The 56,674-nt window shown below is 74.2% G+C and carries 48 protein-coding genes, 1 tRNA gene and 2 pseudogenes (1 of these 51 cut by a window edge); 28 read left to right on the top strand and 23 right to left on the bottom strand.

What is annotated here, in order from left to right; all coding sequences use genetic code 11:
• The 11 genes from ABEA77_RS09680 to glmS form a co-directional block, all read left to right on the top strand.
• A protein-coding gene (locus ABEA77_RS09680; RefSeq protein ID WP_345644219.1) for an acetyl/propionyl/methylcrotonyl-CoA carboxylase subunit alpha crosses the window boundary here: on the top strand, positions 1 to 1,196 show its 3' portion. The gene continues 904 nt to the left of window position 1, outside the view; 1,196 of the gene's 2,100 nt are visible here — the last part of the coding sequence; its start codon lies off the left edge, out of view; its stop codon occupies positions 1,194 to 1,196.
• Positions 1,193 to 2,167: a hydroxymethylglutaryl-CoA lyase gene (locus tag ABEA77_RS09675; protein WP_345643992.1), complete on the top strand. Its 975-nt coding sequence runs from the start codon at positions 1,193 to 1,195 to the stop codon at positions 2,165 to 2,167. The genes ABEA77_RS09680 and ABEA77_RS09675 overlap by 4 nt, the downstream gene beginning before the upstream one ends.
• Positions 2,168 to 2,175: 8 nt before the next feature.
• Positions 2,176 to 3,336: an acyl-CoA dehydrogenase family protein gene (locus ABEA77_RS09670; protein ID WP_345643989.1), complete on the top strand. Its 1,161-nt coding sequence runs from the start codon at positions 2,176 to 2,178 to the stop codon at positions 3,334 to 3,336.
• A 372-nt stretch (positions 3,337 to 3,708) separates the two neighbouring features.
• A complete protein-coding gene (locus tag ABEA77_RS09665) occupies positions 3,709 to 4,749 on the top strand; it encodes an ABC transporter substrate-binding protein (protein ID WP_345643986.1) in 1,041 nt (346 codons plus the stop codon).
• Between the two features lies 1 nt (position 4,750).
• A complete protein-coding gene (locus ABEA77_RS09660; protein WP_345643983.1) occupies positions 4,751 to 5,611 on the top strand; it encodes a siderophore-interacting protein in 861 nt (286 codons plus the stop codon).
• A gap of 725 nt (positions 5,612 to 6,336) precedes the next feature.
• Entirely contained in the window at positions 6,337 to 7,803 is a 1,467-nt protein-coding gene (locus tag ABEA77_RS09655) for a pyridoxal phosphate-dependent decarboxylase family protein (protein WP_345643980.1), read from the top strand.
• Entirely contained in the window at positions 7,787 to 9,106 is a 1,320-nt protein-coding gene (locus ABEA77_RS09650) for a lysine N(6)-hydroxylase/L-ornithine N(5)-oxygenase family protein (protein WP_345643977.1), read from the top strand. The genes ABEA77_RS09655 and ABEA77_RS09650 overlap by 17 nt, the downstream gene beginning before the upstream one ends.
• Positions 9,103 to 9,723 (top strand): GNAT family N-acetyltransferase, encoded by a 621-nt coding sequence (locus ABEA77_RS09645; RefSeq protein WP_345643974.1) that lies wholly within the window; start codon positions 9,103 to 9,105, stop codon positions 9,721 to 9,723. Before ABEA77_RS09650 ends, ABEA77_RS09645 begins: the two co-directional genes overlap by 4 nt.
• A complete protein-coding gene (locus tag ABEA77_RS09640; protein ID WP_345643971.1) occupies positions 9,720 to 11,510 on the top strand; it encodes an IucA/IucC family protein in 1,791 nt (596 codons plus the stop codon). The genes ABEA77_RS09645 and ABEA77_RS09640 overlap by 4 nt, the downstream gene beginning before the upstream one ends.
• 209 nt (positions 11,511 to 11,719) lie before the next feature.
• Positions 11,720 to 11,995 carry a hypothetical protein gene (locus ABEA77_RS09635; RefSeq protein ID WP_345643968.1) on the top strand — a complete coding sequence of 92 codons (276 nt, stop codon included), beginning with the start codon at positions 11,720 to 11,722 and terminating at the stop codon, positions 11,993 to 11,995.
• A gap of 72 nt (positions 11,996 to 12,067) precedes the next feature.
• Entirely contained in the window at positions 12,068 to 13,897 is a 1,830-nt protein-coding gene (gene glmS / locus ABEA77_RS09630; protein WP_345643965.1) for a glutamine--fructose-6-phosphate transaminase (isomerizing), read from the top strand.
• A 392-nt stretch (positions 13,898 to 14,289) separates the two neighbouring features.
• On the opposite strand, the gene ABEA77_RS09625 is transcribed toward glmS, so the two are convergent.
• A complete protein-coding gene (locus ABEA77_RS09625; RefSeq protein WP_345643962.1) occupies positions 14,290 to 14,811 on the bottom strand; it encodes a universal stress protein in 522 nt (173 codons plus the stop codon).
• 1,204 nt (positions 14,812 to 16,015) lie between these two features.
• Here ABEA77_RS09625 and ABEA77_RS09620 point away from each other — a divergent pair.
• The 5 genes and pseudogenes from ABEA77_RS09620 to ABEA77_RS09600 all read left to right on the top strand — a co-directional run bounded on the left by ABEA77_RS09620 (position 16,016) and on the right by ABEA77_RS09600 (position 19,703).
• A complete protein-coding gene (locus tag ABEA77_RS09620) occupies positions 16,016 to 17,257 on the top strand; it encodes a helix-turn-helix domain-containing protein (RefSeq protein ID WP_345643959.1) in 1,242 nt (413 codons plus the stop codon).
• Positions 17,258 to 17,267: 10 nt separating this feature from the next.
• Complete coding sequence (orn, locus tag ABEA77_RS09615; RefSeq protein ID WP_345643956.1) at positions 17,268 to 17,870, top strand: oligoribonuclease; 603 nt, start codon at positions 17,268 to 17,270, stop codon at positions 17,868 to 17,870.
• Positions 17,871 to 17,961: 91 nt separating this feature from the next.
• Positions 17,962 to 18,034, top strand: a tRNA-His gene (locus tag ABEA77_RS09610).
• Positions 18,035 to 18,356: 322 nt separating this feature from the next.
• Positions 18,357 to 18,554, top strand: a pseudogene (gene cutA / locus ABEA77_RS09605) (divalent-cation tolerance protein CutA); the annotation flags it as partial.
• Between the two features lie 342 nt (positions 18,555 to 18,896).
• The gene (locus ABEA77_RS09600) at positions 18,897 to 19,703 is read left to right on the top strand and encodes a phosphotransferase (RefSeq protein WP_345644217.1); all 807 of its coding nucleotides are present in this window, start codon (positions 18,897 to 18,899) and stop codon (positions 19,701 to 19,703) included.
• A 276-nt stretch (positions 19,704 to 19,979) separates the two neighbouring features.
• Here the strand turns inward: ABEA77_RS09600 and ABEA77_RS09595 are convergent, their stop codons facing one another.
• Entirely contained in the window at positions 19,980 to 20,768 is a 789-nt protein-coding gene (locus tag ABEA77_RS09595; protein ID WP_345643955.1) for an SDR family NAD(P)-dependent oxidoreductase, read from the bottom strand.
• A gap of 224 nt (positions 20,769 to 20,992) precedes the next feature.
• Positions 20,993 to 22,801, bottom strand: coding sequence for a flavin-containing monooxygenase (locus ABEA77_RS09590; protein ID WP_345643953.1), 1,809 nt, complete (start codon positions 22,799 to 22,801; stop codon positions 20,993 to 20,995).
• 184 nt (positions 22,802 to 22,985) lie between these two features.
• On the opposite strand from ABEA77_RS09590, the gene ABEA77_RS09585 reads away from it, so the two are divergent.
• Complete coding sequence (locus ABEA77_RS09585; protein ID WP_345643951.1) at positions 22,986 to 24,005, top strand: SMP-30/gluconolactonase/LRE family protein; 1,020 nt, start codon at positions 22,986 to 22,988, stop codon at positions 24,003 to 24,005.
• A gap of 14 nt (positions 24,006 to 24,019) precedes the next feature.
• On the opposite strand, the gene ABEA77_RS09580 is transcribed toward ABEA77_RS09585, so the two are convergent.
• Complete coding sequence (locus tag ABEA77_RS09580; RefSeq protein WP_345643949.1) at positions 24,020 to 24,607, bottom strand: TetR/AcrR family transcriptional regulator; 588 nt, start codon at positions 24,605 to 24,607, stop codon at positions 24,020 to 24,022.
• A gap of 221 nt (positions 24,608 to 24,828) precedes the next feature.
• On the opposite strand from ABEA77_RS09580, the gene ABEA77_RS09575 reads away from it, so the two are divergent.
• Together ABEA77_RS09575 and ABEA77_RS09570 are read left to right on the top strand one after the other, a co-directional pair.
• Positions 24,829 to 25,296 carry a hypothetical protein gene (locus ABEA77_RS09575; RefSeq protein ID WP_345643947.1) on the top strand — a complete coding sequence of 156 codons (468 nt, stop codon included), beginning with the start codon at positions 24,829 to 24,831 and terminating at the stop codon, positions 25,294 to 25,296.
• A 71-nt stretch (positions 25,297 to 25,367) separates the two neighbouring features.
• Positions 25,368 to 25,727, top strand: coding sequence for an ANTAR domain-containing protein (locus ABEA77_RS09570; RefSeq protein WP_425588246.1), 360 nt, complete (start codon positions 25,368 to 25,370; stop codon positions 25,725 to 25,727).
• Positions 25,728 to 25,797: 70 nt separating this feature from the next.
• On the opposite strand, the gene ABEA77_RS09565 is transcribed toward ABEA77_RS09570, so the two are convergent.
• Positions 25,798 to 26,949 carry an FUSC family protein gene (locus ABEA77_RS09565; RefSeq protein ID WP_345643945.1) on the bottom strand — a complete coding sequence of 384 codons (1,152 nt, stop codon included), beginning with the start codon at positions 26,947 to 26,949 and terminating at the stop codon, positions 25,798 to 25,800.
• A gap of 535 nt (positions 26,950 to 27,484) precedes the next feature.
• Here ABEA77_RS09565 and ABEA77_RS09560 point away from each other — a divergent pair.
• Both ABEA77_RS09560 and ABEA77_RS09555 read left to right on the top strand, forming a co-directional pair.
• A complete protein-coding gene (locus tag ABEA77_RS09560) occupies positions 27,485 to 27,739 on the top strand; it encodes a CDGSH iron-sulfur domain-containing protein (protein WP_345643943.1) in 255 nt (84 codons plus the stop codon).
• A complete protein-coding gene (locus ABEA77_RS09555; RefSeq protein ID WP_425588245.1) occupies positions 27,736 to 28,752 on the top strand; it encodes an iron-containing redox enzyme family protein in 1,017 nt (338 codons plus the stop codon). The genes ABEA77_RS09560 and ABEA77_RS09555 overlap by 4 nt, the downstream gene beginning before the upstream one ends.
• 115 nt (positions 28,753 to 28,867) lie before the next feature.
• On the opposite strand, the pseudogene ABEA77_RS09550 reads toward ABEA77_RS09555, so the two are convergent.
• Together ABEA77_RS09550 and ABEA77_RS09545 are read right to left on the bottom strand one after the other, a co-directional pair.
• Positions 28,868 to 30,488 (bottom strand): annotated as a pseudogene (locus tag ABEA77_RS09550) (phytoene desaturase family protein).
• A gap of 673 nt (positions 30,489 to 31,161) precedes the next feature.
• Positions 31,162 to 31,533: a VOC family protein gene (locus tag ABEA77_RS09545; RefSeq protein ID WP_345643941.1), complete on the bottom strand. Its 372-nt coding sequence runs from the start codon at positions 31,531 to 31,533 to the stop codon at positions 31,162 to 31,164.
• A 78-nt stretch (positions 31,534 to 31,611) separates the two neighbouring features.
• On the opposite strand from ABEA77_RS09545, the gene ABEA77_RS09540 reads away from it, so the two are divergent.
• A complete protein-coding gene (locus ABEA77_RS09540) occupies positions 31,612 to 32,073 on the top strand; it encodes a MarR family winged helix-turn-helix transcriptional regulator (RefSeq protein ID WP_425588244.1) in 462 nt (153 codons plus the stop codon).
• Positions 32,074 to 32,356: 283 nt separating this feature from the next.
• Here ABEA77_RS09540 and ABEA77_RS09535 read toward each other — a convergent pair whose 3' ends face one another.
• The 10 genes from ABEA77_RS09535 to ABEA77_RS09490 all read right to left on the bottom strand — a co-directional run bounded on the left by ABEA77_RS09535 (position 32,357) and on the right by ABEA77_RS09490 (position 41,599).
• On the bottom strand, positions 32,357 to 32,530 hold the full coding sequence (locus tag ABEA77_RS09535; protein ID WP_425588243.1) for a DUF6126 family protein: 174 nt from the start codon (positions 32,528 to 32,530) through the stop codon (positions 32,357 to 32,359).
• 59 nt (positions 32,531 to 32,589) lie between these two features.
• The gene (locus ABEA77_RS09530; RefSeq protein WP_345643935.1) at positions 32,590 to 34,092 is read right to left on the bottom strand and encodes a hydrogenase large subunit; all 1,503 of its coding nucleotides are present in this window, start codon (positions 34,090 to 34,092) and stop codon (positions 32,590 to 32,592) included.
• Positions 34,093 to 34,094: 2 nt separating this feature from the next.
• Positions 34,095 to 35,588 (bottom strand): proton-conducting transporter transmembrane domain-containing protein, encoded by a 1,494-nt coding sequence (locus ABEA77_RS09525; protein ID WP_345643932.1) that lies wholly within the window; start codon positions 35,586 to 35,588, stop codon positions 34,095 to 34,097.
• Positions 35,588 to 36,247: a hypothetical protein gene (locus ABEA77_RS09520; protein ID WP_345643929.1), complete on the bottom strand. Its 660-nt coding sequence runs from the start codon at positions 36,245 to 36,247 to the stop codon at positions 35,588 to 35,590. Before ABEA77_RS09520 ends, ABEA77_RS09525 begins: the two co-directional genes overlap by 1 nt.
• Positions 36,248 to 36,249: 2 nt before the next feature.
• On the bottom strand, positions 36,250 to 37,203 hold the full coding sequence (locus ABEA77_RS09515) for a respiratory chain complex I subunit 1 family protein (protein ID WP_345643926.1): 954 nt from the start codon (positions 37,201 to 37,203) through the stop codon (positions 36,250 to 36,252).
• On the bottom strand, positions 37,200 to 39,218 hold the full coding sequence (locus ABEA77_RS09510; RefSeq protein ID WP_345643923.1) for a proton-conducting transporter transmembrane domain-containing protein: 2,019 nt from the start codon (positions 39,216 to 39,218) through the stop codon (positions 37,200 to 37,202). Before ABEA77_RS09510 ends, ABEA77_RS09515 begins: the two co-directional genes overlap by 4 nt.
• The gene (locus ABEA77_RS09505) at positions 39,215 to 39,712 is read right to left on the bottom strand and encodes an NADH-quinone oxidoreductase subunit B family protein (RefSeq protein ID WP_345643921.1); all 498 of its coding nucleotides are present in this window, start codon (positions 39,710 to 39,712) and stop codon (positions 39,215 to 39,217) included. Before ABEA77_RS09505 ends, ABEA77_RS09510 begins: the two co-directional genes overlap by 4 nt.
• Before the next feature lie 57 nt (positions 39,713 to 39,769).
• On the bottom strand, positions 39,770 to 40,120 hold the full coding sequence (locus tag ABEA77_RS09500; RefSeq protein WP_345643918.1) for an ArsR/SmtB family transcription factor: 351 nt from the start codon (positions 40,118 to 40,120) through the stop codon (positions 39,770 to 39,772).
• 14 nt (positions 40,121 to 40,134) lie between these two features.
• Complete coding sequence (locus ABEA77_RS09495) at positions 40,135 to 40,332, bottom strand: hypothetical protein (RefSeq protein WP_345643915.1); 198 nt, start codon at positions 40,330 to 40,332, stop codon at positions 40,135 to 40,137.
• Between the two features lie 229 nt (positions 40,333 to 40,561).
• Positions 40,562 to 41,599 (bottom strand): LacI family DNA-binding transcriptional regulator, encoded by a 1,038-nt coding sequence (locus tag ABEA77_RS09490; protein WP_345643912.1) that lies wholly within the window; start codon positions 41,597 to 41,599, stop codon positions 40,562 to 40,564.
• Positions 41,600 to 41,946: 347 nt separating this feature from the next.
• Between ABEA77_RS09490 and ABEA77_RS09485 the strand changes: the two genes are divergently transcribed.
• The 4 genes from ABEA77_RS09485 to ABEA77_RS09470 all read left to right on the top strand — a co-directional run bounded on the left by ABEA77_RS09485 (position 41,947) and on the right by ABEA77_RS09470 (position 47,011).
• Entirely contained in the window at positions 41,947 to 43,275 is a 1,329-nt protein-coding gene (locus ABEA77_RS09485; protein WP_345643909.1) for an ABC transporter substrate-binding protein, read from the top strand.
• Between the two features lie 314 nt (positions 43,276 to 43,589).
• On the top strand, positions 43,590 to 44,588 hold the full coding sequence (locus ABEA77_RS09480; protein WP_345643906.1) for a carbohydrate ABC transporter permease: 999 nt from the start codon (positions 43,590 to 43,592) through the stop codon (positions 44,586 to 44,588).
• Between the two features lie 14 nt (positions 44,589 to 44,602).
• Positions 44,603 to 45,481, top strand: coding sequence for a carbohydrate ABC transporter permease (locus ABEA77_RS09475; RefSeq protein ID WP_345643903.1), 879 nt, complete (start codon positions 44,603 to 44,605; stop codon positions 45,479 to 45,481).
• Between the two features lie 66 nt (positions 45,482 to 45,547).
• Entirely contained in the window at positions 45,548 to 47,011 is a 1,464-nt protein-coding gene (locus ABEA77_RS09470; RefSeq protein WP_345643900.1) for a GH1 family beta-glucosidase, read from the top strand.
• Between the two features lie 259 nt (positions 47,012 to 47,270).
• Here the strand turns inward: ABEA77_RS09470 and ABEA77_RS09465 are convergent, their stop codons facing one another.
• A complete protein-coding gene (locus ABEA77_RS09465; RefSeq protein WP_345643897.1) occupies positions 47,271 to 48,761 on the bottom strand; it encodes a sensor histidine kinase in 1,491 nt (496 codons plus the stop codon).
• A complete protein-coding gene (locus ABEA77_RS09460; RefSeq protein ID WP_345643895.1) occupies positions 48,758 to 49,468 on the bottom strand; it encodes a response regulator transcription factor in 711 nt (236 codons plus the stop codon). The genes ABEA77_RS09465 and ABEA77_RS09460 overlap by 4 nt, the downstream gene beginning before the upstream one ends.
• A 62-nt stretch (positions 49,469 to 49,530) precedes the next feature.
• Here ABEA77_RS09460 and ABEA77_RS09455 point away from each other — a divergent pair, with 62 nt between their 5' ends.
• Positions 49,531 to 50,058 (top strand): hypothetical protein, encoded by a 528-nt coding sequence (locus ABEA77_RS09455; protein WP_345643893.1) that lies wholly within the window; start codon positions 49,531 to 49,533, stop codon positions 50,056 to 50,058.
• Positions 50,059 to 50,072: 14 nt separating this feature from the next.
• Here ABEA77_RS09455 and ABEA77_RS09450 read toward each other — a convergent pair whose 3' ends face one another.
• The gene (locus tag ABEA77_RS09450; RefSeq protein ID WP_345643891.1) at positions 50,073 to 50,942 is read right to left on the bottom strand and encodes a spermidine synthase; all 870 of its coding nucleotides are present in this window, start codon (positions 50,940 to 50,942) and stop codon (positions 50,073 to 50,075) included.
• Between the two features lie 316 nt (positions 50,943 to 51,258).
• Entirely contained in the window at positions 51,259 to 51,681 is a 423-nt protein-coding gene (locus ABEA77_RS09445) for a hypothetical protein (RefSeq protein ID WP_425588249.1), read from the bottom strand.
• 254 nt (positions 51,682 to 51,935) lie between these two features.
• Between ABEA77_RS09445 and ABEA77_RS09440 the strand changes: the two genes are divergently transcribed.
• On the top strand, positions 51,936 to 53,318 hold the full coding sequence (locus ABEA77_RS09440; RefSeq protein ID WP_345643888.1) for an NsdA family TPR-like regulatory protein: 1,383 nt from the start codon (positions 51,936 to 51,938) through the stop codon (positions 53,316 to 53,318).
• Between the two features lie 70 nt (positions 53,319 to 53,388).
• On the opposite strand, the gene ABEA77_RS09435 is transcribed toward ABEA77_RS09440, so the two are convergent.
• Both ABEA77_RS09435 and ABEA77_RS09430 read right to left on the bottom strand, forming a co-directional pair.
• Complete coding sequence (locus ABEA77_RS09435; protein WP_345644208.1) at positions 53,389 to 54,666, bottom strand: AAA domain-containing protein; 1,278 nt, start codon at positions 54,664 to 54,666, stop codon at positions 53,389 to 53,391.
• Positions 54,667 to 54,880: 214 nt separating this feature from the next.
• Positions 54,881 to 56,602: a hypothetical protein gene (locus tag ABEA77_RS09430; protein ID WP_425588242.1), complete on the bottom strand. Its 1,722-nt coding sequence runs from the start codon at positions 56,600 to 56,602 to the stop codon at positions 54,881 to 54,883.
• Positions 56,603 to 56,674 lie beyond the last annotated feature (72 nt).

The raw sequence follows: 56,674 nt of genomic DNA, 5'->3' as shown, positions 1-56,674 counted from the left end.
CCGAGTACGTCACCGGGCTCGACCTGGTGGAGCTCCAGCTGCGGGTCGCGGCGGGCGAGCCGCTGCCGTTCGCGCAGGAGGACGTGGCGCTGACCGGGCACGCGATCGAGGCGCGGCTGTGCGCGGAGGACCCGGCGCGCGGCTTCCTGCCCGCCGGCGGCTCGGTGCTCGCGCTGCGCGAGCCCGCGGGCCCTGGCGTGCGCACGGACTCGGGCCTCAGCGTGGGCACGGAGGTCGGGAGCGCGTACGACCCGATGCTGGCCAAGGTCGTCGCGTACGGCCCCGACCGGGCGACGGCGGTCCGCAGGCTGCGCGGTGCGCTCGCGGAGACGGTGACGCTGGGCGTCACGACCAACGCGGGGTTCCTGCGGCGCCTGCTCGACCACCCCAGGGTGGTCGCGGGCGACCTGGACACGGGCCTGGTCGAGGCGGAGGCCGAGGGGCTGCTGCCCGAGGGGGTGCCGCCCGAGGTGTACGCGGCGGCGGCACTGCTGCTGCGCGCGGCACACGGCGGCGGCGCGGGGCAGGACTCGGCACAGGGCGCCTCCGGGTGGCGTGACCCGTTCTCCGCGGGCGACGGCTGGCGGCTGGGCGGTACGCCCGCCTGGGTGCCGTACCCGCTGCGGGTGCCGGGCGGAGAGCCGGTCACGGTGCTGCTGCGCGGCGGCGAGGCGCGGGTCGGCGAGGCCGCCCCGGCCCCGGCAAGACTGGTGGGCACAGGCACAGGCACGGGAGCAGGCACAGGGGCAGGCACGGGAGCAGGCACAGGCGGCGGGGCCGGCGGCGGGGGCGCGGGAGCCGGCGGCGGGGGCGCGGCGTATGTCGGCGTGGAATACGGCGGGGCCGTGCACCGCTTCGCGGCCCTGACCACGCCGGAGGGCGTCTGGCTCGGCCGGGACGGCGACGGCTGGGAGGTCCGCCGCCACGACCCGGTGGCGGCCGGGCGCTCCGCCGCGGCGGCCGGCGGCGGCTCGCTGACCGCGCCGATGCCGGGGACGGTGACCGTCGTCAAGGTCGCGGCCGGTGACACCGTCACGGCGGGCCAGAGCCTGCTGGTGGTCGAGGCGATGAAGATGGAGCACGTCGTCTCCGCCCCGTACGCGGGCACCGTCACCGAACTTGACGTGCGGCCGGGCGCGACGGTCGCCATGGACCAGGTGCTCGCCGTCGTCACACCCGACGAGGAGGGCTCATGAGCGACGCGCAGCGGACACCGGAGGCGGCGGGCGGCCCGGACGCGCTGCCGATGGCGGTGCCCGCCGAGGGCCTGCCGCCCCGGGTGCGGATCTACGAGGTCGGCGCGCGCGACGGCCTGCAGAACGAGTCGGCGGTCGTCCCCGTCGAGGTCAAGGCCGAGTTCGTCCACCGCCTCGCGGACGCGGGCCTGACCACCGTCGAGGCGACCAGCTTCGTGCACCCGAAGTGGGTGCCCCAACTCGCGGACGCCGCGGAGCTGTTCCCGATGCTCCACGACATCCGGGGTGTGGCGCTGCCGGTCCTCGTGCCCAACGAGCGCGGCCTCGACCGCGCGCTCGGCCTGGGGGTGCGCTCCGTCGCGGTGTTCGGCAGCGCCACCGAGTCGTTCGCGAAGGCCAACCTCAACCGCACGGTGGACGAGTCGCTCGCGATGTTCGCGCCGGTGGTGGCCCGTGCGAAGGAGCGCGGGCTGCGGGTGCGGGGCTATCTGTCGATGTGCTTCGGCGACCCGTGGGAGGGGCCCGTGCCCGTCCCACGGGTGGTGCGGGTGGCCAAGGCCCTGCGGGACCTCGGCTGCGACGAGCTCTCCCTCGGCGACACCATCGGCGTCGCCACCCCGGGCCATGTGCGGGCCCTGCTCGCCGGGCTCGCCGGGGCGGGCGTGCCGGTCGACGCGCTCGGGGTGCACTTCCACGACACGTACGGCCAGGCGCTCGCCAACACCCTGGCGGCGCTCCAGCACGGCGTGACCACCGTCGACGCGTCGGCGGGCGGCCTCGGCGGCTGCCCGTTCGCCAAGAGCGCCACCGGCAACCTCGCCACCGAGGACCTCGTCTGGATGCTGCGCGGCCTCGGCGTCGAGACCGGCGTGGACCTCGGCCGGCTGGTCGCCACCAGCACCTGGATGGCCGACCGGCTCGGCCGGCCAAGTCCCTCCCGTACCGTACGGGCCCTGACCCACAAGGGGTGACGCACACGATGTCCCTGGACCACACCCTCTCCGACGAGCACGAGGAACTCCGGCGCACGCTCGAGGAGTTCGCCCATGACGTGGTCGCCCCGAAGATCGGCGACTTCTACGAGCGGCACGAGTTCCCCTACGAGATCGTCCGTGAGATGGGCCGCATGGGCCTGTTCGGGCTGCCGTTCCCGGAGGAGTACGGCGGGATGGGCGGCGACTACCTGGCGCTGTGCCTCGCCTTGGAGGAGCTGGCGCGGGTCGACTCGTCGGTGGCGATCACCCTGGAGGCGGGCATCTCGCTGGGCGCGATGCCGGTCTTCCGCTTCGGCACACAGGAGCAGAAGCGGGAGTGGCTGCCGCGACTGTGCGCGGGCGAGATGCTGGGCGCGTTCGGCCTCACCGAGCCGGAGGGCGGCTCGGACGCGGGCGGCACGCGCACCACGGCGGTGCGCGACGGCGACGAGTGGGTCATCAACGGCACCAAGTGCTTCATCACCAACTCGGGCACGGACATCACGGGCCTGGTGACGGTCACCGCGGTCACCGGCCGCACGGACGACGGCAGGCCCCGCATCTCGGCGATCATCGTCCCCGCGGGCACGCCGGGCTTCACGGTGGCGCCGCCGTACTCAAAGGTCGGGTGGAACGCCTCGGACACCCGGGAGCTGTCCTTCTCGGACGTACGGGTCCCCGCGGCGAACCTCCTCGGCGAGGAGGGCCGCGGCTACGCGCAGTTCCTGCGCATCCTCGACGAGGGCAGGATCGCGATCGCCGCGCTGGCCACGGGCCTCGCCCAGGGCTGTGTGGACGAGTCCGTGCGGTACGCGCGCGAGCGGCGCGCCTTCGGCCGGGCGATCGGCGACAACCAGGCCATCCAGTTCAAGCTGGCGGACATGGAGACGCGGGCGTACCTCTCCCGCCTCGGCTGGCGGGACGCCGCCTCCCGCCTGCTGCGGGGCGCGCCCTTCAAGAAGGAGGCGGCGATGGCGAAGCTCCACTCGTCCACCATCGCCGTCGACAACGCCCGCGACGCGACCCAGATCCACGGCGGCTACGGCTTCATGAACGAGTTCCCCGTGGCCAGGATGTGGCGCGACGCCAAGATCCTGGAGATCGGTGAGGGCACGAGCGAGGTCCAGCGCATGCTCATCGCCAGAGAGCTGGGCTTCCCCGGCTGAGGCCGGCGGACGCCGGGACGACGGGGCTCCGTCAGGCGGTGTCGCGCACTTGCGCTCGGCCAGGCCGGGTGCCTGACGGGCGATCGCGCGGTAGTCGGCGTCGTCGTGGAGGACGGTCAGGCCGTGGTGGGCCACGGTGGCGGCGACGAGGTCCACCGCCGAGACGCCGCGGTGACCGGCGCCCCACTCGCGCGCGCCCAACGTGACGGGTGGGGCGCGCCGCACGCTCGTCGGCCTCGCCCCGAGGAGGGAGGGGGCCCTCGGGCGGGATGGCGGGCGTATGAGGTTAGGCTTACCTATCTGGACATGCTCACCAGCCGGCTCCGGGCCCCGTTGCGGTCCGGGGCGGCGCGAAGAAAGCGGGACATCGCCATGCCCGACATCCGTACCGCCTCCTCCGTGGGCCGCCGCGGGCTGCTCGCCGCCGGCGGCGCCCTGGGCCTCGGCGCGGCTCTGGCCGCCTGCGGCGGCGGGAAAAGCAGCGGCGGCGCGGACAGCGCGAGCGACGGCGCATCGCCGAAGGCGGGCCCCTGGTCCTTCAAGGACGACCGGGGCGTCGTCGCGAAGGCGGACCGCACGCCCCGCAACGTCGTGGCGTTCATCGGGACGGCCGCCGCGCTCCACGACTACGGCATCGAGTGCAAGGGCGTCTTCGGGCCGACGAAGAAGAAGGACGGCTCCCCCGACGTCCAGGCCGGCGACCTCGACGTGGACAAGGTCACGATCATCGGCAACGTCTACGGCGAGTTCAACGTCGAGAAGTACGCGGCGCTCAGCCCCGACCTGCTCGCCACCGAGCAGTGGCAGAAGGGCGAGCTGTGGTACGTGCCGGACAAGTCCAAGGCCGAGATCACCAAGCTCGCGCCGGTGGTCGCCCTTGAGGCGTCGCAGACGACCATGCCGAAGGCGATCCAGCGCCACGAGGACCTCGCCGCGTCGCTCGGCGCGGACCTGAAGGCAAAAAAGGTCACGGACGCGAAGGCGGCCTTCGAGAAGGCGGCGGCGCGGCTGCGGGCCGCGGCGAGGGCCCGCCCGGAGATCACCGTGCTCGTCGGCTCGGCCAGCCAGGACCTGTTCTACGTGTCGCTCGCGAAGACCTCGGCCGACACCGCGTACTTCCAGCAGCTCGGTGTGCGGTTCGTGACCCCGAAGGTGGACAAGCAGGGCTTCTTCGAGAGTCTGAGCTGGGAGAACGTCGGCAAGTACCACGCCGACATCATCATGATGGACAACCGCTCCTCCGCGCTCCAGCCGTCCGCGCTGGCCGGCAAGCCGACCTGGAAGCAGCTGCCCGCGGTGAAGGCGGGGCAGGTCGTCCCCCGGGTCACGGAGCCCGTGTACTCGTACGCGCAGTGCGCGCCCGTCCTGGACGCCCTCGCGCAGGCCATCGAGAAGGCGAAGAAGGTGAGCTGACATGGCGACGGCGCTGGCCCCGAGCCCGTACCGCTTCTTCGACCTGACCGTCGAACGGACCCGCCGCGTCGGGCCCTCGACGCTCCGGGTGACGTTCACCGGCGCGGACCTCGCGCACTTCGAGTCGCTCGGCCTCGACCAGAGCCTGTCGCTGTTCCTGCCGAGGCCGGGACAGCAGCGGCCGGTGCTGCCGAGGGAGCACGGCGACGGCTGGTGGGCGGCCTGGCGGGAGATCGACGAGGACGAGCGGGCGGTGATGCGCTCGTACACCCTGCGCGCGCTGCGGCGCGGGCCCGACGAGATCGACGTGGACTTCGTCCTCCACGGCGACCTCGGCCCGGCCTCGCGCTGGGCCGCGACCGCGGTGCCGGGGCAGCGCGTCGTCGTGCTCGGCCCCCGGGTCGCGGACAACGCGGCGGTCCGGTTCCGGCTGCCACGGTCCGCCGACTCGGTGCTGGTCTGGGCGGACGAGACCGCGCTGCCCGCGGCCGAGGCGATCCTGGCGGCGCTGCCCGCGGGCATCGCGGCCGACGTGTGGATCGACGTGCCGCGCACCGCGGACCGCAGGCCGCTGCAGACCGCGGCGGACGCGCGGATCGCCTGGCAGGTCGCGGAGGACGCCCCGGACGCGGCGCGCGGGGCCCGCGCGCTCGCGGCGATGCGGAGCGCGGCCCGCCGCGGCACCCGGCCGTACGCCTGGCTCTGCGGAGAGTCGACCGCGGTCACGTCGCTGCGCAGGATGCTCGTACGGGAGCGGGGCATGGCCAAGTCCGATGTGACGTTCGTCGGTTACTGGCGGCAGGGCGTGACCGAGGAGCAGACACGCGCCGAACTGCTCACGAAGGCCGCGTCCCGCACCTGACCCGGCGCGCCCGGGTCGCGCCATCCGCGCGCCCGGGTCGCGCCATCCGCGCGCCCGGGTCGCGCCCTGCCCGCGTCCCCCGTGCTGCCCGTTCCACCTGTTGATCACCGCCCACGCCCCGCCCGGCCCGCGCCACGCGTACCCGGGCCGGGCGGGGCGCACGGCGCGCCCGCGGCAGGAGGCATCGGGCCGCGAAGCCACTGCGGCTCCGCGCCGCCCGTGGGCCGGGCCGCCGAGGGTGGCACCGCCCGCAGACCGCCGGGCGAGCGCGGCGCCGTTTCACGTCCCGCACGGGGGCGGATCACCTCTCCCCGCGCGCCCGGGACCGGCCGTACCCTTCGCCACCCGGCGCCCCCACGGTCCGGCGCGCGGACTCCGTGGCGCACGCGGCGTGGCCGACCGGGCCGACCGGGCCGCCCCGTACGGCGCCGTACGGCGCCCCGCGCCGCCTGGCCGTGGGGGCGCTCCCGCCCGGAGCGGCCTGGCCGCACGCGCCCGGACGGGTTCCCCGTACGGGGCCCGTCGTGTACGCGTGTACGGACCACGCCGCGCCGCCGGCGCCCGCGTGCCTCCAGGGCCAGGCACCCGCGCCCGCCGACGCCCACCGGGGCCCCGGCGCCCCGGCCGAGTCGACAAGTTAGGTTAGGCTAACCTTGCTTTACGCGCACGGACCCGTGTGCGTGCGTCGACTTCCGTATCCCACCCCCCGCCCGGAAGGACCCCCTATGCGTTCTCACCTGCTCAACGACACCACCGCGGAGCGCTACCGGCGCTCCGTGGCCGACGGGGTCGGGCGGGTGGCCGCGCGCCTCGCGTCGGTGCGATCGCCCTTCTCCGGTGTGACCCCTGACGCACTCCGCCCCGAGATCGACGCCATCGACCTGGACCGTCCCCTCGGTGACAACGACTCGGCCCTCGACGAGCTGGAGCGCGTCTACCTGCGGGACGCCGTCTACTTCCACCACCCGCGCTACCTCGCGCACCTCAACTGCCCCGTGGTGATACCCGCGCTGGTGGGCGAGGCCGTGCTCTCCGCCGTCAACTCCTCTCTCGACACCTGGGACCAGAGCGCGGGCGGCACCCTCATCGAGCGGCGGCTGATCGACTGGACGGCCGCCAGGATCGGCCTCGGGCCCTGCGCGGACGGCGTGTTCACCAGCGGCGGCACCCAGTCCAACCTCCAGGCGCTGCTGCTCGCCCGCGAGGAGGCCAAGGTCGCCGAGGACACCCACGGCCGCCGGCGGCTGCGCGTCTTCGCCTCCGACTGCGCCCACTTCTCCGTGCAGAAGTCGGCGACGCTCCTCGGGCTCCCCGCCGACGCCGTCGTGCCCGTGCCCGTCGACCGCGACCGGCGCATGCGGCCCGCCGCCCTCGCCGCCGCGGTGGAGGGCTGCCTCGCCGAGGGCGACGTGCCGATGGCCGTCGTCGCGACCGCCGGCACCACCGACTTCGGCTCCATCGACCCGCTGTCCGAGGTCGCCGCGGTGTGCGAGCGCTTCGGCACCTGGCTGCACGTGGACGCCGCCTACGGCTGCGGCCTGCTGGTCTCCCCCACCCGCAGGGACCGCCTCGACGGCATCGAGCGGGCCGACTCGGTGACCGTCGACTACCACAAGTCCTTCTTCCAGCCGGTGAGTTCGTCCGCCCTGCTGGTGCGCGACGGGGCGACGCTGCGGCACGCCACCTACCACGCGGACTACCTCAACCCGCGCCGCGCGCTCACCGAGCGCATCCCCAACCAGGTCGACAAGTCCCTCCAGACCACGCGCCGCTTCGACGCGCTGAAACTGTGGATGACGCTGCGCGTGATGGGCGCCGACGGCGTGGGCCGGCTGTTCGACGAGGTGTGCGGCCTCGCCGCCGACGGCTGGCGGCTGCTCGCCGCGGACCCGCGCTACGACGTGGTGGTCAGGCCCCGGCTCTCCACCCTGGTGTTCCGCTACATTCCCCGGGACATCACCTCGCCCGCCCAGATCGACCGGGCCAACCTCTACGCCCGCAAGGCGCTGTTCGCCTCCGGTGACGCGGTCGTCGCGGGCACGGTCGTGGACGGCCGCCAGCACCTGAAGTTCACCCTGCTCAACCCGGAGACCACCGTCTCCGACATCGCCGCCGTCCTCGACCTGATCGCGGACCACGCCGAGCGGCACATCGCGACGGAGAACGGGGGACGCCTTGCCCGCGCATCCTGACACCGCGGTCGCCCGGGTCCACGACGTCGTGGGCATCGGACTCGGCCCGTTCAACCTGGGCCTCGCCTGCCTCGCCGAGCCGCTCACCGAGCTCGACGGCGTGTTCCTGGAGAGCAAGCCGGACTTCGAGTGGCACGCGGGGATGTTCCTCGATGGCGCGCACCTCCAGACGCCGTTCCTCTCCGACCTGGTCACCCTCGCGGACCCGACGTCGCCGTACTCCTTCCTCAACTACCTGAAGGAGGCGGGCAGGCTCTACTCGTTCTACATCCGCGAGAACTTCTACCCGCTGCGCACCGAGTACAACGACTACTGCCGCTGGGCGGCGGGGAAGCTGTCCTCCGTGCGGTTCGGCCGCACCGTCACCGCCGTGACGTACGAGGAGGCCGACGAGGTCTACAGCGTGCACACCGACCGCGGCGAGACCTACCGCGCCCGGCACCTCGTCCTCGGCACCGGCACCCCGCCGTACGTGCCGGAGTGCTGCGCCGGCCTCGGCGGCGATCTCATCCACAACTCCCGCTATCTGGAAGCGAAAGCGGCCCTCCAGGCGAAGGAGTCCATCACGATCGTCGGCAGCGGGCAGAGCGCGGCGGAGATCTACCACGACCTCCTCTCGGAGATCGACACCCACCGTTACTGGCTGAACTGGGTGACACGCTCGCCCCGGTTCTTCCCCCTCGAATACACCAAGCTGACCCTGGAGATGACCTCGCCGGAGTACGTGGACTACTTCCACGCGCTGCCCGAGGACACCCGCTACCGGCTGGAGAGGGAACAGAAACCCCTGTTCAAGGGGATCGACGCGGAGCTGATCAACCAGATCTTCGACCTGCTCTACCAGAAGAACCTGGGAGGCCAAGTCCCCACCCGGCTGATGGCCAACACCGCGCTGCACTCGGCCCGTTACGAGCCGGGCGCGCCACCGGGCGGCACGTACACGCTCGGCCTGCGCCAGGAGGAGCAGGGCCGGGACTTCTCGCTCGCCACCCAGGGGCTTGTCCTCGCGACCGGCTACCGCTACCGCACACCGGAGTTCCTCGCGCCGGTCGCCGACCGGCTCAGGCTCGACGGGCACGGGCGCTTCGACGTCGCCCGCAACTACTCCGTCGACACCACAGGTCGGGGCATCTTCCTCCAGAACGGCGGGGCGCACACCCACAGCGTCACCTCGCCCGACCTGGGCATGGGCCCCTACCGCAACGCGTACATCATCGGCGAGCTCCTCGGCCGCTCCCCCTACCCGGTGGAGAAGGCCATCGCGTTCCAGGAGTTCGCCGCGCCTGAAGGGACGATCGCATGACCGACCCCGTACCTGGCCCAGCGCGGGGCCGGCAGCTCAGCGCCTACGCGGCGCACTTCACCCGCACCGACCCGCGCCTCGGCGCGTTCGCCGTGCGCGGGGTCGACCCGCTGACGGACGCCGCGCTGCTGCACCGCTGGGTCACCCATCCGAAAGCGTCGTTCTGGCTGATGCAGGGCGACTCACTGACCGACGTGGAGCGGGCCTACATGGCGATAGCCGCAGCCGACCACCACGACGCGTACCTCGGGCTGCACAACGGCGTCCCGGCGTTCCTGATCGAGCGGTACGACCCCGCGCACGTCGAGCTGAAGGGCCTCTACGCGGCGGAGCCCGGAGACACCGGCATGCACTTCCTGGTGGATCCGGAGCCCGCGCGGCCACTGCACGGCTTCACCCGCGCCGTGCTCACGACGGTGATGGAGTTCCTCTTCTCCGACCCGGCGGTGCGGCGCGTGGTCGTCGAGCCGGACGTGCGCAACACGGCCGTGCACGCGCTCAACGAGGCGGTCGGTTTCCGGGTGGTGGAGAAGCTCGCCAAGCCGGAGAAAGAGGCGCTGCTGAGCGTCTGCACCCGCGCGGACTTCACCGCGGCCACCGGGGGCGGTGCGCGATGACCCACCCCTACCCCGCGGACGCCGCAGACGCCGTCGCCCATCTCACACCCGGGCTGTGGGCCGAGGCGAACCGCGCGCTGATACGCAAGGCGCTCGCCGAGTTCTCGCACGAGCGCCTGCTGACCCCCGAGCACCTCGGCGACGGCGCGTACCGCGTGCTGAGCGACGACGGCGCGACCGAGTACCGCTTCAGCGCGGAGCGGTTCGCCCTCGACCACTGGCAGGTGGCCGCGGGCTCCGTGACCCGCCACCGGGACGGGCATGAACTTCCGCTGGACGCCCTGGAGTTCGTCACCGAGCTGCGCGGCGCTCTGGCGCTGTCCGACGCGGTGCTCCCGGTGTATCTGGAGGAGATCTCCGCGACCCTCGCGGGCACCGCCTTCAAGCTCGCCAAGAAACCCGCCACGGCAGCCGAGTTGGCGTCCGCCGCCTTCCAGGACATCGAGACCGGCATGACGGAGGGGCACCCCTGCTTCGTCGCCAACAACGGCCGGCTCGGCTTCGGCGTGCACGAGTACCGGGCCTTCGCGCCGGAGGCCGCGTCCGAGGTGCGGCTGGTGTGGCTGGCCGCGCACCGCGACCACGCCACCTTCACCGCGGGCGCGGGCCTCGACCACGACACGCTGATGCGCGCCGAGTTGGACGACGCGCAGCGCGACCGCTTCTCCGCGGTGCTGCGCGGACAGGGCCTCGAACCCGGCGACTACCTGCTGCTGCCCGTACACCCCTGGCAGTGGTGGAACAAGCTGTCCGTGACCTTCGCCGCCGAGGTGGCCGCGCGGCGCCTCGTCCTGCTCGGCGAGGGCGACGACCGGTATCTGGCCCAGCAGTCCATCCGTACGTTCTTCAACACCAGCCGCCCGGACCGGCACTACGTGAAGACGGCGCTCTCCGTGCTCAACATGGGCTTCATGCGCGGCCTCTCCGCCGCGTACATGGAGGCCACGCCCGCCATCAACGACTGGCTCGCCGGCCTGGTCGAGCAGGACGGCGTGCTGCGTGCGGCCCGCTTCTCGATCATCAGGGAGCGCGCGGCCGTCGGCTACCGCCACCGGGCGTTCGAGGCGGCGACCGCCAAGGGCTCCCCGTACCGCAAGATGCTCGCGGCACTGTGGCGGGAGAGCCCGGTGCCCTCGCTGACCGGCGGCGAGCGGCTCGCCACCATGGCGTCGCTGCTGCACACCGACCGGGAGGGGAAGTCGCTGGCCGCCGCGCTGGCCGCCGAGTCGGGGCTCGCCCCCGCCGAGTGGCTGCGCCGCTACCTGGACGCGTACCTCGTGCCGGTGCTGCACTGCTTCTACCGGTACGGCCTGGTGTTCATGCCGCACGGCGAGAACGTCATCCTCGTCATCGAGGACGGTGTGGTGAAGCGGACGGTGTTCAAGGACATCGCCGAGGAGATCGCGGTGATGGAGCCGGACACCCCGCTGCCGCCGGAGGTCGAGCGCATCCGGGCCGACGTGCCCGAGGAGATGCGGCTGCTGTCGGTCTTCACCGACGTGCTCGACTGCTTCCTGCGGTTCCTCTCCCCCGCCCTCGTCACCGAAGGCGTGCTGGAGGAGGGCGAGTTCTGGAGCACGGTCGCCGACTGCGTCCGGGTGTACCAGAGTGCGGCGCCCGAGCTGGCCGAGCGGTTCAAGCGGTACGACATGTTCGCGGGCGAGTTCGCGCTGTCCTGCCTGAACCGGCTCCAGCTCCGCGACAACGAGCAGATGGTGGACCTCCAGGACCCGTCAGGGGCGCTCCAGCTCGTGGGCACGCTCCGCAACCCGCTGGCGGCCGGCTGACGCCGCCGCCCCCGACCCCGCCCCTGCCGTCGCGTCCTTCGGCGGGGGCGGCCCCCTTCCCGCGCCCCCCTGCGGCCGCTCCCGCCCGCCCCGGCAGGGAACCCGCCCCGGCCGGCAAACCGGCCCCATACACCCCCGAATGCGCGGTTCCCTGCCCGATTCCGGGCAGAAATGTTGCTCAGCTCCCCGATTATCGGCAATATCAACGCGTGCTCGATCGCCGCGCGTCGTACGACGACCTCATCGACCACCTGGTCGGCTCGACCGCGCTGCGGCGCGGTGAGGCCGCCCGGGTGGTGCTCGACGTGCTGGCGTACTTCGACGAGACGACGGAGGAGTTCGTACGCCGCCGTCACCGGGAGCTCCAGGCGGGCGGCGCGGTGAACTCGGTGATCTTCGAGCGGATCGCGGCCGAGCTGCCGCACCGCGCGGTGGCGCCGCCGCGGCTCTCGCTGCGACAGCTGCGCCGCATCGTCTACGGCTGACACGCGGGCGCGGCGGGCGGCGCCGCGCGGACGGTACGGGCACACCCGATACCAGGAGGGGCAGAGCCTGACATGTGCGGAATCGTGGGTTACATCGGCAAGCGGGACGTCGCTCCGCTGCTGCTCGAAGGGCTGCAGCGGCTGGAGTACCGGGGGTACGACTCCGCCGGGGTCGTGATCACCGGCAAGCCGGCCGCGGGGCGGCCCGCGGCGCTGCGGGCGGTGAAGGCCAAGGGCCGGGTGCGCGACCTGGAGGCCAGGATCCCCAAGCGCTTCGCGGGCACCACCGGCATCGCGCACACCCGCTGGGCCACGCACGGCTCCCCCAGCGACGAGAACGCGCACCCGCACCTCGACGCCGAGGGCCGGGTCGCCGTCGTCCACAACGGAATCATCGACAACGCCGCCGAGCTGCGGGTCAAACTGGAGGCGGACGGCGTCGTCTTCCAGTCGGAGACGGACACGGAGGTCCTCACCCACCTGGTGGCGCGCTCGCAGGCGCCCACCCTGGAGGAGAAGGTCCGCCAGGCCCTCCAGCTCATCGAGGGCACGTACGGGATCGCCGTCCTGCACGCCGACTTCCCCGACCGGATCGTGGTCGCGCGCAACGGCTCCCCCGTGGTGCTCGGCATCGGCGAGAAGGAGATGTTCGTCGCCTCCGACGTGGCCGCCCTCGTCTCGCACACCCGGCAGGTCGTCACGCTGGACGACGGCGAGATGGCCACGCTCAAGGCCGACGACTTCCGCACCTACACGACCGAGGGCTCGCTGACCTCGGCGACCCCCACCCACGTGGAGTGGGAGGCCGAGTCGTACGACATGGGCGGCCACGACACCTACATGCACAAGGAGATCTCCGAGCAGGCGGAGGCCGTGGACCGGGTCCTGCGCGGCCGGATCGACGACCGGTTCTCCACGGTGCACCTCGGCGGCCTCAACCTGGACGCGCGCGAGGCGCGCGGCGTACGGCGGATCAAGATCCTCGGCTGCGGGACCTCGTACCACGCGGGCATGATCGGCGCGCAGATGATCGAGGAGATCGCCCGCATCCCTGCGGACGCGGAGCCCGCCTCCGAGTTCCGCTACCGCAACCCGGTGGTCGACCCTGACACGCTGTACGTGGCCGTGTCGCAGTCCGGCGAGACGTACGACGTGCTGGCGGCCGTGCAGGAACTCAAGCGCAAGGGCGCGCGGGTGCTCGGCGTGGTCAACGTGGTCGGCTCGGCGATCGCCCGCGAGACGGACGGCGGCGTGTACGTGCACGCGGGACCCGAGGTGTGCGTGGTGTCCACGAAGTGCTTCACCAACACCGTGGTCGCCTTCGCGCTGCTCGCGCTGCACCTCGGCCGGATCAGGGACCTCTCGGTCGCCGACGGGCGGCGGATCATCGAGGGCCTGCGGCGGCTGCCGGGGCAGATCGAGGAGATCCTGGCAGCCGAGGGCGACATCGAGGAACTCGCGTCGTCATACGCGAACGCGAAGTCGATGATGTTCATCGGCCGGGTGCGCGGCTACCCGGTGGCGCGCGAGGCGTCCCTGAAGCTCAAGGAGGTCTCGTACATCCACGCCGAGGCCTACCCGGCGTCGGAGCTCAAGCACGGCCCGCTGGCGCTGATCGAGCCCGCGATGCCGACGGTCGCGATCGTGCCCGACGACGACCTGCTGGAGAAGAACCGCGCGGCCCTGGAGGAGATCAAGGCCCGCGACGGGCGCATCCTCGCCGTGGCCCACCGCGACCAGCCCAAGGCCGACCACACGATCGTCGTGCCGAAGAACGAGACCGAGCTCGACCCGATCCTGCTGGGCATCCCGCTCCAGCTGCTCGCCTACCACACGGCGCTCGCGCTGGGCCGCGACATCGACAAGCCGCGCAACCTGGCGAAGTCCGTCACCGTCGAATAGTCCAACGCCCGAACGACGGCCGGGCCTGGCAGCTGGGGGGTTGGGGGCGCGGCGCCCGGTGAGTGCCACCCGTTGGCACCGGGCGCCGCGCCCCTCGGAAGGGGCCGGTGCCTGCCCTGGACACCGGCCCGTGGCCCTTCACGGCTCCTCGCGGCCCGTCCGGCGCACCGGGGTCGGCGCCGCGCTTCCCCACCGACCGGCCCGCGACCGTTGTGTACCCTTCACCGGGGCACGGCGCACCCCTACGCGTGAGTAGATTCACTTTCACCGCGAGAGTGTTGACGGCGCGTCATACCCATGGGGCAGGTGGGGCGGGCGGGATGCTGCACGGGGCGGCGCCGACCACCACGACAGGCGTCAGCGGCTCACGGGATGACGACCACGCCGGCGGATCACGGGATGACGACCACCGGACGGCGCGCGCGGCGCGCGAGCCGGCCCGCGACGGAGCCGAAGATGCGCCCGACGATCCCGTGCGTCGACCCCACGACGATGGCGTCGGCCGAGTACTCCTGGCCGACCTCCTCCAGCTCGTGGCAGATGTCCCCGCCGCGCTCCACCAGGATCCAGGGCACCTCGGAGAGGTGGTCGGCGCAGGCGAGTTCGAGTCCGAGCACCTCGGTGCGGTGGTCGGGCACGTCGACGAAGACGGGGGGCTCGCAGCCCGCCCACACGGTCGTCGGGAGTCTGTTGGCCACGTGGACGATGATCAGGCCGGAACTGATCCGGCTGGCCATTCCGATGGCGTACGCGAGCGCTCGCTCGCTCGAAGTGGAGCCGTCGAACCCGACCACCACTCCGTGGCGGAAGGCCGGATCGCAGGACGTGCTCGGCTGTTCCTCCGCCAGCAGTTCCGCCAAGGGGTCGGCTACCTGCTTGCGGTCAGCGGGTTCAGGGATTTCGTGACCGGCCATGGATGTCTCGGCGAAGGAGGTCCTCTTGGGAAGGAACGACGATGGCGACGACGGGCGGGCAACGGGCGAAGCTCTGTCCGGGAATCATCTTTCCCAGGCCCTTACCCCAAGGGTACGGCGACACTCCTCTCATGCCCAGGCTTTGGCGTCCCACACGCGGCGCTCGCGCGCGGCGTTCCAGGGAGCATGCACGAGCGGACGGCGCAGCGCAATGCTCGATGGCGAGTACATCCGGCCACGGGACGCCCTCGGCCGCCTGCGCGGGGCCGTGCGGGCGCGTGCGGGGAGGCGACCGTGCGCGCAGGGCCCCGGCGTGGTGGCTGTACGCGGTCACGGTGGGTGACGCGCCCGTGGGCGGTGACCGTAGGCAGTCACGGCCGGTGACGTGCACGGGGCGGCGACGCGGGCCGGGGGGAAGGCGGGCTGCGGGCTCCCGTCGCGGGCGCCGGCGTGGCGCGCGGGTCCCCCAGGGCGCGCACGCCGCCGGGCGGTGCCGAGCCGTACCGCGCGGGACCGGGGGCGCCACGGGTGGTCCTTACCGCTCCAGGAGCCACCGCCCGACGCCCCGGGCGGGGGCGCGCTCCAAGATCCGCGCCGCGGCCGGATGCGGGCGGCTTCCCGGCCCGTCCGTCCACCCGACCGCCCGGCCGACCAACCGGCTGAACGAATCCGGCCCCGCGGGCCGCCGGGCGACGCGCCCCGGCGAGCATGGCGCGCCCCGGCGCACGGGGGCGCATACGGGGTCACGCAGCGGCTCATCAATGCACGGGGGCTCATAAACGTTTCCCGTGCGCGCTTCTGGAGATTGAGCACTTCACACAGCCCCATCCATCTCTTTTCGGCCAACTTCTCGCTCCTACCGAACCCTTGGCGAAATCGTTCGCCAACCCCCTCGCGACCAGGCACGAGACTCTTTCCGTTCGCCAATCCCGCCCATCGGGACGGGCCATGGGCGGGAGGCGTACTTCCCTGCACGGCCCGCGAGTGGAACGCTTCGTGATCGAATGCTTCACGCCAAGTTGCCTTGTCGACATAACGGCGGGTACGGAACTGGTCACGGCGGCACCACGGGACCCAGTAGATTCGATCTTGGGCATCGAAGGCCGGGGACCCGTGCAAAACCGAGGGGAATCGTGCAGGAGCGAGCAGGCCGACAAGAACGGCAAGAACGGGGAGACGCGAACACCGAGGGGGGCTTAGCGCCATGAGCCAGGACTCCACCGCCACACAGGAGTCAGTACGGAAGCTTTCCGGGCGTCGCCGCCGGGAGGTCGTCGCAGTGCTGCTGTTCAGCGGCGGTCCCATCTTCGAGAGCTCCATTCCGCTCTCGGTGTTCGGCATCGACCGGCAGGATGCCGGGGTGCCCCGCTACCGCCTGCTGGTCTGCGCCGGGGAGGACGGCCCCCTGCGGACCACGGGCGGCCTCGAACTGACCGCGCCGTACGGCCTCGACGCCATCGGCAGGGCGGGCACGGTCGTCGTGCCCGCCTGGCGCTCGATCACCGCGCCGCCGCCGCTGGAGGCGCTGGAGGCGCTGCGCAGGGCGCACGAGGAGGGCGCGCGGATCGTCGGCCTGTGCACGGGGGCGTTCGTACTGGCCGCCGCGGGTCTGCTGGACGGCCGCCCGGCCACCACGCACTGGATGTACGCGCCGACGCTGGCGAAGCGGTACCCGTCGGTCCACGTGGACCCGCGGGAGCTGTTCGTCGACGACGGCGATGTCCTCACATCCGCGGGCACCGCGGCCGGAATCGACCTGTGTCTCCATATAGTCCGCACGGACCACGGTTCCGAGGCCGCGGGGGCGCTCGCGCGCAGGCTCGTCGTACCGCCGCGCAGGAGCGGGGGCCAGGAGCGCTACCTGGACAGGTCTTTACCTGAGGAGATCGGCTCCGACCCGCTCGCCGAGGTCGTCGCCTGGGCGCTTGAGCACCTGCACGAGCAGTTCGACGTGGAGACGCTCGCCGCGCGCGCGTACATGAGCCGCAGGACCTTCGACCGGCGGTTCAGGTCGCTCACCGGCAGCGCGCCGCTCCAGTGGCTGATCACCCAGCGGGTGCTCCAGGCGCAGCGGCTGCTGGAGACGTCCGACTACTCCGTGGACGAGGTCGCCAACCGCTGCGGCTTCCGGTCCCCGGTGGCGCTGCGCGGCCACTTCAGGCGGCAGCTCGGCTCGTCGCCCGCGGCGTACCGCTCCGCGTACCGGGCGCGGCGGCCACAGGGCGACGCGCCGGAGCCGCGGGCCGCGACGGCCGCGGGCCCCGGGGCCGGCCCGATGGATCCCGGCGTGCCGCAGCAGACCCGGCGCCCCGGCGCCGGGCAGAACGGGTCCGGCACGCCGGCCGGGGGGCCCGGGGCCGGGCCGGAGGCGGACAGAGCGGGCCAGGACGTCTTCGCCGGGGGCTCGGGACGGCCGGGCCTGCCCGGACAGCGGAGCGCGCCGTAGGGTAAGGCGCATGAACGATCGAATGGTGTGGATCGACTGCGAGATGACCGGGCTCTCGCTGGCGAACGACGCACTCGTCGAGGTGGCCGCGCTGGTCACCGACTCGGAGCTGAACGTGCTCGGCGAAGGGGTGGACGTCGTGATCCGCCCGCCGGACGCGGCCCTGGAGACGATGCCCGAGGTGGTGCGCACCATGCACACCGCCTCGGGCCTCCTCGACGAGCTCGCGGCGGGCACGACCCTCGCGGACGCCGAGGCCCGGGTCCTCGCGTACATCCGCGAACACGTCAAGGACCCCGGCAAGGCACCCCTGTGCGGCAACTCGGTCGCCACGGACCGCGGCTTCCTCGCCCGGGACATGCCCGACCTCGAGGGTTACCTGCACTACCGGATCGTCGATGTCTCCTCGGTCAAGGAACTGGCCCGCCGCTGGTACCCGAGGGCCTACTTCAACAGTCCGGAGAAGAACGGCAACCACCGCGCGCTCGCCGACATCCGCGAGTCCATCGCGGAGCTGCGCTTTTACCGCGAGACCGTTTTCGTCCCGGCCCCCGGCCCGGACTCCGACACGGCGAAGCGGATCGCCGCGAAGCACGTCGTACACCCCGCCTGACCACCCCGCGGCACCCCCGCACAACGGCGGCGCGAGCACCCCCGCGGACCCTGTACACTTTTTCTCGGCCGGTCGGGAACGACCGGTCGTGGTGGGTGTAGCTCAGATGGTAGAGCACCTGGTTGTGGTCCAGGATGTCGCGGGTTCGAGTCCCGTCACTCACCCTTCGTGATCAAGGGCCGACCTGCATGAACAGGTCGGCCCTTCTTCATGCCCGAAGCCCTGGGAACATCGCGGTGCCAGGGGACGTCACAGCCGCCGTAATCCCTCTCCCCCGCGCGCTCGTCCACCGCCACGACAGCACCCCGCCCGACGACTCCGGCGCCATGCCCCAGACCCGCCCCGGGCTCGACCCGACCCGCGGGCAGTACCCGTGAACACGCGCCCCCCAGCACCGGCGCACGGCCGGGCAGAGGGCGCTTCGTCGCGCTCACGCAGTACCGTGGAGGCTCTTTGCAGCCCAAGCGGGTCAATAGCCTCTCGTCCATGACTGACTTCGTGCAGGTGTCAACGGCAACCGAGACCCGGGAGCAAGCCGTCGAGCTGGCGCGATCCGTCGTCCAGAACAGGCTCGCGGCCGGCGCTCAGATCCTCGGTCCCGTCACGTCCGTGTTCTGGCACCTCGGGGAATTCGGCACCGGCGAGGAGTGGCAACTCCTCTTGAAGACCCGTGCCGACCGTTACCCCGTACGGGAGGCGCAGTTGGCGGTTCGTATCCGGTCATGGTTACCCCGTCGTGCCTGCTCACCCCTCGGGGTGAACCGCGGCCGTCCGCCGGATCGCCTGCGGCCGACGAGCGGCCCGCCACCGAGGACTTCACGCCGCCTGGACCGCCAGGCGAGACAACCCGCCACCGAGAGCAGGACAACACCATGTGGCACACCCTCAGCGCGGACGACTGCGATCACGAACGGGCCGGCTGGTCCGGCAAGATGCGCTGCCGCACGTGCGGCCAGACGCAGGGGTGACCCGCCACCATCGGAGGGGCGCCGGGTGCCGGCGCCCCTCCCCGCACGAGGAGACAACGTGATCGAGCAGCACCTGCCGTGGGCCGGCCTGCCCGCCCCGCTCCGGGCCGCGGTCCAGCGGCACACAGGCGTCGTGACGTCCGCCGAGTCCGTCGAGCAGGGACTGAACTGCTCCGCCGCCGTGCGGCTCACCGCGGCCGCCGGAGCGTTCTTCGTCAAGGCCGTGCGGGGCGAGGACACCGAGGGCCTGGCCGGCCTCGCGCAGGAGCAGCGCGTCGCGCCGCTCGTCGGCGCCGTCAGCCCCGCCCTGCACCTGGCCGTACGCGAGACGGGCTGGCACGCGCTCGTCTTCGACCTGGCGCCGGGCCGGACCGCGGACCTTGCCGCTGGGTCGCCGGACGTCGAAGCCGTCGCCGCACTGATGCAGCGCCTCGCCGGCCTCCCGCCCGCGCCCGCCGGGCTGCTGCAGTTCGCCGACCGGTACGCCGCGCACCTGCTGCCCGGCGACGCCGAGCTGCTGCACGGCGAGCACCTGCTGCACACGGACACGAACCCGCACAACCTCCTCGTCGACGGCGGCGATGCTCGCCTCGTCGACTGGGCCATGCCCGCCGTCGGGCCCGCCTGGATCGACCCCGCCCTCACCGCGGTCCGCCTCATGGAGAGCGACCAGACGCCCGCGGCGGCGCTGGCGTGGCTCGACCAGATCCCATCGTGGCGGCACGCGCCGGCGGCCGCGGTCGCGGCGTTCGTCGGGGTGGTCTGCCGGGACTGGGCCGCGCGGATCGGCGAACGGGAGGCCGAGCCGAGCAACGCCAGGTTCCGGGCGCTGCTCACGCACTCCCTCACTCCGATCCGCCGCTGACCCCGCGCTCCCCGCCACCACGGCGGCCAGGGCTCACACATCCTGTACGAGGTCCACGAGTCCACGAGCGTCACCCCGAGGACGTCCGCGATCAGCAGCAGGTCCATGAACCGCGGGTCCCGGCTGCCGCCCTCGTGCCGCGGGATGCCGCGCCGGTCGGATCCCGCGGCGGCCGGGAGCCGTTCCTGGGGCAGCCCACGCTCGGCCCGGAGCGCGGCGGCGCCATGACGGTCGCCGTCGAAGTCCTCCTGCTGGCGGAACGTCTCGCCGGCCGAGTCAGACTGCCGACCAGCCGTCGTCGACCGGGAGAACCGCGCCGTTGACGAAGGAGGCCGCGTCGGAGGCGAGCCACACAAGGGCGGCTGCCTGCTCCTCGGCGGAGCCGAGACGGCCGGTGTTCGCACCGATGAGGCCCGTGATCACGGCGGGGCCGTGGGCGTCGGGGCGGCTGTCGACGCCCATGCCGGTCGCGGTGGGACCGGGCGCGATCATGTTGGTCCTGATGCCCTGCTTGCGGTACATCACGGCCAGGTGCTTGACGAGTCCGGTGATCCCGTGTTTGGCGGCGGTGTACGCCGCTCCGGCGGCTCCGCCGCGCAGGCCCGCCTCTGAGCCGGTGAAGACCAGGCATCCGCTGCCGGCGGTCAGCATGTGCGGGAGTACGGCGCGGGCGAGGAGGAAGGGGGCCGTGAGATCGATCCGCAACACCCGTTCCCACTCGGCGCTTTCGGTCTCGTGCGCCGCCGACATGCGGTCCATGATTCCCGCGTTGTTGACCAGGACGTCGACCCCGCCGAACTCCGTGACCGCACGGGCCACCACGGCGTCCACCACCTGCTGCTCCCCCAGGTCCCCCACGACCGCCAGCGCGACGCCCCCAATGTCCGTGGCCTTCCGCACGGTCTCCTCGGCGCCGTCCGCGTCGAGGTCGGCCACCAGGACGCGGTCTCCCTGGGCGGCGAAGGCCAGAGCGGCGGCCCGGCCGATGCCGGACGCGGCCCCGGTGACGATCACACTGCGGGGGGTGCGCAAAGCGGTGTCCTGCTCGGGTACGGCTGTGGTCATGGGGGCCTCGGGGAAGGTGTGGGGACGGAGGGGAGGAGAGTGCGGGGAGGATCACCGGACTCCTGGGGGAGAACCCGTCGTCAGATCGGCACTTCGGGCTGCTGCCTCTTCGGCCGACGACCCGTTCACCAGGGTCTTGCGATCCTGCAGGCAGCAGGCAGCGGGCAGGGCCCGCGTCGCCTCTCCGTCGAGGGCTACGGGCCGGGCCGGCCCGGCCGGCCGCCTCAGGGGCGGGGAGCGGTCCTGGCCTGGAGGACCTCGCCGATCGACTCGTCGCGCCAGCGCCTGAGGAGTCGGTGGAAGGCGACGGCTCCATGGGGGTAGGCGGTCGGGCCGTTGGGCCGGCCGCGTCCCTCGCGGTTGTAGTAGCCGGGGGTGCACTCGGCGTGGAACCACTCGTGGTCGGGGGCGTCCTTGGCCAGGACGGCGATCCAGGCGTCCTCGGCCTCGTGGGACGGCTCGATGAGGGCGTCCCTGGCCTCGGCTGCCGCGATGAGGGCGGCGGCATGGGCGGCCTGCTCGTCCAGGATGTGGGTGAAGTTGACGCTGCTGGCGTTCTGCAGAGAGCCCATCTGGATCAGGTTGGGGAAGCCGTTGCTGGTGAAGCCGTGGAGTGTGCGCGGGCCCTGCCGCGCCCACCTGTCCAACAGCTGGACGCCGCCCCGCCCGTGGACCGGGAGCTTGCCCGAGAGAACGCCGGACGCCCCGACGTTGAACCCCGTGGCGAAGATCAGGCAGTCGAGTTCGTACGTGGTGCCGCCGACCGTGACACCGTGTCCGGTGACGCGCTCGATGCCATGGGTGTCCGCGGTGTCGACCAGGGTGACGTTGTCGCGGTTGAAGGCCGGGTAGTACAGGTCGGAGAAGGTGGGGCGTTTGCAGGCGTAGCGGTACCAGGGCTTGAGCTTCTCCGCCGTCTCCGGGTCCGTGACGGTCTTCTCGACGCGGGCGCGGAGTTCGTTCATCTTCGCGGCGTCGGCCATCTCGTAGGCGGCTTCGAAGGTCTTCAGGTCGCCCCCGCGCCGGAAGCTCGGCAGGAGTTTCTCCAGCAGGCCCGCCGACGCGGTCCACTGGTCCGCCACGAGGTCCTCTTCCGCGTCCTCGCCGGAGACGATGCGGAGGTAGTTCTCGCGCCGCTCGCGGGCCCAGCCCTCGCGGTCGGCGCCGACGTCCTCGGCGGTGGTGCGGCGGTTGTCCCGTCGGTCCACGGTGGAGGGGGTGCGCTGGAAGACGTAGAGGTGCGCGGCGTCCTCGGCCAGCATGGGGATGACCTGGATGCCGGTGGCACCGGTACCGACGACGCCCACCCGCTTGTCCGCGAGGCCGGCCATGCCGCCCTCCGGGGTACCGCCGGTGTAGGCGTAGTCCCACCGGGAGGTGTGGAACGTATGGCCCGTGAAGTCCTCGATGCCGGGGATGCCGGGGAGTTTCGGGTCGGTGAGGGTGCCGGTGGCGTTGACGACGTACGTGGCCCGGAAGAGGTCACCGCGGTCCGTGGCCACGGACCATGTCTCGGACGTCTCGTCCCAGGTGAGGGCGGTGACGCCGGTGGAGAACAGCGCGTGGGCATAGAGGCCGGACATGTCGGCGATCCGCACCGCGTGACGGCGGATCTCGTCACCGGGGGCGTACTTCCACTCCGGTATGTAGCCGGTCTCGTCGAGCATCGGCAGGTACACGTGGGACTCGATGTCGCAGTGCACGCCCGGGTACCGGTTCCAGTACCAGGTGCCTCCGAAGTCGCCGCCCTTCTCCACGATCCTGACCCGCTCCACGCCCTGTTGCCGCGCGTGCGCCCCGGCGAGGATCCCGCCGAATCCGCCGCCGATCACCGCGACGTCGACGGTGTCGCGCAGAGGAGTGCGCTCGTTCGGCGCCTCCGTGTAGGGGTCGGCGGCGTAGTACCCGAACTCGCCGTCCGCGTCGCGGTATTGAGCGGCTCCGTCGGGACGGACGCGCCGCTCACGCTCAACGCGGTAGCGCCGCCTCAGCTCGGCGAGCTCGTGAGGGGCAGGCACGTGAGGAGTGGTCATGCAAGGCCTCGATCCTGGACGGCGGGGCCGCCACGGGCGGGCGGCCGTCCGCTACGGTAGCAAGAACCGGACAGCGGTGTCCGGTTGTGGTCGGCCGGTACGGCAGCATCCGGACTTTCGATCCGCCGGTGCGCCGCGTACCCGGCCGGCGGAACCCGCACGGCCGACAGGAAGAGTGATCCCCATGCAGCGACTCCCGGCACGGGCCTTTGCCGTGCTCGCCACGATCGGCACGCTGGCGCTCGCCGGATGCGGCGCGGAGAGTGGCGGCACCGGGGAAGAAGCGGCGTCCGCCCCGGCGGTCAGGACCGTGCGAGCGCAGGAGGTCATGCAAGTGACCCGGGCACACGGCGAGTCCGGGACGACGTTGCTGGAGGGGCCCGCCTTCGGCCGGGACGGGGGCCTGTTCGTCGTCGATGTCACCGCGCCCGGGGGCGAACCGAAAGTCATACGCGTGAACGTCAGGGAGAAGACCTCCCGGGCGGTGTACACCGACGACCGGGGGGCCTACACCTCGGCGCAGTTCAGCCCGTACGACGGCCGGCTCTACCTCAGCGACTTCGCGCACGGCGAGGTCGTGAGCCTGGCACCTGACGGCGGCGACAGGCGGACCTTCTTCTCGGGCGACGTCGACGGAGCGCGGATGAACCCCGACGACATCGCCTTCGACCGCAAGGGCAATCTGTACGTCAGCGACTCACGCGGGCTGTCGGAGGGCGAGGCGCGGGGCCGTGTGGTGCGGATCGACCGCGAGGGCACGGAGGCCGGCGTTCTGGCCAAGGGCCTCGCCTCGCCGAACGGGATCGCGTTCGACGCGCACGACCGAGGGCTGTGGTTCAGCGAACTCACCGAGAACCGGATCTCCTACCTGCGCCTCGACAGCGAGGGCGGGGCGGCCTCCCGGCACACCGCGATCCGCGTGGACGGAGGGATCGCGCAGACCGACTCGATCGCCGTGGACGCCGACGGCAACCTCTACCAGGGGCTGTACGGCCGGGCGGCCATGGCCGTGTACGACCGGCACGGTGAGCGTCTGGCCACGGTCGAACTCCCCCCACAGGCCAAGGGCCTTGATTCGGCGACGAATGTGGCCATCACGCCCGGCGGGACCAGGGCGTACATGACCGTCAGCGGCCCCGCCGGGGGGTACCTCTACGCTTTCGACGCCCTCGCGGAAGGCACCCGGCAGTCGAACGGAGGCTGACCGCGCGCCTCGGCTCAACCGTCGAAGGGCCGGACGGGCCCCACCTCGACGCCGAGCAGCCGCCAGGCGGCCAGCGCCCGGCGTTCCCGCTCCTGATGAGTGGGCCCTGTGGCAGTCGCGGAGACCATGGCGACCGCCAGCTCCAGGTCCCCGGCGCTCAGCCGGTGGTCCCGCGTGAGGTGCGCCCGAAGACTGCGCTGGACCCGCTCGGACAGGGCCAGGGCATGGGCGCGGACATCGGAACGACTGCCCGCCTGGTCCGTGTGCAGAAGGCCGATGAAGGCGGCCGACTCCGCAAGGTGCCACGTCAGCACACCGAGGACGCCGGCGAGGGTCGCGCCCTCGGCCTCGGCCGCCTGCTCGATCTGCCGGACGTTCTCCTCAAGGACCGCGGCCACCGCGGCGGTCCTGTCGGGGAAGTGCCGATAGAGGACGCCCTGCCCGACCCCGGCCCGACGCGCTATCGCGGACAGCGGGGCCTCCAGCCCCTGCGCCGCGAAGATCTCCCGGGCGGCGGCGACCACAGCGGCTCGGTTGCGGGCGGCGGCCTTCGGCCCGCCGTTCGCGGCCCGTCGCCCGCCCTGCTCGGTACGCTCCGTCACCCCGGAAGCGTACCGGCCGGGCACATGTGGGCTCCCCCCGTGCGCGTCCGGCGCGGGGCGCGCGGTGTCCGGGGCCGTGCGGCCCGGCACCGCGCTCGACCGACGCCGTCGCCTCGGGACGGTGCTGCCGGGCCGGAGGGTCTCCTCTCCGGGTGGACCGACCGGGTCGTCGTCCGGGCGGGGCTGCATGGACATCGGGAGCCGGGGGGAGCTGAGGGGGCATGGGAGACGTGGGAGAAGGCGGAGACGGGCCGGACCTGGCGCACCGGCGGCCCGGACAGGTGGGGGACGGGACCGTGCGGGCGCTCGGCGCGCTCTCGCGGGCGCTGGAGACGGCGGAGCGGGCACGGGGGCACCTGTACGCGTTCCACCAGCTGACGGGCGGCGCGGACCTCGCGCTCGACGAGGCGGTGGAGCTGCTGCGCGAGGCGGGGCACGCGGAGTGGGCGGAGCGCGTGCAGCGGGAGATCGTGGGGCGCAACGTCATCCCGGGGCACTGGACGTTCCAGATCGTGGAGGCGTACAACCGCACGTACTACGAGCCGTTCAGGGACCTCGAACGCGAGGCCGTCGCCGATCTCGCCGAGGGGCGGGACCACCTGTACGAGGCCGAGATGAAGGAGGCCCGGCGTACCCGGGGCCATCCGCAGCACACCGCGCGGCCGGACAGCGGTACGGGGCAGGGCTGAGCGGGTCCGGGCCGGCGGGGCGGCCGTGGTTCGAGTTGGCACTCGGCGCCGGGGCGTGGAGGGTGGAGGACGTGGACACGCACTCCCTTCGGCGGATGCCGCCGCCGGCCGACGCGCCGGCCGAGCCGTGTGCCGCCACCGTCCGGGCGCTGGAGGAAGAGGTCGCGCAGCTCCAGCAGGCCGTGCGCTCGCACGCCCGGGTGGACCAGGCCATCGGCGTCCTCGTCGCAGCGGGCCGGATCAGCCCCGAGGAGGGCTGGGACGTGCTGCGCGAGGTCTCGATGCACACCAACATCAAGCTCCGGGTCCTCGCTGACCTGGTGGTCGAGGGCGCGCGTACGGGGCGCTGCGACGAGCGGGTCGCGGGAGCGCTCCGTGCGAGGCTGCGCGGACGCGCCGCGCCCCGGACCGGGAACTCGGGCCGGCCCTGAGGCGCCGGCCGGCCCTGAGGCGCGGGGCCGGCGCGAGGCGCGGGCCCTGACCCGGCCGGAGCCACGGGCCTCAGCCGCCCCCGGCGCCCGGGTCCTCCTCGCCGCTGCCCGCGGCCACCAGGGACAGCAGCAGCCGGGTCTCGGTCAGCAGGCCGCCGCAGACCGCGGCGGCCTGTCCGGTCCTGCGCGGCAGGTCCTCCGCGAGCGAGTCGAGTACGGACCAGGCCTCGCGCGCCGTCTCGTCGCCGGGGGCCGCCTCCCCGGGTTCCCGTAGGGCGTCTGCCCTGGCCGCGCACAGGGTGGAGACGTGCCCGGCGAGGACCGCGTACCGCTCCAGGAAGTCGGGGGGCAGCCCGGCGAGGCCGCGCGGCTCGCCCGTCGCGTTGGCCAGGATGCGTACGGCGGCGGCGAGGTGGCCCACCGCCGCCCGCCAGCGCGTGTCCTCCTCCACGGGCGGCGGCGGGGGTCCGGGCCTGCGGCGCAACCGCCTCCCCGGATTGGCGCGGAGGCTCTCCGTGGTCCACTGCCGGGCCTCGTTCACCGCGCCGAGCAGCGCTTCGAGGCGCCGCACGCGGTCCCTCGCCTGGTCCACGTCGTAGTCGGACCCGTTCTCCGCGATGTCGTCGGCGATGAGGCTGAGCAGGTCGGCGCACTCGCGGGCGAGGCGCTCCATCCGGTCGCGCACGTTGCGCAGGTGGACCGGGGGCAGGACGAAGGCGTTGACGCCGATGCCGATCACCGCGCCGATCGCCGTCTCCGCGAGGCGGTAGCCGAGCGCGGGCAGCGAGTACGCGCCGTAGGTGATGACGAAGAGGGCCGTCGTCGCCCCGTAGATGCCCTGCCGTCCCAGGCGGCGGTAGGTGCCGGCGAGGACGAGGAAGGGGAGCGCGAGCGCCATCGCGCCCAGCGTGTTGCCGTCGGTGAGGGCCATGGCGGCGGAGGCGGCGACCGCGCCCACCGCGATGACGGCGAACTGCTGGAGCCCGGACCGTACGGAGCGGTACACCGTCGCGTCGACCAGCGCGATCGCCGTCCAGGGGGCCATCAGGGCGAGCGGCGCCCTGAAGGTCCAGCCGACCAGCGCCCAGGCGAGCACGGCGGCCCCCGCCGCCTTGAGCGACTGCACCGCGGAGTCCCGTTCCGGCCCGGGGTGCGCCACGGCGTAGCGGGCGGTCCTGCCGACCGCGGCCGCCTCCCACTTGATCCACTGACCGACCGCCACCGTTCCTCCGTTCCTCCGTTCCCCGTGGCACGCCCTTGCTCGCGGTGCCCCGCCGCTTCCCGCGGTGCCCCCGCCGTTTGCCACGGTGCCGCGGCGTCTGCCGCCGCTTCCAGTGGCGGCAGACGCGCGGGGCACGATCCGGGTGGCCGCGCTGCCGGGCGCGTAACGCACCGGGCCGCGTGGTGTACGTCACCGGTACGGGCGAGGCCGTGCACGGCACCGACCACCAAGATCCCGACGCGACGCCGAGGCGGTGGCGTCGACGACCTCCGCGCCGGCCGCGCCCGCCTGCTGCGGGCGCGCCGTACCCGCAGGGCCGAGGCGGGCACGGCACCCGCAGGGCCGAGGCCCGCACGCGGCGGTCACGGCGCCGCCCACACCGCGCGCCGGGACGGCCGCCCCGCGCGCGGCGAGGTGTGCGGCACCCGGCAGTGGGCACTCGGAGCACACTGATCACCCAGGGTCGAAGAAGCGCCACGGTCAGCGGCGTGCGGCCACTGGCCGAGGGTCGAAGATCCCTTCCGGAGGTACTTCCATGAACGCGTCTCCCGATCCCGCGCGCCGGGTCACGCTCGACCCGGGCGGTCCGCTGCTCCTGGAGGGACCGGTCGACGTCGCCGTCGGCGACGACACCGTCGCGCACTCCGACCGCCCGGTCGTCGCGGTGTGCACCTGCCGGCGCAGCCGCCGCTACCCGTGGTGCGACACCAGCCACCGCCACCGCTCCCGGCGGCAGGGCGGCGGGCAGCGGGAGGGCGGCGAGCGGGCCGCGGACGGGGGCGCGGCGTGACGGCCCCGTACGCGGCGGGAGCGTCGCGGCTGCCCGAGCCGAGAGGGCCGCTGTCGGCCGCGGTGGCCGGGCTGCTGGCGCAGGGCCGCGAGCTGCCGCGGGACAGCTGCGAGGAGGCCGCCGCCGCGGACCCGTACGGCGAGGACCTCCAGCTCGCCCTGTATGTGCTCTACGAGCTGCACTACCGGGGCTTCGAGGGCGTCGGCGACGAGTACGAGTGGGCGCCCGAGCCACTGCGGCTGAGGGCCGCCCTGGAGCGGGTGTTCCTCGACGCGCTGCGGGACGACGCGGCACAGCGGCTGCCTGCCTCGTCGGTGGACGAGGCGATGGCGGAGCTGCTGGTGGAGCCGGTCGGGGACGACGGCACCAGCGTCAGCCACCACTTGGCCCGCGAGGGCACACTCGGACAGCTGCGCGAGCACGCGGCGCTGCGGTCCGTCTACCACCTCAAGGAGGCCGATCCGCACCTGTGGGTGATCCCCCGCCTGCGGGGCCGGGCCAAGGCCGGGATGGTGGCGGTCGAGTACGACGAGTACGGCGCGGGGCACGCGGACGAGATGCACCAGTGCCTGTTCGCCGGCCTGATGGCCGATCTGGGGCTCGACACCGCGTACGGGCGCTACCTGGAGGCGTGCCCCGCCGAGATGCTCGCCGTGGCCAACCTGATGTCCCTGCTGGGACTGCACAGGTCGCTGCGGGGCGCACTGGTGGGCCACTACGCGACCATCGAGGTCACCTCCTCCCCCGGTTCGCGCCGCCTCGCGGAGGCGATGCGGCGGGCGGGCGCGGGCCCGGCGGCGGTGCGCTTCCACGACGAGCACGTGGAGGCCGACGCCGTGCACGAGCAGCTGATGCGGCACGAGGTGGTCGGCGGCCTGCTCGCCGAGGAACCCGACCTGGAGAAGGACGTGCTTTTCGGCATCGGCGCCACGCTGCTGCTTGAGGACCGCTTCTGCGCCCTGCTCCTCGGCGCGTGGCGCGCGGACCGGAGCGCGCTGCGGGTGCCGCTGTAGGAACAGGTCCCGTCGCGCTGTGGCCGTACGGCCGTGCGGTGTGCGGCGTACCGGTACGCGTCGTAAGTACGACGTCGCGCGGTGTGCGTCGTACCGGTACGGCCGTACGGTCCGCTCAGTGCGGTCCGCGGCTCCTGCCGGACAGGCCGCGCTGCGCGCCCGACAGTACGCGGCGGCCCAGCGACCGTGCGCGCAGGGCGGCCTGGGCCGCGTTGGCGCCCGGCGCGCCGTGCACGCCGCCGCCCGGGTGGGCCGGGGCCGAGGGGAGGTAGAGGCCGGGCACCGGGTCTCGGGGCGGCCCGTGCCCGGCACAGGCCGGAAGATCAGCTGCTGGTGGAGGTTGGTGGTGCCGCCGTTGAGGGCGCCGCCGTGCAGGTTCGGGTCCAGCTCCTGGAGCGTGCGCGGGGTGAGGACGCGGCGCGCCCCCGATGCGGCGGCGGAAGCCGGGCGCGTACCGCTCGGCCTGCTCCTCCACCCGGTCGGCCGTGGCCTCCGCCTCCCGCTCGTCCCAGGCGCCGGTCAGGCCCGCGCCCCCGGCGTCGCCGGTGACGCGGTGGGGGACGTGGGTGGACGCCCAGGCGGACTCCGTGCCGCGCGGGGAGCGCGCCGGGCCGGCCGTGGTCATCTGCCCCATGACGGCGAAGGGGCGGTCGGGGACCTGCTTCATCGCGATCCGGGCGGCGAAGCGGGTGAGTTCGTCCACGCCCTCGGCCAGGTGCACGGTGCCCGCGCCCGCCGCAGGGGGCGCGCTCCACGGCACCGGCGCGTGGAGCGCCCAGTCGACCGTGAAGGTCGCGAAGTCCCACTGGAAGCGCCGCAGGTCGGCGAGGATGCCAGGCGGCACATGGGCCCGGCCGGGCAGCCGGGTGTACGGGTCGGGCGCGCTGACGTCCGCGAGCACGGCCCTGCGGGCGGGCACGGCGTCGCCGTCCGCGGTGCGCACGCCCACCGCGCGGCCCCCGCGCACCACCACCTCCGCGACGGGCGCCGCGCGGTGCAGCACGCCGCCGCGCCGTACGAACCTGCGGACCGGCGCGTCGATCAGCGCGCTCGACCCGCCGGCGGGCACGGGGAAGCCGTGGGTCTGGCCCAGCATGGCCATGAGCCGGCCGAAACCGCCGCTGCCCGCGGCCTCAGGGGAGAGGTCGGCGTGCAGGGCGTTGCCCGCGAGCAGCAGCCGCCCGCCCTCCCCTTCGAACTCCTCCTCGCCGAAGCGGCGGGCGGGCAGCAGCATCCGCCGGGCGAAGCGCAGGCCGCCCGCGGCACGCAGCCGCGCGGCCGGCCGGCCCCCGGCCCGTACCGGCGGGAAGGGGGTGAAGAGGATGGCCGTGAGGTCGTGTTCGAGGCCGTCCCACAGGTCGCACAGCGCGAGCCACGCGTCGCCGTCGCCCGGCGCGAACGAGGCGAGCGCCTCGGCGGTGACGCGGCGGTCCCGGTCGAGCACGGCGCACCGGCCGTCGAGGAGCGGGTGCGCGAGTACGTGCGGGGCGTGGCGCCGGCCGAGCCCCTCGCGTTCGAGGCCGAGCGCGGCGATCAACGGCGAGGCGGGGGCCAGCGGGCAGAAGGCGCTGAAGACGTCGCTGACACCGTCGGGGTGGACGCCGCGGTCGCTGCGCACGGCGCCGCCCGGCTGGTCGCGGGCCTCGAAGATCTCCACGCTCCATCCGGCGTCCACCAGTAGGTTTCCCGCTGCGAGGCCGTTGGGGGCCCGCGCCGACGACAACGGCGTCCGTCATGTCAGCCTCCTTGCGCTCCGCGCTCTGCGCTGTACACCGCGCGCTGCGCGCCGTGCCCTGCGGTCGGGGTGTTTGCGCGGAGGGGTCAGACGACCGCCCGTGGCGTGCCGGCTCCGCCTCCGCGGCGCGGCCGAGCCTTTGCAGCATGTGGCGGTGCCTGAGCTGGAGGAACCGGTCCAACAGGCCGTTGTGGGCGCGTCCGCCGAGGCCGCGCAGCGGGTGCTCGTCGAGGATCACCAGGGTCCCAGCGCCCCACGGGCGGATGTCGAAGGCGATGCGCGCGGTGCCGAGCGGACCCGCGTGCGCTCCGAGTTCGAGGATGCCGGGCGGTTCGTGGCGGCGTACGACGGTGGTGCCCTGGAACTCCCTGGCGCCCAGTCGGACGCCGTAGTGGAGGGACGACCCGGCCTCCGGCCACTCCCCGTCCGCCGGGCTGGCCGACGAGGTGCCGACGACCCACTCGCCGAAGCGGTACGGGTCGCGCAGGACGACCCACAGCGCCTCGGGCCCGCGGTCGATGTAGTGGTGGCGCAGTGCCATGACGGCTCCCGGAATCGCGAGACTGGAGCGCCGGGTGCCCGTCCCGCCGTAGAGCACACCCGGTGCGCGGCGGAGCCGGGCCCGGGGCGGCAGCACGGGGTCCCGGGAGCGGAAGGAGGGGCGGCGGGCCCGCTCAGCCCGCCTGGTGCGCGGTGAGCACGTACCCCTCGGGCCCCCGGAAGGAGAACATCGCGCCGAAGGGGCTCTGTGCGACCGGGGTGAGGATCTCCACGCCGTTGGCGCTGAGCTGCTCGTGGAGGGCGCGCGCGTCGGGGGTGGAGAACCAGAGGGCGACGCCGAGCCCGGGGCGCCCCGCGTCCAGGTCGGTGCCGGGCAGCGGCTCGCGCACGGCCATCGGGCAGGGCTTGGTGTCGAAGACGACCGCGCCGGGCGGGGCGGCGGGGGCGCGGCGCAGGCCGAGGTTCCTCTCGCAGAACTCGGCGGCGGCCGCCACGTCGCGGACCTGGAGTGCGATGAAGTCGGGGCCGTCGACGGCGATGGGCATGGGATCCTCCGCGATTAGATGTCAGGACTTTGACATACCCACCGTAGGTCCGCCGCCGAAGGATGTCAAAATATGGACATGCGAGAGACCCCGGGAGTCACGCCGCCCCACCCCGCACCGGACGTGTTCGGTCACGTCGGGTACCAGCTCAAGCGCGCGCACGCCGCCCTCCGCGCGGCCATGGACCAGGCGCTGCGCGCCCACGGCCTGACCGTGCCGCAGTACTCCTGCCTCGAAGTGCTCGCCGCCCGCCCCGGAATGTCCAACGCCGACCTCGCGCGCGCCACCTTCGTCAGCCGCCAGTCCATGAACGTCGTGCTGCGCGGCCTCCAGGACGCGGGGCTGCTCACGCGCCCCGCCACCGTGGAGACGGGCCGCGCCCGCCCGGCCACCCTCACCGGAGAGGGGCGCCGCCGCCTGCGCGCCGCCCAGGAGGCCGTCTACGCGATCGAGGCGCGCCTCGTCCGCGCGGTCCACGAGGACCGCCTCCCCGCCCTGCTCGCGGATCTCGACCGGATGGCGCGGGCGCTCTCGGACTGAGCGGCCGAGCCCCGGGGCGCGCCGGCAAGCTGGCCCGGCAGACCCGCGCGCTGCCGGGGGCCGGGCACTGGTGGCAGGCGGACACCACGGACGACGCGGCGATGCGGCGGGCCGCGGCTGAGCGGGTGCGGGGGCGCTCCGACGGGCCCGCGACGGGAGGGCGAAGGCGCGCAGTACCCGGTGCGCAGCGAGAAGTCGGGGTGCTCCTCGGTGCACAACACAACACAACACATCGGACGCGCCGCGCAGGCGGAGGGGCCGGTGGGCGGCCCGCCCGCAGCCGCTACTTGTGGGCGTGGCCGCCGACGTAGAACAGCAGCCAGATGAATCCGGCGAAGAGGTGGGTCACGCCGATGTAGAGGAACAGGCGCAGCAGGACGCCGCGTTCCTTCCACCGCTCCAGGTCGAACTCCTGGCGGCGCTTCTCCTTGCGGGCCGTGCGGCCGGCTCTGGACATGGGGCTCCTCGCTGTCTGGTCGCGCTCCGACGCCGGTCCGCCGCACGGGGATTGGCCGGTCACAGGTCGTTGCCCGCGTAGGAGAGGTTGAAGCTCTTGTTGGTGAGGGGGAAGTCGGGGACGATCGTGTCGGCCAGCGCGACGGGCAGCGCGGGCCAGTTGAAGAAGGACGGGTCGACAGGCTTGACGCGCGTCAGCAGCCCGTCCGCGCCGAGTTCGACCCGGGTGGCGATCGTGCCGCGCCAGCCCTCCACCAGGCCGGCGCCCGAGGCCCCAGGCCCCGCGGGCGCCCCGAGCGGCACGGTCGCGTCGCCGGGCCGCAGCCCCGCAGCCAGGTCACGGGCGAGCACGACGGAGGCCGCCGCCTCCTCCGCGCGCACCCGGAAGCGCGCGAGTACGTCGCCGGTGAGGTGGACGGGGACGGACAGGGCGTCGCCCAGGTCGTGGAAGGGGTGCGAGATGCGGGCGTCCGTGTCGAGGCCGCTCGCGCGGGCCACGTAGCCGAGGCAGCCGAGGTCGCGCGCCGCGGTGGGGGTGAGGCGCGCGGTGCCGGTGAAGCGGTCGCGGACCGTGGTGTGGCGCAGGGCGAGCTCGACGACCTCGGCGATGTCCGCGCCGATGGCCTCCAGGTCGGCGCCCTCCGGCAGGCGCCCCAGCCGGGCGCCGCCGGGCACGACACCGCCGCGCAGCAGCCGGTGCCCCGTCACGGAGTCGTTCAGGCGCAGGAGTTGCTCGCGGATGCGCAGGGCGTGCGCGTTGAGCACGCCGTGGCCGACGTCGTTGCAGAGGGCGCCGATGTCGGTGACGTGGTTGTACAGGCGTTCGAGTTCGAGGAGGAACGCCCGTGCGCGCTGGGCGGGCTCGGGTACGGCGGTGGCGGTGGCCTCTTCCACGGCGAGGCAGTAGGCGAGGGCGTGCCCGACGGCCGTGTCCCCGCTGATCCGCTCGGCGAGGGGCAGGCCGCGCTCCGGTGTGCGGCCCTGGAAGAGGCGCTCGATGCCCTTGTGCACGTACCAGAGGCGGGCCTTGAGCTTGACGATGGTCTCGCCGACGACGGAGAAGCGGAAGTGTCCGGGCTCGATGAGCCCGGCGTGCACGGGGCCCACGGGGATCTCGTACACACCGTCGCCCTCCACTTCGAGGAAGGGGAAGGGGCCCTCCGGTTCGGCGAAGGCGGGCGGGGGCGGCGCGTCGGGCCGCATCGGGTACCAGCCACGCGGCCAGTGGTCGTGGCGGACCAGGCGGCGGGGCAGCGGATGGCCGACCGGTGTCACACCGTGCAGGTCGTGCATCTCCCGCTCGAACCGGCCCGCGGGGAACGAGATCCCGGCCAGCGTGGGCAGTTCCGGCGTCTCGGGGTCGAGCCTGACATGGAGTTCCGTGCGGCCGGCGGAGGCGTCGTCGGCGAACAGGTGGACGACGCGCAGCGCATCGGCGTCGTGGTGGGCGGCGACGAGGGCCAACCGGTGGCCCTGGCCGAGCAGTTCACCCGCCCTGAAGACCAGCTTGTCGGCGCCGACGTCCTCGGCGGTCCTGATGCCCTGAAGGGGTGCGGGACACATGCTCAGTGGCCTCCGATGAGTGCAGCGGCGCGGTGGAGCAGGCCCGTCAGCGGCCCGGTGGTGACGCCGAGCGCCGCGGCGGCGACCAGCCCGAGCACCAGGGGCGCCGCGGCGGCCGCCCCGATGCGGGCGGGGATCGCGGGCGTGCCGGGGCCCTGCGGCAGGGCGCCGAGCACCATCCGGCCGGTGCGCAGCGCCAGCGCGGCGAAGGCGACCAGGACGAGGAGCAGCGCGAGCGCGGTCGCCCAGGCCATGCCGTCGGCGAACCCGGCCCTGACGATGCCGAGTTCGGAGGCGAACAGGCTGAACGGCGGCATGCCGAGCAGCGCGAGCACGGCCACGCCGAGCGCGGCCCCCACCACAGGGGCGCGGGCCAGCAGCGCGCGCACCCGGCCGATGCGGGTGGTCCCGCGGAGCTGGAGCACATGGCCCGCCGAGCAGAACGCCACAGACTTGGCGAGGCCGTGGCCCGCGATGTGCAGCAGCACCGCGGTGATCGCGAGCGGGCTGCCCACCGCGGTCCCGAGGGCGATCAGGCCCATGTGCTCCATGCTGGAGTAGGCGAGCATCCGCTTGTAGTCGCGCTGGGCCTGGAGGAGGCCCGCGGCGAGCGCGAGGGTGAGCAGGGCGGTGCCGCCGAGCACGAACCGCACGAAGCCGGTGCCGAGCGCCGCGTCCGCGATCACCTTGTAGCGCAGGACTGCGGAGAAGGCGACGGACAGCAGGACCCCGGACATCAGCGCGGAGACGGGCGCGGGCGCCTGGCTGTGCGCGTCGGGCAGCCACGCGTGCAGCGGCACGAGGCCCGCCTTGGTGCCGAAGCCCAGCAGGACGAGGCCGATGCCGAGGCGGGTGACTCCGGGGTCGAGCTGGTCCGCGTGGGCCGCGAGCGCCGGCCAGTCGAGCGCCGCGGACTCGGAGAGGCCCGCCTGCCGGGCCGCGTAGAAGATCAGGACCGTGCCGAGCAGCGCGAGGGCGATCCCGGCCGAGCAGATCACCGTGTACTTCCAGGCCGCCTCGACGGACGCGCGGGTGCGGCGGTGGCCGACGAGGAACGCGGTGACGACGGTGGTGGCCTCGACCGCCACCCACAGGACGCCCAGGTTCTCCGCGAGGACGGCGGCGCTCATCGCGGCGAGGAAGAGGTGGACGAGCTGCCAGTAGCGGCGCACGTCGCGCTCCTCCGCCCGGCCGGCGGCGCGCTCGACCGCGAGGTGGGGCGGGCCCGCGGCGCAGGCCAGGGTGGCGACGGCGCCCACCACGAGCAGCAGCCACACGCTGAGCGCGTCGGCGCGCAGCAGGTGTCCGTACGCGGTGGGCGCGGCGCCCCCGGTCCGCGCGGCGAGCAGCACGCCGCAGGCCAGGACGGCGAGCGGCGAGACGAGCCCGAGCCGGCCGGTGGCCGGGCGCCGTATGGGCAGCAGGTAGGCGCCCGCGGTGAGCAGCGGCACCGCGACGGGCAGGGTGAGCAGCAGGTCCTCGGTGATGCGTGTCATCAGTCCCGCAGCTCCCGCAGGTCGTCGATGTCGGTGCCGCCGAACGCGAGGCGCATCCGTCCCGTGAGCAGGTGCAGGACCAGCACGGCGAGCAACAGGTCGAAGGAGACGCCGAGTTCGACGATGAGCGGCACCCCGGAGGTCGCAAGGAACGCGGTCATGGTGATGCCGTTGTCGAGGCTGAGGAACCCGACGGTCTGGGCCGCCGCGCGCCTGCGGGTGACCAGGGTGAAGAAGCCGATGAGGACGACGGCGAGGCCCACGGGCAGGGCCCTGGTCGCCGGGGTCGGGTCGAGCGCCACGAGCGGCCGGGCCGCGGCGTAGGCGAGCAGGGTGAGCACGGCGGCGGCCAGCAGGGACGCGGCCACGTTCACCAGCGGCCTGCCCTCCCTGCGCTGCCCGCCCGCGGCGAGCGCACGCCACAGCAGCCTGGGCAGCACGACGGCGCGCAGCACACCGACGCCGAGGGCGACCACGACCAGGTCGGTGCGGTGGGCATGCACGCCGAGCACCGCGCCGACCGCGGCGAGCGCCGCGCCCTGGAGGGCGAACACCTTGACGATGGCACCCAGTTGGCGGAACCACAGCACAAGGACCGCGGCCAGTAGGAAGCATCCGCAGGCCAGGTCGAGCAATTGGGTGTACAGGGCGGTGGGCACGGTCACTCTCCGCTCAGGAAGTAGGAGGCGGCGACCGCGAGGAGCGCGAGGAGGAAGGATCCGGCGAGGAGTTCGGGCACCCTGAACAGGCGCACCTTCGCCCAGAACACCTCGGCCGCCGCGAGCGCGCCGCCGAGCACGGCCACCTTGACGGCGAACAGCACGAGGCCGAGCCCCACGGCGAGCAGCCCCGTGCCCGTCGCGGTCCCCCAGGGCGCGGCGAGCGAGGCGACGATGCCGAGCAGGACGGTCAGCCGCATCTGGGCGCCGAGTTCGACGAGCGCCAGGTCGGGGCCCGCGTACTCCAGCACCATCGCCTCGTGCACCATGGTCAGTTCGAGGTGGGTGGCCGGGTTGTCCACGGGGAGCCTGCCGGCCTCCGCGAGCACCACCACCGCGAGGGCGACCACGGCGAGCAGGCTGGAGGGCGAGGCGACGCCCGCCGGGTCGTGGATGCGGCCGGCCACGATGCGGGCGAGGTTGGTGGAGCCGGTGCTGACGGACAGGGCCAGCACGGAGAGCAGGATCGTCGGCTCGACCAGCGCCGCCACGGTCATCTCCCGCGATGCCCCCATGCCGCCGAATGCGGTACCGGTGTCGAGGCCCGCGAGGGCGAGCGAGACCGTGCCGAGTGCCAGCAGTCCGACCACGACGAGCAGGTCGGCGCTGCCGCTGAGCGGGGTGGCCGTGGAGGCGAGCGGCACCAGCGCCGCGATGACCACCGCGGTGGTGACGAGCAGCAGCGGCGCCACCCGGAAGGCGGGCCCGGAGCCCTCCGCGGTGATGGGCTCCTTGCGCAGCAGCTTGCGTGCGTCGCGCCAGGGTTGGGTGATGCCCGCGCCGGCCCGCCCTTCGAGGACGGCGCGCACCTGGCGCATCAGGCCGGTCAGCAGCGGGGTGCCGCCGACGACCAGCACGACCTGCGCGGCCACGGCGGCCCAGCCCGCGGCGCTCACCGGGACACCGCCAGCGCGGCGAGCAGCACCACGAGGCCGAGGAAGCCGTAGCCGAGGTAGACGTGGGCGCTGCCGGGCGCCAGTTTCCTCGCCCGCTGCCCGGTGCGTTCGAGCGCCGTGAACACCGGTGTGTACAGGCGGTGTTCGACGCGGTCGGGGACCCGGGTCGCATAGCGGGCGCGCGCCACCAGGTAGCGCGACTCCTCGGTGTGGGTGATGTCGAGGTCGTGCTCGGGCGCGAGCACGTCGTCGAACACCCGCTGGAGGGGCTCGGCGAACGAGGTCGCCGTGTACGCCATGCGGGGCGTGGGCGCGCCGCCGCCGCAGTCCCACACCGCGGCGGCCCTGCGGCGGCGCCGCCCCGCGAGCCGGGCCAGCGCCGACACCGCGAGGACGCCCACGGCCAGCGCGAGGGCCACCCACAGCGGCGAGAAGAGTGCCGGGAAGTGGGCGAGGCGCAGCCGCAGCGCGTCCGGCGCGAACGCCCGGCCGCCGTCGAGCCCCGCCGCCGACGCGGCCCGCGCCAGCGGCTCCGCCAGCAACTGCGGTACGAGCGCGAGCGCCACGCACCACACGCCGAGCAGCGCCATGCCCGCGAGCATCGCGGGCGGCGCCTCCGCCGCGCGCCGCGCCCCGTCGCTGCGCGCCCTGGCGAAGAAACCGACGCCGAGCGCCTTGACGAAGACCGCGGCGGCGAGCCCCGCCGACAGGGCGACGGCCGCCACCGCGACGGGCAGCAGGACCGCCGTGGACACACCGGGCACGGAGAGCCCGTGGATCAGCGACTGGAACAGCAGCCACTCGCTGACGAAGCCGCCGCCCGGCGGCAGCGCCACCGCGCCGAGCGCGCCGAGCGCGAACAGCGCGGCCGTCACCGGCATCCGGGCGCGCAGTCCGCCCAGCAGGTCGAGGTCGCGCAGGCCTGTCGCCTTCAGCACACTGCCCGCCGCGCAGAACAACAGGGCCTTGAAAGCGGAGTGGTTGACCACGTGCAGCAGGGCGGCGGCCAGCGCGAGGGAGGCGAGCGCCGGCCTGCCGCTCGCCGCGAAGAGGCCGGCGGCGCCGGTGCCGACCAGGACGAGCCCCATGTTCTCCGCGGTCGAGTACGCGAGCAGCCGCTTCAGGTCGTGCGACACCGCGGCCTGGAGGATGCCGTACACCGCGGACAGCGCGCCCACCGCGAGGGTGAGCAGCCACCACCAGCGGGGGCCGCCGCCCAGCAGGTCGAAGCCGACGCGCACCAGGCCGTAGACACCGAGGTTGACCATGGCCGCGCTCATCAGCGCGGAGACGTTGCTCGGCGCCTCCGGGTGGGCGCGGGGCAGCCAGGCGTGCAGCGGCGCCATGCCCGCCTTGGAGCCGAACGCGGCGAGCGCGAGCAGGAAGACCGTGTCGCGGACGGCCGGCGGCAGGGTCCCGGCGGCCACGCGCAGGTCCGTGAAGCTCTCGCCGCCCGCGTGCGCGGCGAACAGCGAGAGCGCCACGAGCAGCGCCACCAGGCCGAGATGGGTCATCACCGCGTACCACTGCCCGGCGACGGCGACCTCGGGGCGCCGCCGGTGCTCGGCGAGCACCAGCAGCAGCGAGGTGAGCGCCATCAGCTCCCACAGCGCGAGGAACGTCGACACGCTCGCCGCGGCGGGCACCAGGACGAGGGTGGCGGCGAAGACCGGAAGCGCGGCCTGCGCGCCGCGGGCCTCGCCGCCGTGTCCCGCGTACCCGATCCCGTACAGCGAGACCGCGCACACCACCACGCCCGCGACCGCCATGAAAAGACCGGACAGTGCGTCCACGCCGAGGCGCACGCCGACCGGCGGCAGCACGTCCGGCAGGAAGACCGACCACCCGGCGCCGCCGAGCGCGGCGACCCCCGCGACGGTGCCGGCGGCGCCGACGAGCACACCGCACCAGCCGGCCGCCGCCACGCGGGCCCGCTCCGGCAGGAAGGCGCCCGCCGCCGCGTCGGCCGCGGGGAGCCCCCCGCCCGCGCCGAGCGCGGAACCGATCACACTCACCGGCCCGTCACCGACCGCAGGGCCGCGACGATGTCCTCGGGGCGCGGCGGGCAGCCGGGCACCCGCACGTCCACGGGCACGATGTCGCCGACCGCGCCCTCGACCCCGTAGGCGCCCGCGAACTCGCCCTGGTCCAGGGCGCAGTCGCCGAGCGCGACCACCAGGCGCGGCTCGGGCATCGCGGCGACCGTGGTGCGCAGCGCGGCGGCCATGTTGCGGGTGACGGGCCCGGTGACCAGGGCCACGTCGGCGTGGCGCGGCGAGGCGACGAGCCGCGCCCCGTACCGCTCGGCGTCGTGGACGGGCCCGAAGGCGTTGCCGATCTCGATCTCGCAGCCGTTGCAGGACCCGGCGTCCACGCACCGCACCTGGGCCGAGCCGCCGAGCTCCGCCGCCCGCTCGCGCACCTCGGGGGGCAGCGCGTCGGCAGGGGGCGGGGGCGGCGCGGGCTCCGCCGTCCTCCCGGTGGCACGGATCTTCCGCAGCAGCGACATCGGTCGTCCTCAGGGCTCGTGTGGTTCGTGCCGGGCCCGCGCGCCCCCGGCACCGCGTCAGCGTTCGGGGACCGTCGCGCGGTCGGCGTCCCGCAGTTCCGCGAGCAGGTCCTGCTGCCCGGCCAGCATCTCGGTGAGTATCCGGCGGGCGGCCTTGAGCAGGTCGGCCACGTCGGGCCCGGCCAGCGCGTACACCACGGTGTCGCCCTCGCGCGCCGACGTCACGATGCCCGACCTGCGCAGGACGGCGAGCTGCTGCGACAGGTTCGAGCGCTCCACCTCGATCTCCGCGAGCAGTTCGCGCACGGGCCGCGGCCCGTCCTGCAGCAGTTCGAGCACCCGGATGCGGACCGGATGCCCCAGCATCCGGAAGAACTCCGCCTTGGCCTGGTACAGCGGAACCGGCACCGCGCTCAACCCCTTCACTCGTCCACCTCGGACACGTCCCGCTCATCATCCCGGGGGACGTCGATCCCGCGCTTCCAGGCGGCGCGCACGGCATCCTCCAGCTCGTCCATCGCGGGCCCCACCGTGGCCGCGCCCCCGGCGGCGAGCGCGTCGCGCACCGAACGCCGCGCCGCGCGTACCCGCGCCACCACGCTGCGTGTGTCCTCGTCCACGCGCCCGACCTCCCTGTCGGCGGGCCCTGCCCGCGGCCGCCGGGACGCCGGTGCCCCGGTGCGGCCGGAAGCATCATGTCGTTGATTGAAGAATTTTTCAATTCGTCGACGCGCGAGGCCACGGGCCGGGGCCGCGGGGATACGCGAGCCCATGGGGGCGGGGGCTCCGCCCAAGCAGGGCGCGCCGCTCCGGAACGCCCGGGGCGGCGCCCGGCCCGCCGCGGTCGCCTCACGACGACTCGCGCACCACCAGTTCGGTGGCGAGGGCGACATGGCGGTGCGGCAGGCCGGGGTGGGCGATCTCGTCCAGCAGCATGTGCGCCATCGTGCGGCCCATCTCCTCGATCGGCTGGCGCACGCTGGTCATCGGCGGGTCCGTGTGCCGGGCCACGATCGAGTCGTCGAAGCCGACCACGGCCACGTCCCGCGGCACCCGCAGCCCCGCCTCGCGCAGCACCTGCATCGCGCCCGCCGCCATCACGTCGGACGCGGCGAAGACCGCGTCGAGCCCCGGCCTGCGTTCAAGGAGTTCACGCATGGCCCGCGCCCCGCCCTCCTCGGTGAAGTCGGCGTGCGCGACCAGCGCCTCGTCGGGCCGCGCGGCGCCGTGCGCGGCCCGGTAGCCGTCGAGGCGGGCGCGCGCGACCTCCATGTCGAGCGGCCCGGTGATCGTCGCGACGGCGCGGCGCCCGCGGCCGAGCAGGTGCTCGACGGCGGCGCGCGCGCCGGAGGCGTTGTCCGCGTGCACATAGCTGAGCGGCTCGCGGTCGGAGCGCCGGCCGCCGAGCACGGCGGGCAGGTCGAGGGTCTCCAGCAGGGTGGGCAGCGGGTCGTCCTCGTGCACGGACACCAGCAGCACCCCGTCCACCCGCTGCGCGGAGAGGTACGCCGCGAGCCGCTCCCGCTCCTTCGCGGTCCGCACGAGGATCAGCAGCAACTGCATGTCCGTGTCGGCGAGGCCCGCCGTGACACCCCTGATGGTGTCCGAGAAGTAGGGTTCGGCGACCAGCCGGGTCTCGGCCTCGGGTATGACGAGGGCCACCGCGTCCGTTCGACTTGTGACGAGGGTGCGCGCCGCCCTGTTCGGTACGTACCCCAGCTCGGCGATGGCCTTCTCCACCGCGGCCCGCGCCCTGGCGCTGACCCCGGCGGAGCCGTTCACGACCCGGGACACGGTGCCCCTGCCGACCCCCGCGCGCGCCGCCACGGCCTCAAGGGTGGGGCGGGCCGAACCCCTGACCTCGGGGTCCTTCTCGGCTCGGCTCATCGTTCACCTTCCAGCTCTTGGCGCGCCCCGTGCGGGCGGGACGGCCTCATTGTGACCACCGCCCGACGGCCATGGTCCACCACGTGCGTCCGGCCCGCCCGGCGGCACCGGGCGGCCGGCAGGACACACTCCCGCAACGGAACCGACTTCACGTATTGACAGGTCGCCCCTCGGGGCGTGAGTCTTCGAGCAGCATCGGATTGGGAGCGCTCCCAATCCGGCTCAGGACACCACCGTACGCCGGTCACGGCACGCGCCGACCCGCACCGGCCCCGCCGCCGGCCGCGCGCCGGTCACCGCACCGGCCCCGCAACCAGGTCCTTCGTCCCGGAACAAGGAGTAGTGGAATGCGCATCACCCGCACTGTCGGCAGCCGCAGAGGCAGAAGGGGCGCCGCGGCCGCCACGACCGCGGTACTCGCCGCCTCCGCGCTGCTGCTGACGGGCTGCAGCAGCGGCACCGGCGACGGGGCCTCGGACTCGGCGGACGGGCAGATCACGCTGACCGTCGCGGACTACGGGCAGTTCGGCTACAAGGAGGCCGGGCTGTTCGCCCAGTACCACAAGCTCCACCCGGACATCACGGTGAAGGAGGACGTCACCGCCGACGAGACCGTCTACTACCCGAAGCTCCTCCAGGAGCTCAACTCGGGCAGCGGCCTCGCGGACGTGACAGGCATCGAGGTCGGGCGCATCAAGGAGATCGTCGACACCAAGGCGGACTCCTTCGTCGACCTGGGCAAGACCATCAAGGCGTCGGACTGGCTGAGTTGGAAGGAGGCCCAGGCCACCACGCCGGGCGGCCAGGTGATCGGCGCGGGCACGGACATCGGCCCCATGTCGCTGTGCTACAACCGCGATCTGTTCGCCGGGGCGGGCCTGCCCACGGACCGCGACAAGGTCGCGCAGCTGGTCGCGGGCGGCTGGAAGGACTACCTGAAGCTGGGCGAGCGGTACCAGAAGAAGGCGCCGTCCGGCACGTACTTCATGGACTCGGCGAGCGCCATGTACAACGCGGTCGTCAGCTCAAGCCCCCAGCAGTACTACGACAAGGACGGCAAGGCGGTCTACAAGACGAGCGCCGGCGTGAAGGAGGGCTGGAACCTCGCCGCCGAGGCCGCGAGCAAGAAACTGAGCCAGGGGCTCGCCCAGTTCAACGACCCGTGGGTGGCGGCGCTGCGCAAGGGCACCGTCGCGACGGTGGTGTGCCCCGCGTGGATGGCGGGCCAGATCTCCACCAACGCGGGCCCGTCCTTCAAGGGCAAGTGGGACATCGCCAAGGCGCCCGGCTCTGCGGCGGCCAACTGGGGCGGCTCCTTCCTCGCGGTGCCCAAGAGCGGCAAGCACGTCAAGGAGGCGACCGAGCTGGTCAAGTGGCTGACGGCGCCCGCCCAGCAGGCCGCCACCTTCAAGGCCATCGGGGTGTTCCCGTCCAACCAGGGCGCGTACACGCTGCCCGCCGTGCAGAACGCGACGCTGCCCTACTTCAACAACGCGCCGATCGGCACGATCTACGCGCAGGAGGCCGCCTCGATCCCGGCGGCGGTGCTCGGCCCGAAGGACGGTGTCATCAAGGACACCATCTCCAACCAGATCAACAACATGGAGCAGCGCGGCACCAAGCCGGCCGACGCGTGGGCGGCGGCGACGAAGACCATCGACAAGGTCATCGGCTGACCGCGGGTCATCGGCTGACCGTGCGGGCCGGGGTCCGGGGCGGGCACGGGGCCTGACGAGCAGACCGCGTGAGCGAAGCCTCCGGCCGGCGGGTCGGTCCGGTGCGGAGGGGGCCCGACGCCGCCGGGCCCCCTCCGCACCGGTCCCCGGCCCCTGTTCCCGCCCGGCCGCTGCCCGCCGGGGACCCGGGACCGGGCCCGGCGGCCGGCGAGTCGGTGGACCCCCGACACGGCCCTCCGAACACGGAGACCCACGCGGGCCCCCATCGCGGAACCCGACGCGGACCCCACAGGACAAGGAAGAGGACTCCGACCGTGGCCACTTCGACACCCACAAGGGACGCGCACGTCCCGCCGCCCCGCGGGGCCGCAGCCCCGCCGCCTGCCGCAGGCCGCGGGTCCTGGCGCGGCCGGCTGTGGCGCTTCGACGACAAGGCGTCGCCGTACGCCTACATCGCGCCGTTCTTCCTCGTCTTCGGCGCCTTCGGACTCTTCCCGCTCGTCTACACCGGCTGGATCGCCCTGCACCGCGTGGAGATGACAGGGCTCGACCAGATGGAGTGGGTCGGCTGGGCCAACTTCGCCGGCATCCTGCACGACGGCGAGTTCTGGACCGCGGTGGGCAACACCTTCGCCATCGGTGTGATCTCGACCGTGCCGCAGCTGATGATGGCACTGGGACTCGCCCACCTGCTCAACTACCGCCTGCGCGCCAGCACGTTCTTCCGCACGCTCATCCTCACCCCGTACGCGACCTCGGTGGCGTCGGCCGCGCTGGTGTTCGCGCTGGTCTTCCGCGCCGACGGCGGCATCCTCAACTGGCTGCTGCACTTCATCGGGCTCGGCCACACCAACTGGACCAACGGACACTGGACTTCGAAGATCGCCATCTCCGTCATCGTGATCTGGCGGTGGACCGGCTACAACACCCTGATCTACCTGGCCGCGATGCAGGCCGTGCCGACCGACCTGTACGAGGCGGCCTCGATCGACGGGGCCAACCGCTGGCAGCAGTTCCGCAAGGTGACGATCCCCTCGCTGCGGCCCACGATCCTGTTCACCATCGTGATCTCGACCATCGGCTCCATGCAGCTGTTCGGCGAGCCGCTGCTGCTCGAAGGCGGCACCGTGGGCGCCACCGGCGGCAACGAGAACCAGTACGAGACGCTCAGTGTGTACCTCTACAACTACGGCTGGAAGCTGGGCCACTTGGGTCCCGCGGCTGCCGTCGCCTGGGCGATGCTCGCCCTGTTGCTGATCATCGCAGGGATCAACCTGCTCGTCGGCCGCCTCGTCCGCAAGTCCGCCGCCTGAGGGAGTGCTCCGCCATGACCACCACAAGCCCCGCACCCCGCGCGGAGCGCGGCAGGCTCCGCGTCGGCGCGGGACGCCAGCTGCACGCGGGCCCCTTCACCTACGCCGCGCTCGTCGTCGCGGGCATCCTGTCGGTCCTGCCGCTGTACTGGACGCTCGTCGCCGCCTCGCACACGCAGAACGAGGTGCTCGCGCTCACCCCGCCGCTGCTGCCGGGCGGGCGGCTGTTCCACAACCTCGCGACCGCCTGGCAGCAGGCCAACCTCGGCAAGGCGATCGTCAACAGCGTCGTGGTCTCCGGCTGCATCACCGCCGCCACCCTGTTCTTCTGCACACTGGCCGGCTACGCCTTCGCCAAGATGCGTTTCCGGGGCCGGGGTTGGCTGATGACCGCGGTCATCGCGACCCTGACGATCCCGCCGCAGCTCAGTGTCGTGCCGCTGTTCATGATGATGTCCGACATCGGCTGGGGCGGACACCTGGAGTCGGTGATCTTCCCGACGCTGGTGAGCGCGTTCGGTGTGTTCTTCATGCGCCAGTACCTGCTGGAGGCGCTGCCGTACGAGCTGGTCGAGGCGGCGAAGGTGGACGGCGCCAACAACTTCCGCATCGTGCGCAGCATCGTCCTGCCGGTCGCGCGGCCCGCGATGATGGTGCTCGGGATGCTGACGTTCGTGCAGGCCTGGAACGACTTCTTCTGGCCCTACCTCGCGCTCAGCCAGCAGAACCCCACCCTCCAGGTCGCGCTGGGCCAGCTCAGCGCCTCGTACACCCCCGACCAGTCCATCGTGATGGCGGGCGCGCTGATCAGCGCGCTGCCACTGCTCGCGGTGTTCGTGGTGTTCGGCAAGCAGATCGTCGGCGGCATCATGTCAGGCGCCGTGAAGGGGTGAGCGCCGCCGCCGACCCCGCCCCTCCAGGTCCCCCACCCGTACGCACCTCCATGGGAGCGCTCCCGAATGACCGCACTCCGGCCCGAGACCGGCGCCCACGCCGCCTCCCCCGCCGCCCGCACCGCGCCCGCCGGCTTTCCCACGGGTTTCACCTGGGGCGCCGCGACCGCCGCCTACCAGGTCGAGGGGGCCGCGGCCGAGGACGGCAGGACCCCCTCCATCTGGGACACCTTCGCCCGCACCCCGGGCCGGGTGCTGGGCGGCGACACCGGCGACACCGCGGCCGACCACTACCACCGCTACCGTGACGACGTCCGGCTGATGCGCGAACTCGGCCTGACCGCCTACCGGTTCTCCCTCTCCTGGTCCCGGGTGCAGCCCACGGGGCGGGGACCCGCGGTGCAGCGCGGGCTCGACTTCTACCGCCGTCTGACGGACGAGCTGCTCACCGCCGGGATCACCCCGGTGGCGACGCTCTACCACTGGGACCTGCCGCAGGACCTGGAGGACGCGGGCGGCTGGCCGCACCGGGTCACCGCCGAACGGTTCGCCGACTACGCGGCGCTGGCCGCGGAGGCGCTCGGCGACCGGGTCCCCCTGTGGACGACGCTCAACGAGCCCTGGTGCTCGGCCTTCCTCGGCTACGGCTCCGGCGTGCACGCGCCGGGCCGCACCGACCCGGCCGTCGCCCTGCGCGCCGCGCACCACCTGAACCTCGCGCACGGCAGGGCGGTCGAGGTGCTGCGCGACACACTGCCGAAGGACGCCAGGATCTCCGTCACACTCAACCTGCACCAGGTGCGCCCGCTCGGCGCAGGGCCCGAGGACGCGGAGGCCGCACGGCGCATCGACGCCGTGGGCAACCGGATCTTCACGGGGCCGATGCTGGCGGGCGCCTACCCCCAGGACCTGCTCGCGGACACCGCGCGCCTGGTGGACTGGGCCGGTCTTGTGCGCCCCGGCGACCTGGAGACCATCTCCCGGCCGATCGACGTGCTCGGCGTCAACTACTACACCCCGACCGTCGTCTCGGCCGCCGTTCCCGGCAGCGACGCCGCCCGCACGCACGGCGGCCACGGTACGAGCGACCACTCCCCCTGGCCGGGCGCCGAGGACGTCGTCTTCCACCTGCCGGAGGGCCGCGACCGTACGGCGATGGACTGGGCGATCGACCCGGACGGCCTGTACGAACTGCTGGTCGGCCTGCACCGGGACCACCCGGACCTGCCGCTGATGGTGACGGAGAACGGCGCCGCCTTCGACGACTGCGTCCGTGCGGACGGCCAGGTGGACGACCCCGAGCGCATCGCCTATCTGGCGGGCCATCTCGCCGCTGTACAAAGGGCGTTGGCGGCCGGAGCCGATGTGCGCGGGTACTTCCTCTGGTCGCTGCTCGACAACTTCGAGTGGGCGTACGGCTACAGCAAGCGCTTCGGCGTCGTGTACGTCGACTACGCGACCCAGCGGCGCATCCCGAAGGCGAGCGCGCGCTGGTACGCGGAGGTCATCAGGGCGAACGCCCTGCCGTGAGAGGGCGCACGGGGCGGGACCTCACGCACCGTCCCGCCGCCGAGCGACGGCCGCGCCGCGCGGCCCCGGGGCGGACCGGGGTCCGGCCGGGCGCCGGGCCGGCCGGTGGGGCGGTCGGCTGCGGCGCCCGCAGGGCCGGACCCGGTCCGGTCCCGTGGGGGGACATCCGGCACGCTAACCGCTCACACCCGGCGGTGGCGGGGGTTCCGCTTTCCCTAGGCCACCTTTAGGCCCCCGTTAAGGAACCGATCGGAACCGCTTAAGTGAGTGACCGCATCCGATCGCCGCGGTTCCGGCGATGACCACTCCGGCGGCCCAACCCCCGGACGCCCAACCCCCGGACGCCCAGCCTCCGGACGCCCCACTTCCGGGCGCCGGGCCCCCGGCCGCCGCCGGCGCCCCTGCCGCCGCCCGCCGCTCCCCCGCCGCGTGGCGGGGCGCCGACGCCGAGCCAGATCCGTATCTCGGCGCCGCCGAGCACCGAGCGGCCGATCCGCACGTCGCCGCCGGTCGACGCGGCGACCCGGTGCGCGATGTCGAGCCCGAGGCCGGTGGAGCCCGGCCTGCCACCGCTGTTGCCACGCGCGAGCGCGGCCCCCGGGTCGTCGATGCCGGGGCCCGCGTCGGAGACCAGCACGATCACCGCGTCCCTGGCCTGGTGCACGTCGACGGCGAACGCCGTGCCCTCGGGCGTGTGCCGGAACACGTTGCCGAGCAACGCGTCAAGGGCCGCGGCGAGTTCGGGCCGTGCCACCTGCACCCGCGCGGGCGTCCCGACACCCGCGACCCGGACCGCCCGGCCCTCGTCCTCGGCGAGCGCCGACCAGAAGTCCATGCGCTCCCGCACCACTTCGCTCACGTCGCAGCCGGTCACCGCGCCGGCCGCGCCGGTGCGCGGCTTCGCCGCGCGGGCGGTGCGGATGACGGTGTCGACCTCGCGCTCCAGCCGGGCCACGGCCTCCCGGGTGTGCTCCGCGGCAGGACCGTGTCCGAGCGAGGCGGCGTTCAGCCGCAGCACGGTCAACGGCGTCCGCAGCCGGTGCGACAGATCAGCGGCGAACTCCCGCTCAGCGTCAAGCAGTTGGACGACCTGGTCCGCCATGGCGTTGAACGCGGCGGCGGCCGAGCGCAGTTCGGGCGGCCCCTCCTCCGGCACCCGGGTGCCGAGCGCGCCCTCCCCGAGCGCCTGCGCCGCGTCCGCGAGCCGGCGCGCGGGGCCCACCGTACGGCGGCCGAGCCGGTCGGCGAAGACCACGGAGCCCGCGACCAGGGCGCAGCCCACGCCGGCGAGGACCAGCCACGCGGTGGCCACGCCCCGGGCCACGTCGGCCTCGGGCACGTACACCTCCACCACGGCGGTCACGCCGGAGCCCAGCGCCGTCGGCTGGAGCAGGGCGAAGCCGCCGCGCACCGCGGAGATGGAGGCGCGTCCGACCCGCTCCACCGTGCGGATGTCGGCCGCGCCGGCCCGGCGCGTACCGAGGTCGAGGGCGGCCGCGCCCCCTCCCGCGGGCACGTGAACGGCCATCCGGCCGTCGGAACCGGCCTGCGTGGAGAGCATCGCGCGCTCCAGCATGGACCGGTCCGTGGTGATGGCGAGGGCGGGTCCGATGGTCGCCGCCTGCCGCTCCGCGTTGGTGAACACCCGGTCGCGGGCCATCTCCTTGACGACGAGCCCGAGCGGCACGGCGAACGCGACGACGACCATCACGCTCACCGCGAGCACCACCTTGGCCAGCGCCCACCTCATCGCGCGAGGGGCCCGGGGCTCGGCGGCTCCAGCTTCACCCCGACGCCGCGCAGGGTGTGCAGATAGCGCGGGCGCGCCGCCGTCTCGCCGAGCTTGCGCCGCAGCCAGGACAGATGGACGTCGATGGTCTGGTCGTCGCCGTACGACTGCTGCCACACCTCCGCGAGCAGCTCCCGGCGCGGCACCACCACGCCCGGCCGGCCCGCGAGGAACGCCAGCAGGTCGAACTCGCGCCGGGTCAGGTCGAGTTGGGTGCCGTCCAGGGTGGCGTGGCGGCGCAGCGGGTCGATGGCGAGCCCGCCGACCTCGATCAGGGCGCCTCCCGCCCCGCCGTCCGCGGGGCCGAGGCGGGAGCGGCGCAACACCGCGGCCATCCGCGCGGACAGCACCTCCACGGAGAACGGCTTGGTGAGGTAGTCGTCGGCGCCCGCGTTGAGCAGCCGGACGATCTCGCTCTCCTCGTCGCGCGCGGTGGCGACGATCACCGGCACCTCGGTGATGCCGCGCAGCATCTTCAGCGCCTCCGAGCCGTCGAGGTCGGGCAGCCCGAGGTCGAGGATCACCACGTCGAAGGCGAAATGTGCCACTTCGCGCAGGGCTTCGAGCGCGGTGCCCACGCTGCGGACGGTGTGGGACGCCTCGGTCAGATGCCGGATCAGTGCGGAACGCACAAACTGGTCATCCTCGACCACGAGCACTCGTGCCATGGCCCGCACCGTACGCCATCCGGGTGATCCGGGCGCCGGGCCGGTGGTGCACCATGGCGGGGATGCGCCAGGCACTCGTACCCGTCGTCGCGTGGTCGCTCGCCACCGGCGCGGCGGTCACGCTCTCGTGGTGGGGCGTTCACTCGGTGATGGCGGGGACCGCGTACGACCCCCCGCGCGCCGTGCCGCTCACCGCGGCGGGCCGCACTCCCCCGCCCACACCGCCGCCGCTGGTCCCCGCCACCCGGCGCCCCGAGACCTTCTCGCCACCGCCCGCCTCCGCGCCGCCCGCGACGCGTCCCGCCCCGCCCCCTTCGCCGTCCCCGCCCGCCGGCGCGTCCGCGTCGAGCCCCGCCCCCAGGCCCTCCGTCCGGCTCAGGAGCTACGAGATCACCGGCGGGCGCGCCGTCTTCTCCGTGACCGGCACCTCGGCGTCCCTGGTCTCCGCCACCCCCGAGGCGGGCTGGCAGGTGCAGACCTGGTCCCAGCCGGAGTGGGTCCGCGTCACCTTCACCCGGGGCACCCAGGAGTCCTCGGTCTTCTACACCTGGAACGGCCACGCCCCGACGGCCCAGTTCGACGCGCGTTAGCGGGCCCGCCGCGCTCAGTCGAAGGCGCCGGGCGGCGGGAGCGGGGACGGCCTGGCGTCGGTGTCGCGTACGGCCGGGGCGCCGCCGGCGAAGTCGGTGAGGGAGCGGCCGTGTTCCACGCGGCCGGCGTGCGGGTCGGTGGCGACGCGGCGGGTCAGTTCGGCCACGGGCAGCGGGGTACCGGCCGCCAGCAGGACCGCGTTGCCGAAGCGGCGGCCGCGCAGGACCGCGGGGTCTGCGGCGAGCGCGAGGTGGGGGAAGGCCTCAGCCGCGGTGGCGACCTGGCGGCGCAGGTGGTTGAGGGGCGGGCCGTCCGCGACGTTGGCCGCGTACCAGCCGCCCGGCGCGAGCACCCGCCGCACCTCGGCGAGGAATTCGGCGCTCGTGAGGTGCGCGGGGGTGCGGGCGCCCGCGAAGACGTCGGCGATGACGAGGTCGGCCCAGCCGTCCCGTACGGCGGCGAGGCCCGCGCGCGCGTCGGCGGTGCGTACCCGGACGCGGGCCGCCGGGTCGAGCGGCAGGTGGGCGCGGACGAACGCGACCAGCGCGCCGTCCGCCTCGATCACCTGCTGGGTCGAGCGGGGCCTGGTCGCCGCGGTGTAGCGGGCCAGGGTGAACGCACCGCCGCCCAGGTGCAGTACGCGCAGCGGCTGCCTCGCGGGTGCCAGCAGGTCCACGGCGTGGCCGAGCCTGCGCTGGTAGGCGAAGTCGAGGTGCCCGGGGTCCGCGAGGTCGACATGGGACTGCGGCGCGCCGTCGAGCAGCAGCGTCGCCGCGTGCGGGCGCTCCCGGTCGGGCACGAGTTCGGCGGTGCCGCCCCCGACCGCCTCCCGCACGGCGCCCGCGGACGCCCCTCGCCCGCCCCTGCGTGACTGTCTGCCCATGCCCCCATTGTCGCCGGGTCCGAGCGCGACAGCCGCGGCGGGCCGCGCGGACCGGGGCGGGGCCGCCGGGGCACCGCCACGACCCGGGCGGCCGGGGCCTCCTGGGCCCTCGCGCGGGCCGGATCGGGGAACCTCCGCTCCGAAGCGCCGTGGCGACCGGTCCCGGCGGGACCTCCCACACGGCCCGGGGCAGGCCGCCGACCGGCGCGGGGGCCGCCCGGATCCTCATGCCGGCCGGCGGGGGAGCCTCCAGAGCCCCATGCCGACCGCGGCCGGGGGCCTCCCAGGGCCCCATGCCGGCCGGCACGGGCGGGCCTCAGCTGCGGCTGTCGGCCGCCTCGATGGTGCGCGCGGCCTCGTCCAGGGCGCGGCGCAGGCGGGCCGGGTCGGTGACGGCGGCGCCGGACGCGGCGCCCGGCGGGAGCAGCCAGCCGGTGCCGACGACCGGCGGGTCCGAGGGGAGCTTGATGCCCCGGCCGTCCGTCTCCGTACAGGCGCTGCCCGGCACGTCCCAGCCGGCGGCGGTACCGGGCGGCACGAGGAAGCCCAGGGTGTCGCAGGGCGCGTCGTGGATGACCGGGCCGACCGCGGGCTCCCCGCCCCTGCGCAGGATGTCCACCGCCTCAAGGCCCTGCCGTGCCGGGACCATGACGAGGTCGCACGGTGCCGCCGCGTTCCCCTCCCCGGCCGATCCCGCCCGGCGCCCGCCGGTCCCGCGAAGCCCCTGGCTGGCTTCCATGCCGAACTCCACCTCCACCTCGGACAAGGCAGACCTCCTCGTCTCGTCCACGCGCGAGTCGTTGAGCGGGACACGTCGCACGTGTCCTGTGGGTTCAACGCGTGAGGGCGTCAACGGCTACGGCGGCACGCCGCCGCAAAGGATGGCACTTCATGGCAGATCGCGGGTGAGATATCCGGTTTGTAGCCAAACCCTGTGTGAACGACCCGTCACAGCGGGTACGTTCTTGCCCCGTACGAAGAGAGGGTTCGGCCATGTCGACGTCACCGGCGGTTCCCAACGCGGCGTTCCGCGCGCTGCGGGGCTCGCGCTCCCCCGCGGAGTTCGCCGCGGCCGTGCGCAGGGCCGCGCGGGAGATCGGTGAACAGGTCGCCTGCGACGCGCGCTACGTCGGGCGCGTGGAGTCGGGCGAGATCCGCTGCCCCAACTACGCGTACGAGCGGGTCTTCCTCCACATGTTCCCCGGGAAGTCCCTGGGCGACCTGGGCTTCACCGCGCGCGAGGCGGTACGGGGCCGCGGCGCGCGCGAGACGGCGGCGCCCCCGGCCCCGCCCGAGCCGCCCGAGCCGTCCGACGTGCCCGGCCACCCGCCGGCCACCGCCCGCCGACCGGAAGAGGAGAGCGACATGCTCCGCCGTGTGTTCATGACGAGCGGCAGCGCCGGTATGGCGTGCGCGACCCTCGGCGTGCCCGCCCCGCGCCGGGGCGCGCACGCGGGCGCGGGGCGCGTCGGCGAACCCGAGGTCCGCGCGGTCGAGGAGGAGGTGCGGCGCATCCGCCTGCTGGACGACAGGCACGGCGCCGACGGCCTGTTCAGGCGGGCCACCGAGCCGCTGCGCGCCGCGTACGCGCTGCTCGACTCCGGCCGGGTCTCCCAACAGGCGCTCTGCGAGCGGCTGCACGCGGGCGCGGGCGAACTCGCCGTCTCCGTGGGGTGGCTGGCGCACGACTCGGGCCGCTTCGAGCAGGCGCGGTCGCACTACGCGGAGGCGCTGGCCACCGCGCGCGTCGCGGACGACCCCGCCCTTGAGGCGCACGCCTTCTGCAACACGGCGTTCCTCGCGGACGACGCGGGCAAGCACCGGGAGGCCGTACGGGCGGCCCAGGCGGGGCTGCGGGCCGCGCGGCGGCTGCCGTCGCCGCGGCTGCGCTCACTGCTGCACCTGCGGGAGGCGGCCGGCTGGGCGGGGCTCGGCGACCGGGCCGCCGCGACGGCGAGCCTCGGGCGGGCGCACGGCCTGTTCGCCCGCGGCCCCTCGGACGACGACCCGGAGTGGATGTCGTTCTTCGGCGAGCCCGAGTTCGCCTGGCAGGAGGCGCGCTGCCACGCGGCGCTCGGCGACTGGCCGCGCGCGGCCCGCCACGCCTACCGGGCGACGGCGCTCCAGGACGGGCACTTCACCCGCAACCTCGCGCTGTACCGGGTCGAACTCGCGCTGTGCCTGGCGAAGTCGGGCTCGCCCGACGAGGCGGCCGCGGCCGGCCACGCGGCGCTCGACCTGCTCGACCAGGTCACCTCCTCCCGTATCCGGGGGATAGTCACGACGACGGCCCGGGTGATGCTGCCGCAGCGGCGCGCGCGGGGGGTGCAGGACTTCCTGGCGCGCTCCGGCGCGGGCACCGGCCGCCCCCTCTGAGGAGCACATCCCCTCCGGGGAGCACGCCCTCGCTGAGGACCACCCCGCCCGCCTCAGGGGAGGGCGCCGCTCAGCCCGGCACCCGGTGCTCGGCGAGGTGGGCGAGGACCGCGTGGTTGGCCTCCCAGCCGTCGGGGAACTTCACCGTGACCCCCAACTGGACGGGTTCCGTGGACGGATGGTCGTCGAGCAGCTCGGCCACGCCCGCCCTGCACACCACGACGCACGCGTGGCGGTGGCGGGACGCGAGGACGCACAGGCGGCCGGTCTCCAGATGGAAGGCGGTGGCGTCCGGGCGCCCGGACAGCGGGTGCAGCACCACCGTCACGTCGAACTCGCGGCCCTGGAGGCGGTTGGCTGTGTCGACGGCGACGCCCCGCACGCCCAGCTCCGCGAGGGCCGCCCGGACCGCGGCGGCCTGGTCGCGGTGCGCGGTGCCGACCGCGACCCGGTCGGCCGTCACCGGCACGGGCCCCTCGGCCCGTTCGCTGGTGGCGGCGCACCCCCGGTCGAGCAGCCTGCGCACGACCAGGGCGACGGCGCGCACCGCCTCGGGGTCCGTGCGCGGCGTGCGCCGCGCGGGCAGTTCGAGCAGGCCCCAGCCGGACTCGGCCGCCTCGTCGAGCACCCGGTCGGTGCCCGAGCCGTCTGAGGCGGTGGCGAAGGAGAGCGTGCGGTCGCCTGGCCCGGTGCCGCTGCGGAACGGGGTGTACGGGTAGAAGGCGCCGGACACCAGCGGAGCGGCCGACGCGGGCAGCCGCCAGGACACCGGCAGCCGGTGCTGCGGCAGGTCGGGGTTGTGCGCGAGGAGCGTGGAGACGGCGCTCGCCGAGGGGTCGTACGAGAGCCCCGCCCACTGCTCGGCGCCGACCACGCTGAACGGGTCGAGCTGGCCGGGGTCGCCGACGAACAGCGCGCGCTCGAACAGCCCCGCGACGGCGAGCAGCGCGTCCGAGCGCATCTGGTACGCCTCGTCGACGATGGCGTGCCCCCACGGCTCGACGCCCTGCACGTGCGCCCACTTGGCGGCCGTCGAGACGACCACGTCGAGCCCGGCCAGGTCGGCGGCGCGGGAGGACTTGCGGACGTTCTCCAGGGCGTCGAGCGCGGGGTCGTACGGGTCGGCGTCGCTGCTGTGCAGCCGGCCGACCGGCAGGTCGGGGTCCTTCTCCGCGAGGCGCAGCACCAGGTCGTCGACCTGGGCGTTGGTCTGCGCGACCACCATCAGCGGCCGTCCGGCGGCGGCCAGTTCGCGGGCGGCCCGCACGACCAGCGTGGACTTGCCCGCGCCGGGCGGCGAGTCCACGACGACACCGCGACGGGTGCCGTGCAGGGTGTCGCGCAGGATCGCGTCGGTGGCGAGGGCCGCGGCCCTGGCGGGGTCGGCGCCCGCGTCGGCGGCCGGCCCCCCGGTCTCCGGGTGCGGGGCCTGTCCCGCGCGGCCGGTCACCGGGCGCCTCCCCCGCGGCGCGGGCCCGCGGCCACTCGCGGCCCCGCGCACGCGCGTCGCACGGCCGGGCGCGCGTGCGGCCTTCCGCCACGTCTCACGGGAAGTCCACGTCTCACAGGAAGTCCTCCTCTGTGACCGGGTCGGGCTCGGGCAGCGGCCGGGCGGCCGTGCCCTCGGAGCCGTCCGTTCCTGCATCCGCAGCCGGACCACCGCCGGTGCCGGTGCCGGTGCCGGGGAACACCGGCGGGGCGGCGCCCTCCGGCGGGCCGCCGTGGGTCCAGGGCGTGTCCTCGGGGTCCGGCAGCTTCGGGCCGCCGCGCACGTCGTGCTCGAACAGGGTCCACGCGATCACGTCCCCCTTCTGCGGCACCGAGCCCTCCGCGGGCGTCTTCGCGCGGCCCATGCGGTCGGTGACACGCAGCACGACCGTGCCGCGCGGGCCGCCGCCCCCGTCGTCCGTACCGCCGCCCGGCCCGGTCCCGTACGCCACGAACACCGCGGTCTGCGCCCTGCCGTCGAGCGAGCGGAACACCTTGGCGCGCTCGGCGAGCTGCGGGGCGTCGTCCGTCCTGAGCGTCACCAGCGGGCGGGGCGCGGGGCGCTTGCCCTCGCTGTACTCCATGACGACGTCCACCACCTCGCCGACGAACGCCTGTCCTGCGAGCCGGTGCGCGGCGAGCACCAGCGGGTCGTCCAGCGCCTCGGCGGCCTCCAGCTGGGCCTGCGCCGACTCCCGCGCGGCGAGCTTGCGCGCCGCGGTCACCGCGTCGTCCGTGCGCGGCTGGGGCGGCTCGCCGGCCCGCACCCGGTCCCTGTGGCCGGTGTACGACCAGCGGTCCCTGGTCCAGCGGTCGGCGACCCTGGCTCCCTCGGGCAGCTCCCGCAGCAGGTCGATGCCGCGCCACACAGCGTCCCAGGTGGGCCGCAGCACCGCGGCGAGCATCCGCGCGATGTCGCGCTCGGCCGCCATGGCGCGGGCGAGCTGCTCCTCCGCGTACGCGCCGTCCTCCGCGGCCTCGTGCGCCCTGCGGGCCCGGTCGTAGCGCTCGACGGCCGGGGCGAGGAGGCGGTTGTCGAACGCCGGGTCGGTCGCGGGTCCCGCGGGCGGGCACAGCAGCTGGCCGTGCGCGTCCCTGCCGGTCTCGGCGCGGAGCGCCGCCTCTGCGCCGGTGAGCCCCTCGGGCGGTTCGAGCCAGGCGAGGAGGGCACCGAGGTGCTGGTCCTCCAGAGAGGACTGGCCGGTGGCCCAGTGGCGGCCGAGGAGGTCCGTCATGGCGAGCAGCAGGCAGGAGCCGGGGACTCGGGCCCGCTCCCCGTAGTGGGTGAGCCAGCGGCCGAGCAGCGGCACCCGGGGCGGCGCGGGATGGGCCGCGTCCGGGTCGTCCTCGGCGGTGCGCCGGAAGCGCATGGACCTGCCGAGCAGCCGGACGAAGTCGACGCCCGGCCTGTTCGGCACGATCAGCTGGGGCGCGTCCGCGCACAGCTCGACCTCGACCTTGACGCGCTTGCCGGTCTCCGGGTCGGTCTCGCCGCGCTCTGCGGGCTCCACGTCGTCCGCGTACGCCTCGATGACGGGCAGGACCGCGTCCGCGAGCTCGGCCAGGAAGGCGAACCGCAGGTCGCGGTCGCGCGGCTGGGCCACCGTCAGCAGCCGGGGCGCGTCCCTTTCCGTGCCGACGAGCGCGCCGAGCGGCGCCCCCGCCTCACCCGCCGTGGTCAGGGGTACGAGGACGAGCGGGTGCCGCGCGAGGTGGCGGTGGCGCACGGTCGTGAGCGGCGCGGCCCTGCCGGTGTCGACGGCTTCGAGCCGCGCCAGCGTGCCGATCAGGGACATCAGGCACCTCCCGCGGCGGCCCCGGCGGGTGCGCCCGCGCGGCGCCGGGCCCCGGCGAGCGCCTGCTCCCGC

Source organism: Streptomyces tremellae (assembly GCF_039540215.1).
Classification (GTDB): Bacteria; Actinomycetota; Actinomycetes; order Streptomycetales; family Streptomycetaceae; genus Streptomyces; species Streptomyces tremellae.
This window is presented reverse-complemented; position numbering and strand designations above follow the sequence as displayed.

What these genes read in the sequence shown, in the direction of transcription:
- ABEA77_RS09675 (WP_345643992.1), top strand. Translation starts at nt 1,193, where the DNA reads ATGAGCGACGCGCAGCGGACACCGGAGGCGGCGGGCGGCCCGGACGCG.
- ABEA77_RS09670 (WP_345643989.1), top strand. Translation starts at nt 2,176, where the DNA reads ATGTCCCTGGACCACACCCTCTCCGACGAGCACGAGGAACTCCGGCGC.
- ABEA77_RS09665 (WP_345643986.1), top strand. Translation starts at nt 3,709, where the DNA reads ATGCCCGACATCCGTACCGCCTCCTCCGTGGGCCGCCGCGGGCTGCTC.
- ABEA77_RS09660 (WP_345643983.1), top strand. Translation starts at nt 4,751, where the DNA reads ATGGCGACGGCGCTGGCCCCGAGCCCGTACCGCTTCTTCGACCTGACC.
- ABEA77_RS09655 (WP_345643980.1), top strand. Translation starts at nt 6,337, where the DNA reads ATGCGTTCTCACCTGCTCAACGACACCACCGCGGAGCGCTACCGGCGC.
- ABEA77_RS09645 (WP_345643974.1), top strand. Translation starts at nt 9,103, where the DNA reads ATGACCGACCCCGTACCTGGCCCAGCGCGGGGCCGGCAGCTCAGCGCC.
- ABEA77_RS09640 (WP_345643971.1), top strand. Translation starts at nt 9,720, where the DNA reads ATGACCCACCCCTACCCCGCGGACGCCGCAGACGCCGTCGCCCATCTC.
- glmS (WP_345643965.1), top strand. Translation starts at nt 12,068, where the DNA reads ATGTGCGGAATCGTGGGTTACATCGGCAAGCGGGACGTCGCTCCGCTG.
- ABEA77_RS09625 (WP_345643962.1), bottom strand. Translation starts at nt 14,811, where the DNA reads ATGGCCGGTCACGAAATCCCTGAACCCGCTGACCGCAAGCAGGTAGCC.
- ABEA77_RS09620 (WP_345643959.1), top strand. Translation starts at nt 16,016, where the DNA reads ATGAGCCAGGACTCCACCGCCACACAGGAGTCAGTACGGAAGCTTTCC.
- orn (WP_345643956.1), top strand. Translation starts at nt 17,268, where the DNA reads ATGAACGATCGAATGGTGTGGATCGACTGCGAGATGACCGGGCTCTCG.
- ABEA77_RS09595 (WP_345643955.1), bottom strand. Translation starts at nt 20,768, where the DNA reads ATGACCACAGCCGTACCCGAGCAGGACACCGCTTTGCGCACCCCCCGC.
- ABEA77_RS09590 (WP_345643953.1), bottom strand. Translation starts at nt 22,801, where the DNA reads ATGACCACTCCTCACGTGCCTGCCCCTCACGAGCTCGCCGAGCTGAGG.
- ABEA77_RS09585 (WP_345643951.1), top strand. Translation starts at nt 22,986, where the DNA reads ATGCAGCGACTCCCGGCACGGGCCTTTGCCGTGCTCGCCACGATCGGC.
- ABEA77_RS09575 (WP_345643947.1), top strand. Translation starts at nt 24,829, where the DNA reads ATGGGAGACGTGGGAGAAGGCGGAGACGGGCCGGACCTGGCGCACCGG.
- ABEA77_RS09560 (WP_345643943.1), top strand. Translation starts at nt 27,485, where the DNA reads ATGAACGCGTCTCCCGATCCCGCGCGCCGGGTCACGCTCGACCCGGGC.
- ABEA77_RS09545 (WP_345643941.1), bottom strand. Translation starts at nt 31,533, where the DNA reads ATGCCCATCGCCGTCGACGGCCCCGACTTCATCGCACTCCAGGTCCGC.
- ABEA77_RS09540 (WP_425588244.1), top strand. Translation starts at nt 31,612, where the DNA reads ATGCGAGAGACCCCGGGAGTCACGCCGCCCCACCCCGCACCGGACGTG.
- ABEA77_RS09535 (WP_425588243.1), bottom strand. Translation starts at nt 32,530, where the DNA reads ATGTCCAGAGCCGGCCGCACGGCCCGCAAGGAGAAGCGCCGCCAGGAG.
- ABEA77_RS09530 (WP_345643935.1), bottom strand. Translation starts at nt 34,092, where the DNA reads ATGTGTCCCGCACCCCTTCAGGGCATCAGGACCGCCGAGGACGTCGGC.
- ABEA77_RS09525 (WP_345643932.1), bottom strand. Translation starts at nt 35,588, where the DNA reads ATGACACGCATCACCGAGGACCTGCTGCTCACCCTGCCCGTCGCGGTG.
- ABEA77_RS09505 (WP_345643921.1), bottom strand. Translation starts at nt 39,712, where the DNA reads ATGTCGCTGCTGCGGAAGATCCGTGCCACCGGGAGGACGGCGGAGCCC.
- ABEA77_RS09490 (WP_345643912.1), bottom strand. Translation starts at nt 41,599, where the DNA reads ATGAGCCGAGCCGAGAAGGACCCCGAGGTCAGGGGTTCGGCCCGCCCC.
- ABEA77_RS09485 (WP_345643909.1), top strand. Translation starts at nt 41,947, where the DNA reads ATGCGCATCACCCGCACTGTCGGCAGCCGCAGAGGCAGAAGGGGCGCC.
- ABEA77_RS09475 (WP_345643903.1), top strand. Translation starts at nt 44,603, where the DNA reads ATGACCACCACAAGCCCCGCACCCCGCGCGGAGCGCGGCAGGCTCCGC.
- ABEA77_RS09470 (WP_345643900.1), top strand. Translation starts at nt 45,548, where the DNA reads ATGACCGCACTCCGGCCCGAGACCGGCGCCCACGCCGCCTCCCCCGCC.
- ABEA77_RS09465 (WP_345643897.1), bottom strand. Translation starts at nt 48,761, where the DNA reads ATGAGGTGGGCGCTGGCCAAGGTGGTGCTCGCGGTGAGCGTGATGGTC.
- ABEA77_RS09460 (WP_345643895.1), bottom strand. Translation starts at nt 49,468, where the DNA reads ATGGCACGAGTGCTCGTGGTCGAGGATGACCAGTTTGTGCGTTCCGCA.
- ABEA77_RS09455 (WP_345643893.1), top strand. Translation starts at nt 49,531, where the DNA reads ATGCGCCAGGCACTCGTACCCGTCGTCGCGTGGTCGCTCGCCACCGGC.
- ABEA77_RS09450 (WP_345643891.1), bottom strand. Translation starts at nt 50,942, where the DNA reads ATGGGCAGACAGTCACGCAGGGGCGGGCGAGGGGCGTCCGCGGGCGCC.
- ABEA77_RS09445 (WP_425588249.1), bottom strand. Translation starts at nt 51,681, where the DNA reads ATGGAAGCCAGCCAGGGGCTTCGCGGGACCGGCGGGCGCCGGGCGGGA.
- ABEA77_RS09440 (WP_345643888.1), top strand. Translation starts at nt 51,936, where the DNA reads ATGTCGACGTCACCGGCGGTTCCCAACGCGGCGTTCCGCGCGCTGCGG.
- ABEA77_RS09430 (WP_425588242.1), bottom strand. Translation starts at nt 56,602, where the DNA reads ATGTCCCTGATCGGCACGCTGGCGCGGCTCGAAGCCGTCGACACCGGC.